This window comes from Pseudomonas sp. YuFO8, assembly GCF_035065025.1.
Taxonomy (GTDB): Bacteria; Pseudomonadota; Gammaproteobacteria; order Pseudomonadales; family Pseudomonadaceae; genus Aquipseudomonas; species Aquipseudomonas putida_AE.
Window position 1 is genome coordinate 1 of record NZ_JAXDEQ010000012.1, and the last position, 57,214, is coordinate 57,214.

Consider the following 57,214-nt stretch of genomic DNA (forward strand, 5'->3'; position numbering starts at 1 on the left):
AACTGTGGGAGCCAGCCTGCTGGCGATGGCGTCGGGTCAGTCAACTCAGGTGGTGAAGCTGATGGCCTCATCGCGAGCAAGCTTGCTCCTACAGGTATTGTGGCGCTGATCAGGCTTTCGACGGCAGCGGATACAGCTGTTCGTCGAACTGCGACAGTTTCGGAAACACCAGGGGCTGATCGTCGCTCAGTTGTTGCAGGCGCTGGTCGTAATCGGCAAGGAATTGCTGGCGCGCCTCGTCGCTGATGTACGGCACATGCCAGGCCACGAATGGTTCCAGCACGTCGAAGCCAACATAGGCCAACGTCCCGCGCAGGATCGGCCGCAGCATGTCCTCCAACGGACCATGGATCGCCTCTTCACCGAACATGTGTTCACGGCCACCCAAGGTCACTGTGACCAACGCTTTTTTGCCGGCGAGCCCGCCCTGATCATAGAAACGCTTGCCGCCATAGCAAATCCCGGATACCAGTACCCGGTCAATCCAGCCCTTGAGTATCGCCGGGGTGGAGAACCAGAAGATCGGGAAGTTGAGGATCAGCAGGTCGGCCCACAGCAGCTTGTCCAGTTCCGCCTGGATGTCCGCGGCCAGGGACTGGCTTTTCACCCCCAGGCGTTGTTCCAGGGCGTAGACCAGGTACTCGGGATTTTCCCGGGACGAGAAGTCATCGGCGCTGGCCACCGGGTTCCAGTTCATCTTGTACAGGTCGCTGACCTGCACTTCGTGGCCCTGGGCTTGGAGGGTGGCAATCGCCTGGTCGCGCAAGGCGGCGGTGAACGATTGGGGCTCTGGGTGAGCGTGGACAATCAGTACTTTCATGGTAATTCCTTAGACTTTTTCCAGCGTAGGGTTTGAATTCGGGGTAGCACGGCTGGCCAGCAAGCGGTCGAGCCAGTCGGGGTCCATTTGCGGTTCGGAGGAAAACAGCAATCCGGTGTAGTCCTGATGCGGTGGGGTGAAAATAGCACTGCGCGAGCCATGATCCACCACCCTGCCCCGTTGCATCACCAGCACTTCGTCGGCGATCGCCCGCACGGTGGCGACGTCATGGGTGATGAACAGGTAGGCCACGCCGAGCTGTTGCTGAATGCGGTTGAGCAGCTTGAGCACGCCTTCGGCCACCAGCTGATCGAGGGCCGAGGTGACTTCGTCGCAGATGATCAGCTGCGGATCGGCCGCCAGGGCCCGGGCAATGCAGATCCGCTGTTTCTGCCCGCCGGACAATTCACGGGGCTGACGCTCCATGAAGGTCGCCGGGTCCAGCTCAATCATTTCCAGCAGCTCGGCGACCCGCGCACGCATGGCCTTGCCCTTGAGCCCGAGATAAAAGGTCAGCGGCCGGCCGATGATGTCGACGATGCGCTGGCGTGGGTTCAGCGCCGTGTCGGGGATCTGATAAATCATCTGGATGCGCCGCAGTTGCTCCTTGCTGCGTTGGCGGAAGTCCGCTGGCAGCAGTTGGCCGTCATACAGCACCTCGCCGTAAGTAGGCGGCAGCAAGCCGGTAATCAGTCGCGCGGTGGAGCTTTTGCCGCTGCCGGATTCGCCGATCACCGCCAGGGTCTGGCCACGATACAGCTTCAAGGAAACGTCGTGCAGCACCGGTTGATGACCGTAACTGGCGCAACTCTGGCGCAACTCCAGAAGCGGTTGCTCCTGCTGTGGCAACGCCTTGGGTTCGGTGCGGAAACTGCGCACCGCCCATAACGACTTGGTGTAGTCCTCCTGCGGGTCACCGAGCATCTTGCGGGTATCGGCCTCTTCCACCAGCTTGCCATGGCGCAGCACCATGATGCGGTCGGCCATCTGCGCCACCACCGCGAGGTCGTGGCTGATGTAGATCGCCGCACTGCCGTAGGTCTTCACCGCATCGCGAATCGCTGCCAGCACCTCGATCTGGGTGGTGACGTCGAGGGCGGTGGTCGGTTCGTCGAAGATGATCAGGTCCGGGTGGCAGGCCATCGCCATGGCAGTCATGACCCGCTGCAACTGGCCGCCGGAGACCTGGTGCGGGTAACGCTGGCCGATCTGTTCGGGGTTGGGCAAGCGCAGCACGCGATACAAGTCCACAGCCTCGCGCATGGCCTGTTCGCGGCTGATGCCGCCGTTTTTCACCGCCGTCTCGACATGTTGATCGATCAGGCGGTGAGCCGGATTGAACGAAGCCGCGGCACTTTGCGCGACGTAGGCGATGCGCAAACCGCGCAGCTTACGCAGGGCTTCGGGCCTGGCCTTGAGCAGGTCGATGCCGTCGAAATGCACGGTACCGCCGGTGATCTTGCAGCCGTCGCGGGTATAGCCCATGGCGGACAGGCCGAGGGTCGATTTGCCCGCCCCCGATTCGCCGATCAGCCCCAGCACCTCACCGCGTTGCAGGGTCAGGTCGATGCCCTTGATCAACGGATGCCAGGCGTCCTCGTAGTGGCCTTCGATGTGCAGGTTGCGGATTTCCAGCAAGGGTTTGGATGTCGTCATGTTCAGCATTCCTTGAGGCCGCTGGATTTGTGCAGCATCCAGTCGACGACGAAGTTGACGCTGACCGTGATCAGCGCCACGGCCAGGGCGGGCAGTAATGGACTGATGTCGCCGAAAGTGATCAGCACGGCGTTGTCGCGCACCATGCTGCCCCAGTCGGCGGTGGGTGGCTGGATGCCCAGGCCGAGGAACGACAGCGCACTGATGAACAGGAACACGAAGCAGAACCGCAGGCCGAATTCGGCAATCAGCGGCGCCGCCGCGTTGGGCAGTACCTCGCGGGTCACCAGCCAGTACAGGCCTTCACCGCGCAGGCGCGCAGCCTCGACGAAGTCCTGCACCACCACGTTCATCGCAACGGCGCGGGACAGGCGAAACACCCGGGTCGCATCCAGCAGCGCGATCACCAGCACCAGCGACGTCGCGTTGGTGCCGACCACACTGAGAATCAGCAAGGCAAAAATCAGTTGTGGAATGGCCATCAGGATGTCCACCACCCGCGACAGCCCCTGGTCGATCGCACCGCCCTTGATCGCCGCAATCAGGCCGCAGGTGCCGCCCAACAGGAACGCCAGCACCGTGGTCAGGAAGGCAATGCCCAAGGTGTTGCGCGCGCCATAGACCAGGCGGCTGAACATGTCGCGTCCCAGGTTATCGGTGCCCAGCAGGAACTGCCCACCCCACGGTGCGAAGCCCTCGCCCACCACCTGGGTTTCGCCAAACGGTGCGAGGACCGGGGCAAACAACGCCACCAGGATGTACACAACGATCACCAGCAAGCCGAACTGCGCACTCAGCGGCGCCCGGAGCAAAGTTTTAAGCAGGCTCATGGTCTACCCCTTTGGATGCATCAGACGTGGGTTGCTGGCAATCGACAGCACGTCGGCGCTGGTATTGAGCAGGATGTAAGTCGCGGCAAAGATCAGGCTGCAGGCCTGCACCACCGGGATGTCGCGCTTGGCCACCGAGTCCACCAGCAACTGGCCGAGGCCCGGATAGACAAACACCACCTCGACCACCACCACGCCGACCACCAGGTACGCCAGGTTCAGCGCCACCACGTTGACGATCGGTGCCAGTGCATTGGGCAAGGCATGGCGGAAAATGATCCGCGACTGGCTGATGCCCTTGAGCCGGGCCATTTCGATGTAGGGGCTGGCCAGCAGGTTGATCAGCGAGGCGCGGGTCATGCGCATCATCTGCGCGATCACCACCAGGCTCAGGGTCGCCACCGGCAGCACCGAGCGCTCCAGTACCTCGCCCAGCGAGGCGTTCGGCGAGAGATTGGAAATGCTCGGGAACCAGTTGAGCTTCACCGCGAACACCAGGATCAGGATGTAGGCGACGAAGAACTCGGGGAACGACACCGCGCTCAGGGCCGAGGTGTTGAGCAGGCGGTCGAACCAGCTGTTGCGATACAAGGCCGCGAGCATCCCCAGCAATAAGGCCAGCGGCACCGACACCATGGCCGCCAGCAAGGCCAGGCTGAAGGTGTTGCCCAGGCGATTGCCGACCAGATCGGCGATCGGCCGCTGGTTGGCCAGCGACACGCCCAGGTCACCGTGCAGCAATTGCCAGATCCAGTGACCGAAACGGGTCAGGGGCGGCAGGTCCAGGCCCAGTTGCGCACGGTAGGCCGCCACGGTTTCCGGGGTGGCGGACTGGCCGAGCATGGCCTGGGCGATATCGCCCGGGAGCAGTCCTACGGCGAGGAAGATGATGACTGAAACGGCGAACAGGGACAGCAAGCCTAATGCCAGGCGCTGCCCTAATAGCTTGAAAATACTTCTCATCGTGCGGTTCCTTGAAATGGGCACGTCTTTGAAAGCAGCGAATTACCCCTGTAGGAGCTGGCTTGCCAGCGAAAGCGGTAGGTCATCCAACATCAATGTTGCCTGTGCCGACGCCTTCGCTGGCAAGCCAGCTCCTACAGGGATCTTGGAATTACGCCTGCCACCAGCGCTCGATGACGCGCAAACCGTCGAGTTCACCGTAAGGCGCGGTCTGTCCGCCGTGTGCCACCTTGTTCGAACGCGCCGCCACCGAGCTTGCGAACAACGGCACGATCGCCCCGCCGTCATCGCGGCACAGCGCCTGCATTTCGTTGTACATCTCGCGGCGCAGCGGCTCGTTCATTTCGCCCCGGGCGGCGTTGAGCAGTTGGTTGAAACGCGGGTTGTCCCAATGGGTTTCGTTCCATGCCGCGCCCTTGGCGTAGCCGATGCTGAACATGCGGTCGGCGGTCAGGCTGCTGTACCAGAACGAGGTGGTGAAGGGTTGCTTCATCCAGACGTTGGAGAAGAAACCGTCGGCCGGCTCGCGCACCACGTCGATGTCGATCCCCGCCGCCCGCGCCTGCTCCTTGAACAGCACCGAGGCATCGACTGCCCCGCTGTACGCCGCGTCGGAGGCCTGCAGGCGGACCTTGAGCGAATCCAGGCCGGCCTGCTTCAGGTGAAAGCGCGCCTTGTCCGGATCGTAGGTACGTTGCTCCAGCGCCGTGTTGATGAAGCGGCTGCCGGGCTGGATCGGGTGATCGTTGCCCACCAGGCCATAGCCGTACAGCACCGACGCCAGCAGGGTTTCGCGGTTGATCGCGTGCTTCATCGCCAGGCGCACATCGTTGTTCTGGAACACCTGGCTATCGGTGAGCATCGGGAAGGTGTAGTGCTGGGCGCCTTTGGTTTCTTCGATCACCAGGTTCGGGTTGCGCTTGAGCAGCGCCACGGTCTTGAGGTCGACCTTGTTGATCACGTCTACCTGGCCCGTGACCAACGCGTTGATTCGCGCGGCGCCATCGCCGATCGCGACCAGCTCGGCGCCAGCGAAGTGCGCCCGCCCGGCTTTCCAGTAATCCGGGCTGCGTTCCAGGGTCATGCGCACACCCGGCTCGAAGTCCTTGAGACGATAACCGCCGGTGCCGACGCCGGCTTGCCAGTCCGGCACGCCGTCCTTGCTCGGCATGATCACCAGATGGTAATCGGCGACCACGTAGGTGAAGTCGGCATTGCCCGAATGCAGCTCGAACACCACGCTGTCACTGCCGTTGGCGCTGACCTTGGCCACATCGCCCAACACGGTCTTGGCCGCCGAGCTGGATTTTTCTCCGAGGTGATGCTGGATCGAGGCGACCACATCGTCGGCGGTCAGGGTCTTGCCGTTGTGGAAGGTCACACCCTGGCGCAACTTGAAGGTCCAGACGCGTGCGTCGGGGGTTGAGGTCCAGCTTTCAGCCAGTTCGGGGATGGCCGAGCCGTCTACGGCGATTTCAGTCAGGGTGTTATAGATCGCCGAGAAGCCGACGAAGGTGAAGGTGTCGACCCAGGAGCCGGGGTCTTTCGAGTCGGTGGTGCTGGCACCCGCCAGGCCCAGGCGCAGCACGCCGCCGGGTTTCGGTGTCGACTCGGCGGCCATGGCGCCAAACGGCAGGCCCATGGAGAACGCTCCGGCCACCGCCGCAGCTGCCGCGCTGTACTTCAGGAAGTCTCTGCGCGGGAAACTGAATTCTTGGTTCGCTTGAGTAATCTTGTTTTTGTTATCGCTCATTGCATTGCCCCTGATCAAAAACTAATGGAATACCGGTTCAACACCACGCAAGACACCGGGCCAAGGCCCGGTGCGCATAACCTTTGAATCGCCAACAGTCACACCTGGATCGCCTTCACTTCGACGAATTCGTTGAGGCCCTCTTCCCCCCATTCACGTCCGTTACCGGATTGTTTGTAGCCGCCGAAAGGCGCCTGGTAATTGAATGCCGCGCCATTGACAAAGCACTGGCCCGCCCGCAGTTGCCGGCCCAATTGCAGGGCTCGTTCGGCACTGCCGGCCCAGACGCCGCTGGACAGGCCGAACGGCGAGTCGTTGGCGAGCTGGATCGCCTGCACCTCATCGGCATAGGGGATCAGGCACAGTACCGGGCCGAAGATCTCTTCCTGGGCGATGCGCATGCGGTTGTCGACATCGGCGAACAGCGTCGGGCTGACGTAATAACCCCGTTCGAACGCCGCGGACGAGTCGCCGCCGCACAGAAGCCGCGCGCCTTCCTCCTGGCCGACCTTGATGTAATCGAGCACGGTACGGCGCTGGCCGGCCGAACACATCGGGCCGAGAAAACTTTGCGGGTCGAGGGGATCGCCCATGCGCAGGCTCAAGGTTTCTGCCAACGCCAGTTCGACGGCCTCGGCATACCGACTGGCCGGGAGCAGCATGCGCGTCAGCGCCGTGCAGGTCTGGCCGGAGTTGATCATCACGTCCTGCACGCCATAACGCACGGCGGCAGCCAGGTCGGCGTCCTCGGCAATCAGCAGCGGCGACTTGCCGCCCAGTTCCAGGCACACCCGCTTGACCGAAGGCGCAGCCGCTTGCGCGACCCGCACCCCGGCGCCGGTGGAACCGGTGAACGACACCATGTCCACATCCGGGTGTTTGGCCAACGCTTCGCCAACTTTCGAACCGGGCCCGCTGACCAGGTTGAACACCCCGGCCGGCAGGCCGATGTCCTCGATCATCTGCGCCAGCAGGAAGGCATGCAGCGGCGTTTCCTGACTCGGCTTGACCACCACCGTGCACCCGGCGGCCAGGGCCGGCGCGAGTTTGCCGATCAACTGGTGCAGCGGGTAATTCCACGGATTGATGAACGCGCAGACGCCCACCGCCTCGCGAATCACCAGCGAGTTGCCGACTTCGCGCACTTCGTCCATCAGGCCGGCGAGTTCGACGTACTGCTCCAGGCCAACGATCGGCCCGTCCACCTGCACCGAGCGGCACCATTGCACCGGCATGCCCAGCTCAGTGGTGATCACCGCGGCCATTTCATCGGCGCGGGCGCGCAGTTGTTCTGCCAGCGCGCGGATGTAGCCGGCACGCACGCTCGACGGCGTGCGCGACCATGGACCAAAGGCCTTGCGTGCGGCGGCCACGGCGTTGTCGACATCGCGTTCGTCGCCCAGGGGCACGCTGCCGGCGACTTCTTCGGTGGCCGGGTTGATCACCTCGGCGATGCCCTGGCCCGACGGGGTAATCCAGCGGCCATCGATAAACAGTGCCTTGTGGTTAAGCATGCAGCTGAGCCTCCATCAGTTCATGGGCACAACGGGCGATGCGCTGACAGGCATCGCGCAGCGGACCGGCGCCGACCACCAGGCCGAGGCGAATGTGCCCGGCCGCACTCGGCCCGAAGGCTTCACCGGCCAGTACCGAAACACCGTGGCGATCGAGCAGACGGTCGGCAAATGCCTGGGCGCTGAGCCCGGTTTCGCGGATATCGACCATCACGAACATCCCGCCATCGGGCTTCAGGGCGCGCACGCCCGGGCAATCGGCCAGGGATTCACACACCAGGTCGCGGCGCTGGCGATAGGCTTCGCGCATGGCGTCCAGTTCCGGCAAGTTGCTTTCCAGCGCCACCACGGCGGCGTCCTGGACGAAGTCGGGCGAGCCGTAGAGCATGCACAGCGCGAGGTTTTCCAGGTGCGCGGTCAGGGACGGCGACGCCACCACCCAACCGACGCGCCAACCGGTCATGGCGTGGGATTTCGACAGGCTGTTGAGGGTCGCGGTGCGCTCGGCCATGCCCGGCAGGCTCGCCGGGCTGACGTGTTCGCCCTCGAACAGCAGCTCGCTGTAGACCTCATCGGAAATCAGCCACAGGTCGTGGGCGATGCACAGTTCCGCCAAGGCTTGCCAGGTGCTGCGCGGCAGGCTCGCGCCCGACGGGTTGTGCGGACTGTTCAGCGCCAGTGCACGGGTACGCGGGGTGATGCGGGCGGCGACGTCTTCCGGCAGTACCCGGAAACCGTTCTCGGAACGCACCGGCACCGGCACGACCTTGGCACCGCATGCGCCGAACACCGCTTCGTAAGTGACGTACATCGGCTCGGCGACTATCACTTCATCGCCGGGATTGAGCACGCATTGGGCGACGCAGAACAACGCGCATTGCGCCCCGGCCAGCACCGTGACCTCATCGGCCGAAACGGCCTGGCCGCTGCGCTTCTGATGACGCCGGGCGATGGCTTCGCGCAAAGCGCGCTTGCCGCGTACATCAGCGTAATGGGTGTTGCCGGCCAGCAGGCTATCGATCGCCCCCTGGACGATGGGTTGTGGCGTGTCGAAATCCGGGTCGCCCACGGACAGCAGCAGGATGTCTTCGCCCTGCTCGCGCAATGCCAGCGCGCGGTAGTGAATATCCCAGGCGGCGGCGCCGTCACCGGCGATTCGTTGCGTCAGATCGGAAAAGCGCATGGCCCTACTCCCTCTAAAAAGTTGAACGTCAGCGAACGCAGGCGTGCTTGAGTTCGATCAGGGTGACCCCGTTGCGCTTGAAGCCCAGGCGCAGGTCGGTTTGCAGTTCCGCGAGGTTCTGCGGCTGGGTTACGGAGCAACCGAAGGCACGGCCAAGGGCGGCGAAATCCGGATTACGCGGCAGTACGCCGATCGGCTCGATGTCCAGGCCAAGCATGTCGTCGCGGATCTGCCCCAGGGCGTCGTTGTTCCACAGCAGCACCACCAGCGGGCTATCCAGCTCCTCGACCGCAGTGGCCAGTTCTTGCGCGGTGTAGAGGAAACCGCCATCGCCCACCAGCACCAGGCCTGGCCGTTGCGGTGCACCGAACTTGGCGCCGATACCGGCCGGCAAGCCGTAGCCCAAGGTGCCGTAACCGGTCGGATGCAACCAGCTGCGGGTGGCCTGGCTGGCGAAGGCGTAGTTGCCGGTGTAGGCCAGCTGGGTCATGTCGGTACTGATGAAGGCGTCTTGCGGCAGTTCGGCAGCGATGCGATCAAGGATGGCTTGATGGATCAACTGCAACGAGCCATGGCTGGCCTTGACCGCTTCATGCAATGCGGCGACCGAGGCAACCGCTGCGCTGGCATCCCGTACATCGTTTGGCAGACGCTCCAGCAAACCGCTGAGGGTTTGTTGGGCATCACCCTGCAACGCCACCGTACAGGGGTAGAAATCGTTGAATTTGCGCGGATCGATATCCACACGCAGGAGTTCAGCGTTGAGCGGCAGGCGTTCACGCCAGTAATCGGTATCGGCCATTTCGGTGCCGACCGCCAGCACCACGTCGGCTTCGGCGATCAAGTTCCAGCCCGGCTCTACGCACAGGGACGAACCGGCATTGAGCGACGCGTCGGGTGGCAACAGGCCCTTGCCGGCAACGCTGGTGAACAGCGGCGCGGCCAGTCGAGTGCTGAGTTCATTCAGTTCTTTCGCCGCATTCAAGGCACCACCACCGGCGATGATCATCGGACGCTTTGCGCCGTTGAGCTTGGCCACGGCTTGATCCAGTGCAGTGGCGGACGCCGGACCACGCCCCGGACGACGCACCACGTCATTGCTCCAGTCTCGCGCCACGGGTGCCGACAACACGTCCAGCGGCACCGAAATATGCACCGGCCGTGGACGCTCGCTGTCGAACACCGCATAGGCACGGGCGATCAATTGCGGCAGGTCTTCGGCGGACAAGGCGACGGCGGAGAACGCGGTGATCGGCGCGGTCATGGCGCGCTGGTCCTGGCACTCGTGCAGGATGCCCCAGCCCTTGCCGAGGCTGGCGGTGTGGTTGACGCTGGAAATCACCAGCATCGGAATAGAGTCGGCATAGGCCTGGCCGATACCGGTGGCGGCGTTGGTCACGCCGGGGCCGGTGATGACGAAGCACACGCCGGGTTTGCCACTGACCCGGGCATAGCCGTCGGCCATGAAACTGGCGCCCTGTTCATGGCGGGTCAGCACGTGGCGAATGCCGCTACCGGGCAGGCCGCGATACAGCTCAAGGGTGTGCACGCCGGGAATGCCGAACACGGTATCGACACCGTAGTTGGCCAGCAGACGCACCAGCGCCTGGCCACCGGTCAAGGTTTTGTCTTGCATGTTCAGGTCCTCACGCATGAGCGATGCGAATCAACGCATCGACCGCGGTCGTGCCATGGGCGCCGACCAACAATGGGTTCACATCGAGTTCCAGCAACTGCGCGGCGTTTTCGCAGGCGTAGTCGGCCACGGCGCGGATCGCCGCCACCAGTGCGTCCAGGTCCGCCACTTCGCGCCCACGAAAACCTTGCAGCAACGGGGCGCTGCGCAGGCTCAGCAAGGCCTGGCGAATTGCGCCGTCGGTGGTCGGCAGCAACAGGCTGCGACTGTCCTTGAGCAACTCCACCAGAATCCCGCCCGCGCCAATCACCAGCGCCAGGCCAAAATCGTTTTCGCGCTTGATGCCGACGATCAGTTCGGCCAGCGGTGGCTTGGCCATCGGCTCCAGCAGCACTTGATCGAAGGGCACGTCCGGCGCGTACGCGGCAATGTTCGCCCGCATGTTTTCCAGGGCAGCGCTCAGGGCGGCGCTGTCCTCGAGGTTCAGGGCCACGGCGCCGGCTTCAGTCTTGTGCGGCAACTGTGCACTCACGGCTTTCAATACCAGCGGATAACCCAGTGCCTGGGCATCGTTCAGCGCGTTGTCCGGGTTGCTCAATACACCATTGGGTGTCGGTAGACCGAACGCACGCAACGCCTGTTTCGAGTCCCACTCATTGAGCAGCTGTCCTTCGCCTTCCAGCGCTTGCGGGCAGAGTGGCACGAGGGCCGATTCGCCCAGCGCCAGCAACGCCTGGCGGTTGCGCTGATAACCGGCGATGCGGCCCCAGGCAGCCAAGCCGTCTTCCACGCCTTGCAATGCCGCCACACCTTGGGCATGCAACTGCTCGCGGGCGTGGGCCGGCAACAGTTCCGGGAATGCCGAGGTGACGAATCCGGTCTTGCCATGCCGCACCAGCGCCTTGCAGTACAGGTCCAGCAGCAGGTCGCACTCCTTGCGCTCGCCGGTAAACTCCGCCGGATAGTCGAGCACCAGCATCGCCGCATCGGCTTCGGTGCGCAGGGCGCTGTCGAGCATGCGGTTCAGCGCCTCGCCGTCGCCCCAGATCGCCGTGGTGAAATCCAGCGGGTTGACCAGGTTGGCGTAGCTGGGCAGCACCTCGGCCAGTTCGCCGACTTGCCCGGCATCGAGCTTGGGCAAAGCCAGTTCATTGCGTTCCGCGTAGTCGGCGATCAAACCAGCATCGCCACCGGAACAGGCCAGCGCGATCAGGCTGTTGCCCGCCGGCAAGTTGCCGCAGGCCGCCGCTTTCAGGGTTTCGACGAAGCTCACCGGGCCGCTGACGCGAATCACCCCGAGGCGATCGAACAGCGCGTCGTACAACGCATCGGAACCGGACAGCGAACTGGTGTGACTCAGGGCCAGTTCAGCGCCGATCTGCGACACGCCGGTTTTCAGTGCGATGATCGGGATGCCCTTCTCCAGCGCCTTGTGCGCGGCGCGGGCGAATCCCGGGACGTTCTTCAGGCCTTCCAGGTGCAGGCCGATGGCGGTGACACGCGGCTCGTCGAGCAGAACGTCCATCAGTTCGGCCACGCCCAGTTGCGCCTGGTTGCCCACCGAGGCCATGTAGGCCACCGGCAGCGAGCGGTCGCTCATGGACAGGTTGTAGGCGAAGTTGCCGCTCTGGGTCAGCACCGCCACGCCCTTCTCCACCGCTTTGCCGCCATGGGCCACCGGCCACAGCGCGCTGCTGTGCAGGTAGTCGAGCAGGCCGTAGCAGTTGGGGCCGAGCAAGGCCATCTCGCCCGCGGCTTCGAGCAATTGCTGTTGCAGGGCCTGGCCTTCGGCGCCGGTCTCGGCGAAACCCGAGGCGTAGCAGATCGCGCCGCCGGTGCCGATGGCCGCAAGCTCCGCGACGCAGGTCAGGGTCAGGTCACGGTTGGTGGCGATGAACACCGCGTCGGGCCCGCACGGCAGGTCGGCAACGCTGCGCACGCACGGCACGCCTTCGAGGCTGTCGTGCTGCGGGTTGACCAGCCACATCTGTCCTGGGTAGCCGCCCTCGGCGCAGCGCTTGAGGGCGCGGGCCATGCTGCGGCCGCCGACAAAGGCCACATGCCGGGGCGCGAGCATGCGCTTGAGGTTGTCACGAATGGTCTGGGACATGGGAATTCTCCGGGCCGATCAGCGCAGCAGCGGCCGCAGCAGTTCGCGGGAAATGATGTGCCGCTGGATTTCCGAGGTGCCTTCCCAGACCCGCTCGATCCGCGCGTTACGCCAGATGCGTTCCACCGGACTTTCGTCCATCAGGCCCATGCCGCCAAAAATCTGCACCGCCTCGTCGGCCGCGCGACCGAGCACTTCGCTGGCGAACAGCTTGGCCATGCCGGCCTCGCCGTCGGTCATGGTGCCCTGGTCCATTTTCCAGGCGGTGTGCAGGGTCAGCAGCTCGGCAGCGCGAATCTGCGTGGCCATGTCAGCCAGCTTGAACGACACGCCCTGGAAGTTGCCGATGGCCTGGCCGAACTGTTTGCGATCCGCCGCCCATTGCAGCGACACGTCCAGCGCCCGTTGCGCCTGGCCCACGCAGTTGGCGGCGACCATGACCCGGCCGGCGGTGAGCCAGGCGTTGGCCACGTCCCAACCCTTGCCGACTTCGCCCAGGACTTTATTGGCCGGCACGCGGCAGTCGTCGAAGAACATTTCGAAGGTGTGGTAACCGCGGTTGCTCACGCACTTGGGACCCCGGCGGATGGTCATGCCCGGGGTGTTGCGGTCGACCAGGAACGAGGTCACGGCGTTGCGCTTGCGGCCGTTGTGTTCGTAAGTGTCAGTGACGGCGAAGACGATGGCGAAATCGGCGTGGCCGGCGTGGCTGATGAAGTGCTTGCTGCCGTTGAGCACGAAGTCGTCGCCCTCACGCACAGCGCGGGTCTTGATCGCGTTGGCGTCGGAGCCGGCGCCCGGTTCGGTCAGCGCGAAGCAGTCGATTTTCTCACCCTGGATACACGGCAACAGGTAGTCGTTGATCTGCTCGCCGGTGCAGGCCATGAGGATTTTCGACGGCCGCGCAACGAAAACGTGCAGCGCCCAGGAAACCTTGGAAAGCTCACGTTCGATCAGTGCCTGGGACAGGTAGTCCAGGCCACCACCGCCCACCTCCTCCGGCATGTTGAAGGCATAGAAACCGGCGGCGATCGCCTTGCCGCGGATCTGCGCGGCCAGCTGCGGGGAGACTTCGTCGGCGCGGTCGACCTCGGTTTCATAGGGCAGCAGTTCCTTCTCGACGAAGCTGCGTACCGAGTCCACCAACATTTCTTGTTCTTGGGTCAGTTGGAAATTCATGCTGCTACCTGTTGTTCGTGTGCAATGAGAGGTTTGCCGAGATTTAACGACCGATAAAACGTGCCGGGCGTTTTTCCGTGGCGGCGCGCAGGGCTTCGTTGCCGTCTTCACTGCGCCCACAAAGCAGGCCGGCGGCCAGTTCCGCTTGCAGTTGCTCGGGCAAGTTGCGCTCGGCGCCTTCGCGCATGAGCTTTTTGGTCTGGGCGAAAGCAAAGGTCGGCCCGGCGGCCAGGCGTGCGGCGAGTTCGCCAGTGACGCTCAGCAGCTGCTCGTCGGCGCAGACTTCGCCGACCAGCCCGGCGGCCAGGGCGCGGTCGGCGCCCCACAATTCGTCGAGGAACAGCAAGCGCTTGGCTTGCTCGGTGCCGATCAGCCGTGGCAGGTGCCAACTGGCGCCGGCGTCCGGCGAGTACGCCATGCTGGTGTAGCCGGCCTTGAACCGAGCCGATTGCCCGGCGATGCGCAGGTCGCAGCACAGGGTCAGGTCCATCCCGGCGCCGACGGCGGTGCCGTTGATCGCGGCGATGGTCGGTTTTTCCAGGCGGTGCAGGCGGGTCATCAGGGCGTGGGCGGTTTCGGTCCAGCCGTAGGTTTCAAGGGCGCCACGGGCTTCGGCTTCGGCCCATTCCGCCAGGTCGGCGCCGGCGCAGAAGCTGCGACCGCTGCCGGTCAAGACCACCACGCGCACCGCCGGATCGGCGTTGAAGGTGTCGAGCAAGGCGTGCAGGTTTTTCAAGGTCGGAATGTCCAGCGCATTGCGCTGGGCGGTGCGATTGAGGGTGATCCAGGCGACGCCGGCTTCGACCTGACTGAGCAGCGAATCATGAGTAGTCATGCGAGTCCTCGAATTATTGTGATTGGTCTGAGGTGATGCGACTTGAGGCCATACTAAACGAGTGTTCAGTAAGGCGGCAATCGGTGGAGAAATGGGCTGTAACACGCTCGAATATTCAATAACACATTGGTTTTATTAGTTTTTTTTCAGATTTCGAGGGATGCGCCTCTGCTGCTGTTACAACTTCGAACAACTGGCGACAGGACGCAGATCTATTGCCCACCACAAAACCAATGTGGGAGCGGGCTTGCTCGCGAAGAGGCCCTGTCAGTCAACATTATTGGTGACTGACACAGCGCTTTCGCGAGCAAGCCCGCTCCCACAGGGAATGTGTGTGATAGAAGGAATTAAACAGTCGGCAGGCTCGGCGCCAGCACCGCCCCGCGCTTGCGATGGATCAGGAAGTACGCGCCATAACACAGCGCAATGAATCCAAAGCCCCAATACAGCGATGGCCGCTGGGTTTCATCCAGTGCCAGGAACACGAACAGCGAGCAGCACAGTGCGATGCACATCAGCGGCAACACCGGGAACCACGGTGCGCGGTATTTCAGGTCGCTGAGTTGGCCGCCGTCACGCAGGTAGGCCTTGCGGAACTTGTACTGCGCCAGTGCGATGACAATCCAGGTCACGGTGCCCGACATCCCGCTCACTGCCATCAACACCATGAACAAGGTGTCGGCGGCGACGAAACTGGTCATCAGCGACACCAGCGCAAAGCACAGGGTGATGCTCAAGGCGCGCAACGGCACGCCGCGCTTGCTCAATGGCGAAAGACTTTTCGGCGCCATGCCGGTTTTCGACATGGCCCACAGGATGCGCGTCGAGGCATACAGGCCGGAGTTGCCCACCGACAGGATCGCCGTGAGGATCACGAAGTTCATCAGGTCGGCGGCGTAGGGAATGCCGACCATGTCGAACACCTGCACGAACGGGCTTTCCATCAGCCCCGCCTGCTGCCACGGCACGATCGCCGACAAGACGATAATAGCCAGCACGTAAAAGATCAGTACACGGAACACCACGTTGCGCACTGCACGGGGAATGCTTTTTTCCGGCTGATCGGTTTCACCCGCCGCCACACCCATTATCTCGCAGCCCTGGAAGGCATAGACTACGGTCATCATCACCGCGAACACCGCGGACAGGCCGTTGGGGAACAGCGAATCACCGATCAGATTGGTTGCCATCGGCGCCGGTGCGCCACTGCTCAGCGGCATCACACCGAAGATCACCAGCACGCCGACCACGATGAACCCGAGAATCGCCGCGACCTTGATCCCGGAGAACCAGTATTCCGCTTCACCGAAGGCACGGGTCGCCAGGGCATTGATACCGAACAGCACCACCACGAACAGCGCCGACCAGTACCAGATCGGCACCGCCGGGAACCAGCGGGTCATCAGCATCCCGGCGGCGGTGAATTCCAGGCCCACGGTGGTGGCCCAGCTCATCCAGTACACCCAGCCAATCATGAAGCCGGTGGCCGGGCCGATGAATTTGGTGGCGTGGGTCTGGAACGAACCGGACACCGGCATCTGCACCGACAGTTCGCCCAGGCAGACCATCACCAGGTACATCAGGAAACCGGCAACCAGGTACGCCAGGATCGCCCCCACCGGCCCGCCCTGGTTGATGGTCACCCCGGACCCCATGAACAGCCCGGTGCCGATCACGCCGCCCAGGGACAGCATGAAAATGTGCCGGCTTTTCAGGGCGCGGGTCAGTTGGATGCCTTTACGATCAGTGGATTCGTTCATGCCCGGCACCTCGAGTCGGTGGCACGGACAGCGCATGACAGGTCGTCACGGCGCAGGGAGGAAGGAGCTTTACGGCAATTCATTATTATTATCTCCAATAAGCTTCGAAGACCGCGCTGCGGCGGTTGCGTCGATTATTGGAAAGCCATGTAAGGTCGCGTTGTACGTAAAGATCGAAGTTGTAGAAAGTCGTAACAAAAATGTACGTCAGCTCTGCAACAGGCCTTTGAGGGTATGCAGTGAACGTTGCAGTTGTACTTCGACGGCGGGCACCAGCGCTCGAATCGTCGGTTCATCATTGCCCAGCGCCGCCTCTTCCAATGTGCGTAATACCGAGGCAAATGCCCGAAACCCCAGGGAATCGCTGCTGCCGGCCAAACGGTGGGCAAGCTGTGCAACTTCGGTGCAATCGTCGGCTTCGATGGCTTCGCCCAGTGCCTCACGGTGTTGCAGGATCGAATCGCGCAGCACGGCCAGCAGGCCCTGTACTTTCTGTTCGCCGAGCAAGGTGCGATGGGTTTGCAGCAAGGGCCAGTCCATCGCTTCATCGTCTACCGGCGACGGGGCGGGAGTAGCCTGCCCCGCCAGCACCTGTCGCAGGTTTTCCAGCTTCAAGGGTTTGGCCAGGATGCCATCCATGCCGGCATCCAGGTAACCGCGCACCAGCGCCGGTTGCACGCTGGCGGTCAGGGCAAAGATACGTGTTTGCCGGTTCGGTCCGTCGTCGCTACGGATCTGTTGGCACAACTGGACGCCACTCATCCCCGGCAGGTGCACATCCAGCAAAATCAGGTCGAACGTCCGCGCCGCGCATTGCACCAAAGCCTGTTCAGCATCGATAGCCAGCCAGACCCCATGCCCGTCCCGTCGCAGCAGGCCCTCGGCGACTTCACGGTTGAGCGCCACGTCCTCGACCACCAGGATGTCCAGCGCCGGGCCCGCCATCTGGGTCGGTGCCGGGTTCACAGCAGCGATCGCCGGCTGCAGCGTCACTTCGAACCAGAAACAACTACCGCGCCCGATTTCGCTGCTGACGCCGATGCAACCGCCGATCTTCTCCACCAGGTGTTTGCAGATGGCCAAGCCCAATCCCGTGCCGCCATAACGCTGGGCGACTTCTTCGCTGGCCTGGGTGAAGCGTTCGAAGATCTTCGCCTGCATCGCCGGGGCAATGCCAATGCCATTGTCCGTGACACTCACCCGCAAACGTTGGCCGGGCGCAAGCAACGCCACTTCGACACTGACGTCGCCGCCTTCAGTGAACTTGATCGCGTTGGCCAACAGGTTGCTCAACACTTGCCGCAAGTATTGCTCGGCGCCGTGGTGATGCTCGGCGACCTGCTGATCGACCCGGCAATTGAGGACCGTGTCGTTGTCCAGCGCCTTGGGTTCGAGCAACGTGAGGACTTCGTCGAGCAATTGGCGAATGGAGAAATTTACCGGTTCAGGCAGGCTGGTCCCCTCCTCCAGCTTGGCGAAATACAGCACTTCGTTGAGGATGGTCAGCAGACCCTCGCCGGCCTTGTGCAGCGCATCCAGGCGCTTGCCGTCCTGCGGTTCGAGACGGGCACCACGCAATAATTCGGCCATGCCCAGGATACCGTTGAGCGGCGTGCGCAGTTCGTGGCTCATGGTCGCCAGGAACCGCGACTTGGCGAGGTTGGCCGCTTCGGCTTCGTCCTTGGCGCGCATCAGGCTGGCGGTGCGGCGCTCGACCATTCGTAGCAATTCATCGCGGTTGTCCTGCAGGGCCAGGCGGTCGGTTTCCCGGCGGTCGATGTCACTGAGGATCGCCCTGCGCATGTCGTCGAGGGCATGGGCCACGGTGTCGATCTCGTCGTTCTGCGCGCTGCGCCGCTTGTCCAGGCGCAACGGCTCGTGCCATTGCCCGGCGGCAATGCGCCGGGCAAATTCGGCCATGACTTTCAGGTGGCGGGTCACCAGCCGATAGAACAGGCCCGACAGCGCCACCGACAGGCCGCAGAAAAACACCGCCATCCACAACAGGTTGGTCAGGCCGGTGGCATACAGGCGTTGATACACCGCCCCCAAATCGGTGCTGACCTGCAGTTCGCCGAGATGACGCAACGGGCCGGAAGGCGGTTGGTAATCCAGGGCAAAACGCTCGATACGCAACGGCCCTGCAGGCGCGGGGTTGCCTTGCACCAGGTCGAAATCGGCACCGGTCAAATGCACCCTGGCGACGTCGGAGAAATCCACCAGACCGCGCAACTGCACCTTCAACTGCTCCTCGTCCAGATCCCAGAGGCTGCGCTCCAGGCTGGCCAGGTAACCGGCGCGGATCAGCTCCATGCGCGAGTCGATCTCGCGCATTTCCCGGCGATACTCGATGTACAGCTGCACGCTGCTGGCCAGCACGGTAAAACACAGGCTGAACAGCAGAATGAACAGCAGCAGGCGCCGCAACAGTCCGCCGGGACGCGCGCGAATCATTGCGCGTCCGCCGGCAGGTTGATCATGTCGCGGTAGGTGACTTCGCTTTCATTGAGCAGGCGCTCGACATCACCGGCATCGACCATGCGCTGCAACTGCGCATCGATCTGCGGCATCTGTGCGGCCAGTGGCGAGCGGCGGGAAACGGCGACCCGCAGGTAGTCCACGCTCAGGGCCTTGGGCAAGGCGACGATGTCCTCGGCGCCGGGCAGGTTTTCCACGTACAGCTCGCCGGTGCGGCGCTCCTGGGTGATGAAATCGATGCGCCCGCGAATCAGCTTGCCGAAGTTCTGCCGGCTGCTGGCGACCCATTCGATGTTGTTGTGCTGCGCGACCATGCGATCGAACGCCACGCCGTAGCTTTCACCGAACAGCAGGCCGCCACGGTAATGGGCCAGGTCCTGCAGGTGTTCGAACTTCACCGGATGCTGGCGATTGATGAACAACGCCACTTCTTCGCGCAGCACCGGTACGCTGGAAAACAGCATGCTCTGTTCCCGTTGCGCGGTGCTGTAGGCCAGCACCACATCGACCCGGCCTTCGGCGGCGTCGAGCAGGCAGCGTTTCCAGTTGCCCAACACCACGACCTCGACCTCGTAGCCGAGCTGGCTGAACAACTGCTTGACCACGCTCGGCGCCAGACCGCGGACCTGCTTGCCGTCGCTCCAGGAAATCGGCGGATACACCGGGTAATCGCAGTAGCGGATTTTTTCCGCGGCCTGCACCGTGCCCGCCGACAACACCAGCACTACCCAGAGCCAGCGCCTCACTGCCGTCACGCCGCCAGGCTGGCAGTGAACAGGTACCCGGCGCCGTGGATGGTGATGATCAGCTGCGGTTCGGCGGGATCGTCGTGCAACTTGCGGCGCAGGCGCCCGACCAGCACGTCGATCGAGCGGTCGTTGGGCACCCATTCGCGGTTGCGGATCTGGTCCATCAACTGGTCGCGGCTGAGGGTGTGGCCGCTGTTGCGCAAGAACACGCTGAGCAACTGGTATTCGCCGTGGGTCAGCAAGGTCTCGCAGCCGGCCGGGTCGATCAGGCGTCGGCGGTCGGTGTCCAGTGCCCAGCCGGCGAACTGTTTGACCGGTTTGGCGACGGCGGCGACCGGCTGTGGCGTTTGCGCATGGCGGACCCGGCGAATCAGGTTTTTTGCCCGGGACACCAGTTCCCGCGGGTTGAGGGGCTTGATCACGTAGTCGTCAGCGCCGCATTCGAGGCCGACGATGCGGTCGATTTCGTCGTTGCGACCGGTGATCAGGATGATCCCGACTTCCGAGCGCACCCGCAGTTCGCGGGTCAGGGTCAGGCCGTCCTTGCCCGGCAGGCGGATATCGAGCATGACCAGGTCGACCGCCTGGTTGGCCAGGAAGGTTTCGGCCAGTTCCGCCGTGGCGGCGCAATGCACGTCGTAGCCTTCCTGGGACAGGTAGGCATGCAACAGTTCGCGAATCAGCGGATCGTCATCGACGATCAGTACCCGAGGAGTCATTGCTGGGTGTCCTGCTTGTTTCTTATTAGGGGGACTGCATCAGCGGCAGAGAGTAGCCACTGCTGAACGGGTGATCAACAGCTGCTCGTCTGCAGGCAAAAACGCTGGCGGCCGCCGGCCTGCAAACCATCGACCCAGGCCTCGCAAATCTGCATGCCCTGCTCGGGGGTAAAGGTCCCGGGGTTGAGCCCGGACTCCAGCCACAGGCCATCGAGCAGTGCGCTGAGGCTGATCGCGGCCAGATCGGCATCGAAATTCTCCCAGCCCTCCTCCTGCGCCAATTCCCTGAGCACCTTGCCCAGGATCGCGCGGTACTCGCCATAGGAATGATCGTGGGCCTGATTGATCGCCTCGGCGGTTTTCACCGCGCCCCAGAAGGCGAGCCAGGCGTCGATCAGCTGCGGGTCGAGCAATTCGGCGGAGAACGAACCGCGGAAAAACGCCGACAGGCGCTCGCGGGCATTGGGCGCCGCTTGCTCCATGGCATCGCGCAGCAGGGTCATGACGCGCCCGGTGATCGCCATGTAGGCCTCGGCCACCAGTTCGTCCTTGCCCGAATAGTGATGGCTGATCAGCCCCACCGACACACCCGCCTCGGCGGAAATCTTGCGGATCGACGCGCCCTGGAAGCCATGGCGCTTGAGGCACACCAGCGTCGCCTCGATCAGGTTGGCTTTGCGCAACTCCGGTTCCATGCGAGAAAAACGGGCTTCCTGGTTCATGGGCGACGCTCCTGGTTTGTCCATCGTTGAACGACTGTACAGCAAGAGGCGGTTTGGCTGCCACATCGTGTAATCGTTCTTCGCAGGCAAGCCTGGCTCCTACATTAGATTGCGTATTACCCTCACCGTCCGCCTCGCCATTTAATACACCTTCATGATTTGCTCACTTCGCAATACCGCATTGGCTGCCCTGTGCCTGTCACCCTTCGCCGCTGCCGGGATCGAGGTGATCCAACCGGTGCACCCGGTGTGGTTGCTGGAACAACCCTACGCCGGGAATGCCCTGCTCACCGCACGGACCTTCGGGGACAGTGCCTATGGGGATTATCGCGTCAATGCCACGTTGCAGATCAGTTGTTCCCAAACAGCCCGTTTGACCCTGCAGATCGCACCGGCATCCCTGGGTTTTGACAGCGATCCCTTTGAAGGTCCCGATGCAACCGCCGATGGGCCCCTGCAGATCACCACGGGAACACGTCCCAGCGTCGAGCATCGGGTTTCCGGCAGCTGGACCGCTGGCGGGGCTTTCCAGGTAGGGGACTTGTTTTCGATCAGTACGGACATTGCACCGTCTGAGCTGGAGTATTGGCTGAGCGATGCTTCGCGCGGACAGCCGCTGAAACTTTCGTTGGCCCCGGCGAAAACAGGCGGGAAACCACTGACCGCTACATTTTCGTTGCCGCAAGACAATCAAGGGTTGAAACACGCGTGCCTTGGGGCCAGGCCAGGGTTGTGAAGTTGGCAGGTCCGCCGCCATCGCTGGCAAGCCAGCTCCTACAGGTTACGCGTTGGTCACGGATTCTGCGTACACCCATTACCCCTGTAGGAGCTGGCTTGCCAGCGATGAGGCCAGCCCGTACAACCGAGCATTCAGATCAATCCCGATACCCCGGCGCCACCCGCTCCAACAACCTCAACAACGCCGCCCAAGCCAATTGCATCGCATCCGGATCGCTCAACTCCCCCTCCTCAAGCGGCCGCCCCGGATCATTGAACTGCCGCTCGGTATGCGCACAAACCTCATCCGGTGGCAACACCACCTCGCCAGCCGCCTGCGCCGCCAGCTGGATTTCGCAAGCCTTTTCCAGGTAATACATGCGCAAAAATGCCTGGCTGACGGTTTCGCCCACGGTCAGCAGGCCGTGGTTACGCAGCATCAATACCGGCTTGTCGCCCATGTCCGCCACCAACCGTTGCTGCTCACTCATGTCCAGCGCCACGCCTTCGTAGTCGTGGTAGGCAACCCGGCCATAGAACTCCATGGAAATCTGGTTCACCGGCAACAACCCGCACTTGAGCGCCGCCACCGCACAACCGGACTTGGTGTGGGTGTGCAGCACGCACTGCGCATCTTCCCGGGCGCCGTGAATGGCGCTGTGGATCACGAACCCGGCCGGGTTCACCGGGTACGGCGACGGCTCGACGGCGCGGCCATCGAGGTCGATCTTGACCAGGTTGGACGCGGTGATTTCGTCGAACATCAGCCCGTAGGGATTGATCAGGAAGTGATGCTCAGGTCCCGGAATACGCACCGAGATGTGGGTGAAGATCAGGTCGGTCATGCGAAAGTGCGCAATCAGGCGATAACAGGCCGCCAGTTCTTCGCGCAGGCGCTGTTCGGTCACGCTGCATTCAGGGGTGGTCAGGGGTGTGGCGATGTTGTTCATCGGGCGGATTCTCCAGGCAGTTCGGCTGGGCAGACAGTAAGACTGGACGCTTCGACACGTCCAGCCATCCTCGCGACTTATTTGCTGGCCCAGGCGTTGAAGCGCTCTTCCAGTTCTTCGCCATGGTCGACCCAGAATTCGACGTTCATCGACAACGCGCCCTTGAGGTTCTGCGGCGCCGTGGGCACCCACTGTGCCAGTTTGTCATCGAGACGCGCGGCAGCCTGGATGTTGGTCGGGCCGTAGGGGATCTGCTCGACGTATTTCACCTGGGCATCCGGCTGGTTGGCGAAGGCGATGAAACGCTTGGCCTGGTCGACGTGCCGGGAGCCCTTGATGATCGCCCAGTAGTCCATGCCGTACAGGCTGCCGGGCCAGACCAGACCCAGGTGGCTACCTTTCTGCGCGGCGTCGGCAATGCGCCCGCTGTAGGTCGAGGTCATCACCACATCGCCGGCGGTCAGCCATTGCGGCGGTTGCGCGCCCGCCTCCCACCACTGGATGTATGGCTTGAGTTCCGTGAGTTTGGCAAATGCCCGGTCCACGCCCTGCGGGGTGCCAAGCACCTTGTACACCTCATCGACCTTGACCCCGTCCGCCAGCAAGGCGAACTCCAGGTTGTACACCGCGCGTTTACGCAGCCCACGCTTGCCGGGGGTTTTCTTCACGTCCCAGAAGTCTGCCCAGGAGGTCGGGGCCTGGGCCAGTTTGTCGGTGTCGTAGGCAATGGCCACGCTCCACACCAGCGCGGCGGAACCGCATTCCTGCGCCGCCTCGGGGATCAACTGGTCGGCTTGCCCCAGACGGGTCCAGTCCAGCCGCTCGTACATGCCTTCCTCGCAACCGCGCATCAGGTCCGGGCCTTCGATCTGCACCACGTCCCAGTCGACGTTGCCGGTGTCGACCATGACTTTGATTTTCGCCATCTCGCCGTTGTATTCACTCTGGATCACCTTGCTCTGATCCACGGCGGCAAAAGGCTGGAAGAACGCCACGTCCTGGGCTTTTTGTCCGGCGCCGCCGTAACCGACCACCACCATCTCCGATGCTGCCTGTGCGCTGCCCAGGCCCATGGCCAAGGTCAACGCCAAGGGATAAAAACCGTGCTTGAGCGTATTCGATTTCATCAGTGGTTCCTCGTGCAGGTGCCAGGCGACTGCAGGTCGGCATGGCCCTTTTTTATTGTTGGTGAGGGTCGCCCCAGGAGCGGGCTCGAAACGAAACTACTCAAGGCCCAGTAAAAAAACAAGTTGATTTTTTACTGAAGGTAAATTTCTATAGACCAAACAACAACAACGAAAACCTGATGCCTCTGTAGGAGCGAGCTTGCTCGCGATGGACTTGAGGGCGATGCGTTTATCCAGACAACACGCGTCATCGTTAACGTCCATCGCGAGCAAGCTTGCTCCTACAGGTCAGCCGCCGGAGTAACCGCACCATGCCGAGCCCGTCCCCTGCCTTCGCGCACCTGTTCGAACCCTTGCAGATCCGTGGCAAGCGCCTGAAAAACCGCATCATGTCCAGCGGTCACGACACCTCGATGCCCACCGACAACCTGGTCAACGAGCAACTGATTGCCTATCACAAGGCGCGTGCCGAAGGCGGTGCCGGGCTGATCGTGCTGCAAGTGGCCGGGGTGCATGACAGTGCGCGCTACACCTCCCATGTGCTGATGGCCACCGACGATGAATGCATCGAGGGCTACCGCAAACTCGCGCAAACCTGCCATGCCCACGGCACGGTGGTGCTGTCGCAAGTGTTCCATCCGGGGCGGGAAATCATGGAGTCCAGCGATGGCCTGCTGGCGGTGGCCTACTCGGCGTCGGCGGTGCCCAACGAGCGTTTCCGGGTGATGCCACGGGCGCTGGACCAGGCGATGATCGACGAGATCGTCGCCGGTTATGCCGCTGCTGCCCGACGCCTGCACCAGGCCGGCATCGATGGCGTGGAAGTGGTCGCCAGTCACGGTTACCTGCCGGCGCAATTCATCAACCCGCGGGTCAACCGCCGTACCGATGGCTACAACGGTGAGCTGGAACAGCGTTTGCGTTTCCTGCGCGAAGTCATTGCCGCCGTGCGCGCGGCGACTGATGAGCAATTCATCATCGGGCTGCGCATCTCCGCCGATGAGCGCGATCCTGAAGGGCTGACCGAAGACGAATCATTGACCGCCGTACAATCGCTGCAAGGGCAGCTGGATTACGTGCACATCGTCGCCGGTACTTCGGCATCCCTCGGTGGTGCGGTGCACATCGTGCCGCCGATGGCGATCGAAGCGGCGTACCTGGCCAAGGAGGCCGGCACCTTCAAGGCTGGCTTGAACATTCCCTTGTTCGTCACCGGGCGCATCAACCAGCCCCAGGAGGCCGAGTTGATTCTGGCCCGGGGTCAGGCCGATGTGTGCGGCATGACCCGGGCGCTGATCTGTGACCCGCAGATGCCCAACAAGACCGACACCGGCCACGTCGAAGATGTGCGCGCCTGCATTGCCTGCAATCAGGCGTGCATCGGGCACTTCCACAAGGGCTTGCCGATCTCCTGCATCCAGCACCCGGAAACCGGCCGTGAACTGACTTTTGGTCAGCGCCAACCAACTGCAAAACGCAAACGCATCATGATCGCCGGCGGTGGCCCGGCTGGCATGAAGGCCGCCGCCGTCGCCGCCCAGCGCGGGCATGACGTGACGCTGTACGAAGCCAGCTCGCAATTGGGCGGTCAGGTGTTACTCGCGCAATTGCTGCCACGGCGTAGCGAGTTCGGCGGCGCCAGCACCAACCTGCAGCGGGAAATGGAACTGGCCGGGGTGCGTGTGGTGCGCAATACCCGGGTCGACCGCGCCTTGGTGGAGCAGGAAAAACCGGACATGGTGATCGTCGCCACCGGTGCCGAGCCCTATTGGCCGTTCTTCGAACGTGGCGGCGAACTGCAGGTGGTGGATGCCTGGCAAGTGCTGCGTGAAGAGGTGCAGATCGGCCGTTCCGTGGTGGTGGTCGACTGGCGCTGCGACTGGATCGGCCCCGGCATTGCCGAGCGCCTGACCCGGGCCGGGCATCAGGTGCAACTGGCGGTGAACGGTACCCATTGCGGGGAGAACCTGCCGCTGTACGTGCGCGATCAACTGGCTGGCGAGCTGCACAAGCTCGCCATTCCCATCATCCCCTACGCCCGGTTGTACGGCTGCGACGACAACACGGTCTACCTGCAACACACCGCCAGCGGTGAGCCGATGTTGCTGGAAAATATCGATACGCTGGTGCTGTGCCAGGGCCATCAACCGGTGGATACCCTGGGTGCAGAGTTGCAAGGCCTGGTGGAATTTCGCCGCATCGGCGACTGCCTGGCGCCGCGTACCGCCGAAGAAGCGATTTACGAAGGGTTGAAAGTCGCGTGGGAGCTTTAAGCCTGTTTATACTCCGGGGCTTTGAAACACCCTTGTAGGAGCTGGCTTGCCAGCGATGGAGTCGATAACACCGCGATTATCCGGTAAGCACGCGTTATCGTTCACGACCATCGCTGGCAAGCCAGCTCCTACAAGGGTTCACGTTCTACCCGGTTTGGAATTCGCCATGAGCAACAGCAGCAAGACCCAGGCCGCATCAGGTAGCGCCGAACCGCATTTCCTCGGCACGCGCATCCGCGGCCTGCGCAAACGTCGGGGCATGACCCTGGCGGAATTGGCGCAACAGAGCGAACTGACCGCCGGCTACATCAGCCAGCTGGAACGCAACCTCGCCTATCCGTCGATCCCGGCGCTGTTCAACATCGCCCGCAGTCTCGGCGTGACTATCCAGTGGTTCTTCGCCAGCGAGGCGATCACCGATCCTGAAGACGACGGTATTGTCGTGCGCAAGCACAGCCGCCTGAACGTGCATTACGAAGACGGCATCGTCGATCAGCTGTTGACCCCGCAAGTCAACCGCCAGCTGGAAATGCTCCACTCGCGTTTCCCGCCCGGCACCTACAGCCAGCAAAGCTACAGCCACGACGGCGAAGAAGCCGGTTACCTGCTGTCGGGCAGCTTCGAGTTGTGGGTCGGCGAGCGCTACTTCCAGCTCAATGAAGGCGACAGTTTCAGTTTCTCCAGCCAGGAGCCGCACCGCTACGGTAACCCTGGCGAGGTGGATGCCGTGGTGATCTGGGTGATCACCCCGCCGACCTTCTAACGCCGGCCGCGCCCGCTTGCCTGAGCGACACATGCACGCTTGAGGGTGTCGCTCGGCAGTTCCTTGAACAGCGCGCGATAGCTGCTGGAAAACCGTCCCAGATGCCAGAACGACCAGTGCATGGCCACTTCGGCCACGGTGGTTTGCGTCGGCGTGCGGCTGAGCAGTTCGCGGCGGGCACTGTTGAGGCGGCGCAGGCGCAGCCACTGGGTCGGCGCCATGCCGGTGTAGGTCTTGAACGCGTGTTGCAGCTGGCGCAGCGAAACCCCGGCGACCCGGGACAACTCCAGCAGGTTGAGCTGCTCCTCCGGGCTGTCCGCCGCCCATTCCCCTACCCGCTGCATGATCGCCCGCTCCCCGGCCCGACGCTGCAGGGCGCCCTGGTCGAGGCGCACGCAGGCGTTGTCGAGGATGAACAGACAGTCCTCCAACAACTGTTGGGTCAAGGCTTCGCGGCTGGGCGGGTCGTAGGTCTGCGACAGCTGGGTCAGGGTTGCGCTGAGCCAGCGACTGAACAAGGCATTCTGCTGCGAGTTTAGCGGCGCCAGGAACAACCCCTCCAGCCGCGCGACGTCCAGCCCATGGCGCTTGACGAAGTCCGGGCCGAACACCACGGCGATTTCCTGGTAGTTCTCCGGAGTGATCCAGATGTTGCGGCTTTCACCGTTCAACACGTACAGCGCGTTGTCGCTGCGATCGAAACAGAACGCCAGCGAACCTTGCGGCGCACTGAAATTCTGCTCGACCCGGGTGTTCATCTGTTCCTCGTAGATCTCGACGCCCTGTAGATCCAGATAGCGCACCAATCCTGCGAAATGTCCCGGCGACATCTGTTGGTAATGCTGGACCCAGCCCGGTGTGGCGCGGATTTGCTCGGCGACATCGACGGTACTGAATGCTTGGACCTGTAACGAATTGCAAGCTGTCATGGGTGACCTTACGCACTCTTTTGGTGCGTTTTGTGTTGCTAAAAGTGGATAGATGGAACCGTAAGCCTCGCCCAAGATAGACGTCAACGCGCTACAGGGGAAGCGTCCTACAGATGAATCGACTTTCTCCCGCGTTAACAAAACCAATAACGAGGTCTTTATGAATGCCCCTTTCGATCAGCTGTTCACTTGGCTGAAAGATCACAAGATTACCGAAGTCGAGTGCGTCGTCAGCGACCTGACCGGCATTGCACGCGGCAAAATCGCACCCACCAACAAGTTCCTGCATGAGCGAGGCATGCGCCTGCCGGAAAGTGTGCTGTTGCAAACGGTAACCGGGGACTTTGTCGACGACGACATCTACTACGACCTGCTCGATCCTGCCGATATCGACATGGTCTGCAAGCCGGTGTCCGATGCGGTGTACGTGGTGCCATGGGCGATCGAGCCGACCGCCATCGTGATTCACGACACCTTTGACAAGTTCGGCAACCCGATCGAATTGTCGCCGCGCAACGTGCTCAAGAAAGTCCTGCAGCTGTACACCGACAAAGGCTGGCGGCCGATCGTCGCGCCGGAAATGGAGTTTTACCTGACCCAGCGCTGCGAAGACCCGGACTTGCCACTCAAGGCCCCGATGGGCCGATCCGGTCGCGCCGAAAGCGGTCGCCAGTCGTTCTCCATCGACGCCGCCAACGAATTCGACCCGCTGTTCGAAGATGTCTACGACTGGTGCGAACTCCAGGGCCTGGACCTCGACACGCTGATCCACGAAGACGGCCCGGCGCAGATGGAAATCAACTTTCGCCATGGCGATGCGCTGGACCTGGCCGACCAGATCACCGTGTTCAAGCGCACCATGCGCGAGGCGGCGCTCAAGCACAACGTCGCGGCGACCTTCATGGCCAAGCCGGTCGGCGATGAGCCGGGCAGCGCCATGCACATTCACCAGAGCGTGGTGGACATCGCCACCGGCCAGCCGATCTTTGCCGATGCCGACGGCAACATGAGCGAGTTGTTCCTGCACCACATCGGTGGCTTGCAGAAGTACATCCCCAAAGTGCTGCCGATGTTCGCACCGAACGTCAACTCGTTCCGCCGCTTCCTGCCGGACACTTCGGCACCGGTGAACGTCGAATGGGGCGAAGAAAACCGTACCGTCGGCCTGCGCGTGCCGACCTCGAGCCCCGATGCCATGCGCGTGGAAAACCGCTTGCCGGGGGCCGATGCCAACCCTTACCTGGCCATCGCCGCCAGCCTGCTGTGTGGGTACCTGGGCATGGTCGAGCGCATTGAACCAAGCGCCGCGGTACAGGGTCGGGCTTATGAGCGGCGCAACCTGCGGTTGCCGATCACCATCGAAGACGCGCTGACGCAGATGGAAGAATGCGACACCGTGAGCCGCTACCTGGGCGACAAGTTCGTGCGTGGCTATGTCGCAGTCAAGCGTGCCGAGCACGAGAACTTCAAGCGCGTGATCAGTTCGTGGGAGCGCGAGTTCCTGTTGCTGAGCGTCTGACCCCTTCGCTGTCTGTAACGACCTTATCGCCAGCAGGCTGGCTCCCACACTTGGAATGCATTCCCCCTGTGGGAGCCAGCCTGCTGGCGATGACGGCCGCCAGTACCCTAGAAAACCACCTGAAGAATCCAATAATTCCAAGAAGGTATCGTTATGCGTCTGTTGAAATCCATGGTCCCGGCCGCGCTCGCGGTCTTGTTCAGCGCCGTTGCCCAGGCTCAGCCACAGGTCAGTGTCTACAACTGGACCGACTACATCGGCGAGACCACCCTCGCCGACTTCCAGGCCAAAACCGGGATCAAGGTGATCTACGACGTTTTCGATTCCAACGAAACCCTGGAAGGCAAACTGCTTGCCGGGCGTACCGGGTATGACGTGGTCGTGCCGTCCAACCACTTCCTCGCCCGCCAGGTGAAGGCCGGCGCGTTCCTCAAGCTCGACCGCGAGCAACTGCCGAACTTCAAGAACCTGGACCCGAAACTGCTGGCCCTGCTGGAAAACAACGACCCGGGTAACGCGCACTCGGTGCCATACCTTTGGGGTACCAATGGCATCGGCTACAACGTCGACAAGGTCAAGCAGGTGCTGGGCATTGACCACATCGATTCCTGGGCCGTGCTGTTCGAACCGGAAAACATCAAGAAGCTGAGCGCCTGCGGCGTATCGATGATGGACTCGGCGGATGAAGTGTTCCCCGCGGTGCTCAATTACATGGGCATGGACCCGCGCAGCGAGAATCCCGAAGACTTCAAAAAGGCCGAAGCCAAGCTGCTGAGCATCCGTCCGTACATCACCTATTTCCACTCCTCCAAGTATGTCTCGGACCTGGCCAACGGCGACATCTGCGTGGCGTTCGGTTACTCCGGTGACGTGTTCCAGGCTGCCAACCGCGCCAAGGAAGCCAAGAACAACGTGAACATTGCCTATGCCATTCCCAAGGAAGGCGCGAACCTGTGGTTTGACCTGCTGGCCATCCCGGCGGACGCCGGCAACCCGAAAGAAGCCCACGCCTTCATCAATTACCTGCTCGACCCGCAAGTGATCGCCAAGGTCAGCGCCTCGGTCGGTTATGCCAACCCGAACCCGGCCGCCAAGCAGTACATGGACCCGGAACTGGTGAACAACCCTGAGGTTTACCCGCCGCAGGAAGTGCTCGACAAGCTATACATCTCGACCACGCCGCCGCAGTCGATCATGCGCTTGATGACGCGTTCCTGGAGCAAAGTGAAGTCCAACCAATGAACCAGTACACCCACGAACACGCCCATTCCTATTACGCCGCGTCGGCCAATGGCATGGTGCCCTACCCCACGCTGACCGAAGACCTGGTGGCCGATGTCTGCGTGATTGGCGGCGGTTTTACCGGCGTCAACACGGCCATCGAACTGGCCCAACGCGGGCTCTCGGTGATCCTGCTGGAAGGCCGGCGGATCGGCTGGGGCGCCAGCGGGCGCAACGGCGGGCAGCTGATTCGCGGCATCGGCCATGACGTCAGCGGTTTCGCCAAGCATGTCGGGGTTGAAGGTGTGCGCTACCTGGAGCATGCCGGGACTGAATCGGTGCAACTGGTGGGCAATCGAATCCGTGAACACAGCATCGATTGCGACTTGCGCTGGGGTTTCTGCGAGCTGGCCAACACCCCGTCGCAGTTCGCCGGGTTGCAGGCTGAACACGCTGCGCTCAAGGAATCGGGTTACGCCCATGAAACCCGTCTGGTCGAATCTGCGCAGATCCGTGAGCAGGTGGTGAATTCCGGCGTGTATGCCGGCGGCCTGGTCGACATGGGTTCGGGGCACCTGCACCCGCTGAACCTGGTGCTTGGCGAAGCGAAACTCGCGTTATCCCTTGGTGTGCGGATTTTCGAGCAAAGCCCGGTACTGGAGTTGATCCATGGCAGTACTGTTCAAATTCGTTGTGCAAGTGGCACGGTACGCGCCAGCAGTCTGGTCCTGGGCTGCAATGCGCATCTGGAAGAACTTGAACCGAAACTCAGCGGAAAAGTGCTCCCGGCGGGCAGCTACATCATCGCCACCGAACCCTTGTCGGCGCAGCTTGCCGCACAGTTGATCCCGCACAACCTGGCGCTGTGCGACCAGAAAGTCGGCCTGGACTATTACCGGCTCTCGGCCGACCGGCGCCTGCTGTTTGGCGGAGCCTGCCATTATTCCGGGCGTGATCCGGCGGATATCAGCGCCTACATGCGCCCGCAGATGCTCAAGGTCTTCCCGCAACTGGCGAATGTGCGCATCGACTACCAATGGGGCGGTAAGATCGGCATCACCGCCAATCGCTTCCCCCAGGTCGGGCGCCTGAGCCAATACCCGAACGTGTTCTACGCCCAGGGTTACTCCGGCCATGGCGTCAACGTGACCCACTGGTGCGCGAAATTGTTGGGCGAAGCGATCCATGCCGGTCACAGCAAAGGCTTCGACGTATTCAGTGCCGTGCCGCACATGACCTTTCCTGGTGGCCGCGCCCTGCGTTCGCCGCTGCTGGCCCTGGGCATGCTCTGGTACCGCATGCGCGAACTCCTCGGCTAACCGCCCCTGTAGGAGCTGCCGCAGGCTGCGATCTTTTGATCTTGTTTTTTTGAAAGCAAAATCAAAAGATCGCAGCCTGCGGCAGCTCCTACAGGGTATCAACGATACGTCCTTCCCCATCTCTCTGTTTAGCCTTTCGATTTGCTCAATTGCGAGTCACTTCTATATTGAGGGGGTGCTCTGAATTTCCTGCCTCCTGTTGAGCCTGGCCCATGGCAACTACTGATCAGCTGATCATCTGCGAGCACTGCGACAGCGTGTACGAAAAAGTGACGCTCGCCAAACACCAGAAAACCCTGTGCACCCGCTGCGGCGGCGTGCTTCAGCGTTATAACGGCCTGACCGTGGAGCAACGCCTGGCGTTGACTTTCGCCGCGTTGATGCTGTGGATTTTTGCCAACTTCTATCCGGTCATGAGCATCAGCCTCAAAGGCCTGAAAAACAGTGCAACGCTTTGGGATTCGGTGGTGGCGCTGAGCCTGGGGCCCATCACCTTCATTGCCCTGGTGGCGGCGATCGCCATGATCATCGCACCGATCTTTCAGTTGTTGCTGCTGATCTGGGTGCTGGGCTTCGCCCTCAGGCACCAGCGCGCGCCGGGTTTCAGCTTCTGCATGCGCTGGCTGGAAACCCTGCGGCCCTGGAGCATGCTGGAGGTCTGCCTGCTGGGCGCGATGGTTGCGGTGATCAAGCTCGCCGGGTTGCTGGATGTGCTGCCCGGCATCGGTCTGTTCGCCCTGGCCGTCCTCAGCCTGATGATGATCCGCATTGCCGGTCGCGATATTCGTGAACTGTGGGACCTCGTATGACCATGCCTCCCTTTGCCCGCGACCTCAACCTGTGCCTGTGCCACAGCTGCGGCCTGGCCTGCGACATGACCGGTGATCCCCACGAATGCGAGCGCTGCGGTGCCCCTCTGCATCGGCGTAAAACCAACTCACTGACCCGAACCTGGGCTTACATGATCACCGCCCTGGTGTTTTATGTGCCGGCCAACCTGTTGCCGGTGATGAACACCAAGATGGTCGGCGACGGTGCCGACAGCACGATCATGAGCGGCGTGATCGAGTTCTGGCAGCACGGCGCCTGGGACATTGCCCTGATCATTTTCATCGCCAGTATTGCGGTACCGGGCGTCAAGTTCGTCGCCCTGACGCTGCTGCTGGTGACCGTTCAACGCGACAGTCAATGGGCGCTCAGGCAGCGCTCGCAAATGTATCGGTTCGTCGAACTTATCGGTTACTGGTCAATGCTCGACGTCATCGTGGTCGCCCTGGTGGCCTCGCTGGTGAAATTCCAGGCCCTGGCCGATATCGAACCGCGCCCGGGCATCCTGTTCTTTGGTCTGGTGGTGGTGTTCACCATGCTCGCGGCGATGAGTTTCGATCCGCGACTGATCTGGGATAAAGAGCGGCAACAACCACAAAATGAGGAGGTCACGGATGAAGTCACAAGCCACTGACGGGCCGCTGGTCCCGGGGCAGGCTCCGATCAAGACCCGCCGTTTCAGCTTTTCGATGGTGTGGATCGTGCCGATTGTCGCGGTGCTGGTAGGGATATCGCTGGTGGTCCACAGCATCTTGCAGGAGGGGCCGACCATTACCGTCAAGTTCAAGACCGGCAGCGGCCTGACCGCCAACAAGACCGAGGTGAAATACCGCAACGTAGTGATCGGCCATGTGTCGGACGTGGCGTTGAGCAACGACCAGAAGAGCGTCGATGCGACGATCAAGCTGGTGAAACAGGCTGAAAGCTTTACCCGCAAGGACTCGCAGTTCTGGGTGGTCCGGCCGCGGATCGGCGCTGGCGGGGTTTCGGGAATCGATACCCTGTTGTCAGGGGATTACATCGGCGCCGATATCGGCCAGGACAATGCCCGCGCGAAGAACTTCGAAGGCCTGGAAAACCCGCCTGCCATCACCTATGGCGAACCGGGCAAACGCTTCACCTTGCATACCCAGGACCTCGGTTCACTGGATATCGGCTCGCCGGTCTACTACCGCAAGATTCCGGTCGGCCAGGTCGTGGCCTACGCGCTGGACCCCGATGGCAAGGGGGTGAACATCGAACTGTTCATCCACGCACCCAACGACAAGTACGTCACCGAGAACACCCGATTCTGGAACGCCAGCGGTGTTGACGTGAGTGTCGGCGCCAATGGTTTTGCGGTCAAGACCGAGTCCCTGTCGTCCTTGCTGGTGGGCGGCGTTGCGTTCCGTGCGCCGGAATACAGCCCCGACGACAAACCGGCCCCGGAGGAATATGCCTACGAACTGTTCCAGGACCAGCAAACGGCCCTCGCCCCGCCCAGTGGCAAGGGACAGTTCATGACCTTGCGTTTCGACCAGGCCTTGCGCGGCCTCAAGGTCGATGCCCCGGTGGAATTCCTCGGCATCGAAATCGGCAAGGTGGTGTCGGTCAATCTGGATTTCGACGCGAAAAAACGCATTTTTCCGGTCAACGTAGGGATCATGATTTATCCGCAGCGCCTGGGCCGTGCGCACACGAAGATGCTCCAGACTCTCAATCACGATCCCAACGATGAAGCCGCCGCCGTACGCGTGATCGGTACCTTTATCGACAACGGCCTGCGCGCCCAGGCTCGCACCGGCAACCTGCTGACCGGCCAGCTGTACATTTCCCTGGACTTCTACCCTAAGGCGGAAAAAGTCGTATTTGATCAAAGCGCCCGTCCAGTCAGCATTCCGACCGTTCCAGGCAGCCTCGAACAATTGCAGGAAAAACTCGAGGGCATGGTCAACAAGATCAACCAACTGCCTATCGACCGCATTGCCGCCAATCTGGACAGTAACCTCGTCGAACTGCGCAAAGGCCTGGTGCAATTCAATGCCAAGACCCTGCCTGGCGTGTCAACCACCTTGACCGATGTGAGCAAGACCCTGCAATCGGCCAACTCGACTCTGGCCGAAGACTCGCCGCAGCGGGAAAAACTCGGACAGACCCTGGACGAACTCGGACGCACCTCGCGCTCGCTGCGTGACCTGGCGGATTACCTTGGCCGGCATCCGGAATCGCTGATTCGTGGACGCCCGGATAATGCCGCGCCGATGGATATGCAAGGGCCGCCGAGCAAATGACCACAGGAGCAACATTCATGGCTTTTCCGCTGAAAATCACGTTGGTCGCGGCGTTGTCGTTACTCGCTGCCTGCCGCAGCGATCCGATCCAGTTTCACACCCTGACCCCGACCCAGCCGGCGGTCAATTCACGCAGTACCGCCGGTATCCAGATTGAAATGCTCACCGTACCGCCCCAGGTCGATCGCCCGCAGATCGTCGTGCGCGAGGGCAATACCGGCATGGCGATCCTGGAAACCGAGTGGTGGGGGGCCAGCCTGGTGGACGAGTTGCGCAGTGCCCTGACCGACCAGATGATCAACAACAATCCGCAACGCAGGGTATCGGTGCGGCTGGAGGTGCAGCGCTTTGATTCGATTCCCGGCCAGTATGGGTTGCTCGACGTGAAATGGCGCCTGCGTACCAACAATGGCAGTGAAAGCCTCATGGACACCTGCCGCAGCACCCTGCAGACACCGTCGGGACCGTCCATCGATGAGCTGGTGGCGGCGCAACAGAACAACGTCAGGCGCCTGGCGGCGCTAATCAACCAGGCAGCGGCCTCCACGCAAAAAGGTTGTCCATCCGCAAGTACCAGCCCATAACACCATCCCCCTGTGGGAGCGAGCAAACTCGCTCCCACAGGCTGCAAATGATTCGTATTGATCTAGAATAATTGACGACCTTCTTTTGTCGATTCGCTCGTATCAGCCTGCAAGACCAACAATAACAGGAGCTGACGCCGCATGAAGTCCACGATCCCTTCGTTCCTCAAAAAAGCCTTGCTGGTCACCGCCCTGGTGAGCGCAGGTCACGTATACGCCGCCGATACCGTCGGCATCGTGGTCTACAACGCCCAGCACGAAAGCCTGACCAAATCCTGGGTCGAAGGGTTTACCCAGGAAACCGGCATTCCGGTGACGATGCGCAACGGCGACGACACCGAAATGGGCAACCAGATCGTGCAGGAAGGGGCCGACTCGCCGGCGGATGTGTTCCTCACCGAAAACTCCCCGGCGATGGTCCTGGTCGACGGCGCAGGCTTGTTTGCCCCCGTGGACAAGGCCACCCTGGAGCAGGTCGACCCGGCCTACCGCCCGGCCCACGGCAAATGGGTGGGGATCGCGGCGCGTTCCACGGTGTTCGTCTACAACCCGAGCAAACTGCCCCAGGACAAGTTGCCCAAGTCGATCATGGACCTCGCCGCGCCAGAGTGGAAAGGCCGCTGGGGCGCCTCGCCCGGTGGTGCCGACTTCCAGGCCATCGTCGCCGCCATCCTCGAACAGAAAGGCGACGCCGCGACCCTGGACTGGCTGAAGGCGATGAAGACCAACTTCACGGCGTACCGGGGCAACAGTTCGGTGCTCAAGGCGGTGAATGCCGGGCAGATCGACAGCGGCGTGATCTACCACTATTACAGCTTCGTCGATCAGGCCAAGACCGGCGAAAACAGCAAGAACACCGCCCTGCACTACTTCAAGCACAAGGATCCGGGGGCGTTTGTCAGCATTTCCGGAGGCGGCGTCCTGGCCTCCAGCAAGCACAAGGAACAAGCCCAGGCGTTCCTCAAGTGGATCACCGGCAAGGACGGCCAGGCCATCCTCAAGGATGGCAAATCGTTTGAATACGCCGTGGGCAAGAACGCCGAATCCAACCCTAAACTGGTGCCTTTGCAGCAGCTCGACGCCCCATCCGTCGACGCCTCGAAACTCGACAGTAAAAAAGCCGTGGAGCTGATGACTCAGGCAGGACTGCTTTAATTGATGCCTGAAATCCTGCCCGCGGGTACCGCCCAAGCGCTACCCGCCAATTTGCGTAGACGATCGCGCGGCGTGTTCGCGAGCCGCGGTGGCGCGTGGGTGGTCGGTTTGTCGGTGCTGGTTTCGTTGCTGGCGCTGCTGCCGATTGCCTACGTCATCGGCGTGTCCCTGCAGACCGGCTGGTCCACGGTGGTGACCCTGGTGTTCCGGCCACGGGTGGGCGAGTTGTTGATCAACACCGTGTTGCTGGTGGTGCTGACGATTCCCCTCTGTATCGCGCTGGGTGTGACACTGGCCTGGCTGACCGAGCGCACGGATCTGCCGGGGCGTCGCTGGTGGTCGTTGCTGGCCACGGCGCCCCTGGCGGTGCCGGCCTTCGTCCACAGCTATGCCTGGGTCAGCCTGGTGCCGCCGATTCACGGCTTGTTCGCCGGGGTGCTGGTGTCGGTGATTGCCTACTTCCCGTTCCTGTACCTGCCGATTGCCGCGACCTTGCGGCGCCTCGACCCGGCTATCGAAGATGTCGCCGAATCGCTGGGGCTCAAGCCGTGGGCGGTGTTTTTTCGCGTGGTGCTGCCGCAGTTGCGCCTGGCCATTTGCGGTGGCGCGTTGCTGGTCGGCCTGCACCTGCTGGCCGAATATGGCCTGTACGCGATGATCCGCTTCGACACCTTCACCACCGCGATCTTCGATCAGTTCAAATCCACCTTCAACGGGCCTGCCGCCCACATGCTGGCCAGCGTGCTCGCCCTGTGCTGCCTGGTGATGCTGACCGTGGAATCCGCCGCACGGGGCCATGCGCGCTACGCCCGCGTGGGCTCCGGGAGTGCCCGTGAGCAACGGATCGTGGGCCTGAAAACCCCGGCCAGGGTGCTCGCACTGGCGTTGCAGAGCACCACCTGCGCCCTGGCGCTGGGTGTGCCCTTGATCACCCTGGGCGGCTGGCTGATCGCCGGCGGCGTGCAGGCCTGGAACCTGGGCGAGCTGCTGCCGGCGCTGCAACAGACCCTGATGCTGGGCGTGGCGGGGGCTGCCCTGACCACCTGCGCCGCCATTCCGATTGCCTGGCTGTCGATCCGCCATCCCGGACGCCTGCAGCGGCTGCTGGAAAGCTGCAACTACATCACCAGTTCATTGCCGGGCATCGTCGTTGCGCTGGCACTGGTGACCGTCACCATTCATTTTGCCCGGCCGATCTACCAGACCACCGTCACCGTGCTGCTGGCGTACCTGCTGATGTTCCTGCCCCGGGCGCTGGTGAGCCTGCGCGCCGGCATCGCTCAGGCACCGGTGGAGCTGGAAAACATGGCCCGCAGCCTGGGCCGCTCCCCTGCCCGCGCGTTATGGCTGATCACCCTGCGCCTGGCCGCTCCGGGTGCGGCTGCCGGTGCGGCGCTGGTGTTCCTGGCGATCACCAATGAACTGACCGCCACCCTGTTGCTCGCGCCCAATGGCACACGGACCCTGGCGACCGGGTTCTGGGCCATGACCAGCGAAATCGACTATGTCGCGGCGGCGCCCTATGCCCTGCTGATGATCCTGTTGTCGCTGCCGTTGACCGGGCTCCTGTATCACCAATCGAAAAAAACGGCTGGCCGATGAACACTCTTGAACTGCATTCACTGAACAAAGCCTACGGTTCCCAGCGAGCTCTGGATAACGTCAGCCTGTCGGTGCCCAGCGGCAGCCGTACGGTCATTGTCGGCCCCTCGGGCTCAGGCAAGACCACCTTGCTGCGGATGATTGCCGGCTTCGAGTTTCCTGACTCCGGGCGCCTGTCGCTCAATGGCCAGACCCTGGTCGACAGCACCCATGAAGTGCCGGCGCACCAACGTTTGATTGGCTACGTCCCACAGGACGGCGCCTTGTTCCCGCACATGACGGTGGCCGACAACATCGGCTTCGGCCTGTCGATCAAGGGCCGCGAAAAGCGCGAGCGTGTCGCGCAATTGATGGACAGCGTGGCACTGGATGCGAACATGGCGATGCGCTGGCCCCATGAATTGTCCGGCGGCCAGCAGCAGCGTGTGGCGCTGGCACGGGCGCTGGCGCAGCAGCCGCAGCTGATGTTGCTGGACGAGCCGTTTTCGGCACTCGATACCGGCTTGCGCGCGGTCATGCGCAAGATGGTCGCGCACCTGCTGGCCGACGCGGGGGTCACCACCATCCTGGTGACCCATGACCAGAGCGAAGCCTTGTCCTTCGCCGATCAACTGGCGGTGATGCGCCACGGCCGGCTGGTGCAGTCAGGCCATCCGCTGGACCTCTATCGCTACCCCGACGACGAACAGACCGCGCTGTTTCTCGGCGACGCCGTGGTCATGCCAGCGCGGATCGAGGCTGGCTGGGCCCATTGCGACCTGGGCCGGATACCGGTCAACAATCACCGCAACAACCACTCGGCGCAGATCATGCTACGGCCCGAACAGTTGCAACTGACCAGCGTGCTGCCCGACGCCACGGGTGTCACGGGCTGCCGTGCCAAGGTGGTCGACCGGGATTTCAGCGGCAACACCTGTACCTTGACCGTGGAGTTGCATTCGCGCACCGCCGATCAGCCCATAGGCCGATCATTGCTGGTACGCAGCTCCGGCCTGTATGCACCGCCTGCCGGCAGCGCCGTGCAGGTCTCGACCATCGGCCACGCGCATGTGCTGAGCGAGCCCTGATCCCTCGAACCTGGAGCATGGCCGTCAAAGATCGAAGCGATCCACCGCACGCCGGCGCTCGTTGTCGTCGCGCACATCGTAGTTGGCGGTGGTCTGGATGTTGCTGTGATGGGCCAGTTTTTGCGCGATGGACAGGTCGTGTTCTTCGATCACCCGGGTGATGAACGAGCGGCGAAAATCATGCGGCATGATTTTCACCCCCACCTGCGCGCCCCGCTGCCGGGCGATGTAATAGATCGCGTGCTTGGTGATGCGCTCGCGGGTGATGTGACTGCCACGGCGGATGCGATTGAACAGGAACGGGTCGTCCTCTTCGCCTTCCTTGAGCATCGAGCGGCGCAGTTCCAGCCAGGCATCGAGCTTGGCGAACGCCCAGGCCGGGGCGTACTTGATCAACTGCTTGTTGCCCTTGGCGGTGACGCGCAGGCTGCGCTCATTGAAGTCGAGCTGATTGAGGTCGAGGTTCACCGATTCCGATTTGCGCATGCCCGAACCGTACAGGATCGCGATAACGGCGGCGTCCCGCTTGCCCTGTGGCCGAGGATCGGCGGCGCAAACCTCCATCAGTTCCTGGATCAATGAGCGCCGCAGGTTGCGCCCCTGGGACAGGCGCGTACCGGCGATGCCCTTGACCGAGCGCATTTTCAACAAGTGCTCCTGGCTGATCAGGCTCATGCGCCACGCTTCGTTCATTACCCCGCGCACCGCATTGACGTACAACGACGACGTGTTGGGCGCATAACCGTCGGTGCGCAAGGCGGCGACCAGGGCGATGACATCTTCGGGTTGCAGGTTGTGCCAGGCGATCTCCTCGACATTCATTTCTTCAAAGCCCAGGCGATCGGCGGCGTCCTGCAGGACATAACGCATGGTCAGTTGGCTGGAGGGCGCCAGTCGTGCGAGATACAGGGTTAGCGGATTGGGTCTGAGGGCACTTGGATCAGTTGCGGGTAAGTCAGTCAAACGAAACGGCCTTGGATAAAGAGGAAACAGAAAACGCCATGGCGACAGGAATGGCCGCTACGCTGCCGGTCGTGGCCGGGAAAGTCAAATGCCCTGCCGACCAACGGCCGGCGTGACGCCGATAGACGAATTGAAACATGGCATTGCTAAACCTTGACCGGACTCGATCGGGGCAGGAGCAAACCATGAGAATCAGTGTGTTCGGTAGCGGTTATGTAGGCCTGGTGCAAGCGGCGGTGTTGGCAGAAGTCGGCCACGACGTGGTCTGCATGGACGTCGACGAGAAAAAGGTCGAATGCCTGCAACAGGGCCATGTGAGCATTTTCGAACCGGGGCTGGCCAGCCTGGTACGCGAAGGCCTGGATGCCCGACGGTTACAGTTCACCAGCGATGAGAAACTCGCGGTGCAACATGGCCAGGTGCTGTTCATCGCGGTCGGCACACCGTCCCGGGACGATGGCTCGGCTGACCTGAGCCAGGTGATGGCGGTGGGCGAAGCGGTGGCACGGCACCGTGAACAACCGCTGATCCTGGTGGAGAAGTCCACGGTGCCGGTGGGCACCGGCGATGCCCTGCGCGCGCATATCGACAGGTGCCTGATCAAGGTCGGACGCCTGTTGCAGTTCGATATCGTCTCCAATCCCGAGTTTCTCAAGGAAGGCTCGGCCGTGGCCGATTGCCGGCGACCGGACCGTATCGTCGTGGGCTGTGAACGCGAAGAAGTGCGAGAGGTGATGCGTGACCTGTACGCGCCGTTCAACCGCAACCATGAACGCATCATGTTCATGGATTTGCGCAGTGCCGAGCTGACCAAATACGCCGCCAACTGCATGCTGGCGACCAAGATCAGCTTCATCAACCAGATCGCCGAGCTGGCCGAACACCTGGGTGCCGACATCGAATCGGTGCGCCTGGGCATCGGCGCCGACTCGCGCATCGGCTACCACTTCATCTACCCCGGCTGCGGTTATGGCGGCTCCTGCTTCCCCAAGGACATGCGCGCCCTGATTCACAGCGCCGAACAGGCCCATTGTTCCAGCGACCTGCTGCAAGCGGTGGAAGCCATCAACCAGCGGCAGAAACACAAGCTGTTCGAGCGCCTCAAGGCCTTCTACAAAGGCGAGCTGCGGGGCAAGACCTTCGCCGTCTGGGGCCTGGCCTTCAAGCCCAACACCGACGACATGCGCAATGCACCGAGCCGCCTGTTGCTCGAGTCGTTATGGGCCGCCGGTGCCAATGTGCGGGCATTCGACCCCGAGGCCATGCAGCAAACCCAGCAGCTGTATCCCGATGAAACCCGGTTGATGCTCATGGGCACGCCGGAATCGGTGCTCAACGGTGCGGACGCACTGATCATCTGCACCGAGTGGCAACAATTCAAGGCGCCGGATTTCGATCTGATCCGCCAGCGCCTCAATGCGCCGGTGATCTTCGATGGCCGCAACCTGTACGATGCCGAGCGCCTGGCGCGCAATGGTTTCATGTACTTCCCGATGGGCCGCGGCGAGTCGCGCAAGTTGCCGATTCCGTATCAGCAATGGCCTGCGGCGCAGGTGGTCGCCTAATCCCCCTGTAGGAGCTGCCGCAGGCTGCGATCTCTTGATCTTGCTTTCAAAAAATCAAAGGATCGCAGCCTGCGGCAGCTCCTACAGGGATAGTGTGAATTCGCCTTGAAGTGAGCCCGCATCTGCCTGAGGATGGCAAGCACGGAAGCTGCCATCTGAATAAGGACATTTACCCCACCGTGGCCACCTACTCGCTCGTTGTTCGCCGGCTGATGATCGTTTCGCTGACCATCGTTGTCAGCCGCGCCATCATCAGTCCGCTGCTCACCCTGTTTCTAAGCGACAAACTGGGCCTCAACCAACAGGACGTCGGCCTGCTGCTGGGCATCGCGGTGTTCATCGCCACCCTGCTCGCCCTGTACGGCGGCTACGTCATCGACCGCCTGGAAAAACGCCGACTACTGATCCTCACGATGCTCTCCAGCGCCATCGGCTTCGTGTTGCTGGCCTTTGCCGAAAACCTTTACCTGGCCACCCTGACGCTGGTCATTTCCGAAACGGCCTCGGCGTTGTTCCTCATCGGCTCCAAGGCGATCCTCAGCGAAAACCTGCCCGTGGGCCAGCGCGCCAAGGCGTTTTCGCTGCGTTATACCCTGACCAACATTGGCTACGCCACCGGCCCAATGTTCGGCGTGGTGATGGCCGGGGTCTATCCGATCGCACCCTTCCTGATCGCAGGCGGTATCGCCTTCACCAGCATCTTCCTGATGCTGGGCATCCCCAGGGATTCGGCGCAGGCACCGACCATCGGCCAACCGCAGAGCTTCCTCAAGACCCTGGTCACCCTGAAGAACGACCGCACCCTGATCATGTTCACCTGCGGCTGCCTGCTCAGCACCGTGGTGCACGGGCGTTTCACCCTGTACCTGTCGCAATACCTGCTGGTGACCCAGGATTCCAGGCGCACTTTGGAGATCATGGCGGCACTGCTGGCCTGCAACGCCATAAGCGTGATCCTGTTGCAGTACCAAATCGGTCGGTTCCTCAACCGTGAAAAACTGCGCTTCTGGATTGCCGGCGGCACCGGTCTGTTCATCCTCGGATTGATCGGCTTCAGCGTGGCCGACAGCATGGTCAGTTGGTGCGTGGCGATGTTCATCTTCACCCTCGGCGAAATGATCATCTACCCGGCCGAATTCCTCTTCGTCGACACCCTGGCCCCGGAAGAACTGCGCGGCAGCTACTACGGCGCGCAGAACCTGGCCGCCCTCGGTGGCGCGCTGAGCCCGGTGATCTGCGGTTTCCTGTTGATGCACACCCCGGCCCCGACCATGTTCTATGCCTTGAGCGCGCTGACGGCCCTGGGCGGGTTCCTGTGTTTCATGAGTGGACGGCGTGTGGCGATACATCAGAAATAATGAACTGAAGCTTCATTAATATGAATTTGTCATCATCGGCAATGATCGGCACACTGTCGTCGTTCCTCCCCCAATAGTTGGAACGACTTCAAGGGCTTTCTGGATTTCCCAGACAAGCCTTTTTTTTCCTCAGGTTTTCAAAGGAACGCTGTTCATCATGCTAGCTCGCTGGTTGCCCGCCGCCGTCAACACCCGCCCTTCAGAATGGAGTCGTGCTGCCATCGGCATGGCGCTGGGGACGATGTTCAGCGTCTGGCTGTGCGCCCAGGTATTCGGCATGCCAGTGGCGCAGCACCTGGTGGGCCCGCTGGGTGCCTCGGCGGTGTTGCTGTTTGCGGTATCTTCCGGTGCGCTCGCGCAACCCTGGTCGATACTCGGCGGTTACTTGAGCGCCGCAGTGGTCGCGCTGCTGGTGGCCCACGTGCTCGGACGGACCCTGGGCAGCGCCTGCCTCGCGGCGGGCATGGCGCTGATCCTGATGTGCTGGCTGCGCTGCCTGCATCCACCGGCCGGGGCGCTGGCGTTGCTAATGGTCCTGGCGGACCCGGCGACCATTGCCATGGACTGGAAAGCCCTGGGTCCGGTGATGCTGGCCGCATCGACCATGCTGCTCAGCGCCCTGGCCTATAACAACCTGACGCGCATTCGATATCCCAAGCGTGCCAGCGAGCCGGTCGCCGTGGTCCCGGCTGACCACCCTCCAATCGACAGCCAGGCAATCACCGCCCAGGATCTGAAATTGGCCCTGGCGCAGATGGAAGCCTTCATCGACGTCACCCCCGAAGATCTTGAACAGCTGATCCATGCCACTGAGTTGCAGGCCAGGCGTCGCAGTATTGGTGAGGTGTTGAGCCGTAGCGCCTGAATCGGCTCATCTGTTGGAGCGAGCTTGCTCGCGAAAAACATCAAGGCACCGCTGCACCAATGGTTTACGCGTTATCGTTCACGACCATCGCGAGCAAGCTCGCTCCTACAAAAGCCGCTGCAAAAATGCAGACAGCACCTGCACATATCCCGGTTGTACAAGGCAAATTTGCACTGGTACGATCCAGCATCGCTCGCGCGCGAGCTTCTTAATAAAGAACAATAAAAGCAGGGAGTTAGTGATGACTGCTCAGGTTTCTTCTCCAGCGACTTCGTCAATGGATGCCACGCAAAACGAAGTGCTGGCCGAGGTTCGCAACCACATCGGTCACCTGACCCTCAACCGCCCCGCCGGCCTTAACGCCATCACCCTCGAGATGGTGCGCAACCTGCAGCGTCAGCTGGACGCCTGGGCACAGGATGAACAGGTGCATGCGGTGGTGCTGCGCGGTGCCGGCGAAAAAGCCTTTTGTGCCGGTGGCGACATTCGCTCGCTGTACGACAGCTTCAAGGGCGGCGATACGCTGCACGAAGATTTCTTCGTCGAGGAATACGCCCTCGACCTCGCGATTCATCATTACCGCAAACCGGTGCTGGCCTTGATGGACGGTTTTGTCCTGGGTGGCGGCATGGGCCTGGTGCAAGGCGCCGACCTGCGGGTGGTCACCGAGAAAAGTCGCCTGGCGATGCCTGAAGTCGGCATCGGTTATTTCCCGGATGTGGGCGGCAGCTACTTCCTGCCACGCATCCCCGGTGAACTGGGGATCTACCTGGGCGTCAGCGGCGTGCAGATCCGCGCGGCCGATGCGCTGTACTGCGGGCTGGCCGACTGGTACCTGGACAGCGGCAAACTCGCCACGCTGGATGAAAAACTCGATCAACTGCAATGGCGTGACACACCCCTGAAGGATCTTCAGGGCCTGCTGGCGAAACTCGCCGTGCAACAGTTGCACGATGCACCGCTGGCCGCCTTGCGCCCGGCTATCGACCACTTCTTCGCCTTGCCCGATGTGCCGAGTATTGTGGAGCAACTGCGCGAGGTCACGGTCGCCGACAGCCATGAGTGGGCGTTGAGCACCGCCGACCTGCTGCAGACCCGCTCGCCCCTGGCCATGGGCGTAACCCTGGAAATGCTCCGGCGCGGTCGGCACCTGAGCCTTGAACAATGTTTTGCCCTTGAGCTGCACCTGGACCGCCAGTGGTTCGAGCGCGGCGACCTGATCGAAGGCGTGCGCGCCTTGCTGATCGACAAAGACAAGAACCCGCGCTGGAACCCGCCTACCCTGCAGGCGCTGGACGCCGAACACGTGGCGAGCTTCTTCAACGGTTTCGATGAGAGCGGGAGCTGAACCATGCACGATCTCGAATTGACCGAAGAACAGGTCATGATCCGCGACATGGCCCGGGACTTTGCCCGTGGCGAAATCGCGCCCCACGCCCAGGCTTGGGAAAAGGCCGGCTGGATCGACGACGCCCTGGTGGCGAAGATGGGTGAGTTGGGCCTGCTGGGCATGGTGGTGCCCGAGGAATGGGGCGGCACTTATGTCGACTACGTCGCTTATGCCCTGGCGGTGGAAGAGATCTCCGCCGGCGACGGCGCCACCGGCGCGTTCATGAGCATCCACAACTCGGTCGGCTGCGGGCCGGTGCTCAACTACGGCAGCGAAGAACAGAAACAGACCTGGCTGGCGGACCTCGCCAGCGGCCAGGTCATCGGTTGCTTCTGCCTGACCGAACCCCAAGCCGGCTCCGAAGCGCACAACCTGCGCACCCGCGCCGAATTGCGCGACGGTCAGTGGGTGATCAATGGCGCCAAGCAGTTCGTCAGCAACGGCAAGCGGGCCAAGCTGGCGATCGTGTTTGCGGTGACCGACCCGGACCTGGGCAAGCGCGGAATCTCGGCGTTCCTGGTGCCAACCGACACCCCTGGCTTCATCGTCGACCGCACCGAACACAAGATGGGCATCCGCGCCTCCGATACCTGTGCGGTCACCCTGAACAACTGCACCATCCCCGAGGCCAATCTGCTCGGCGAGCGCGGCAAGGGCTTGGCCATCGCGCTGTCCAACCTCGAAGGCGGCCGCATCGGCATCGCCGCCCAGGCGCTGGGCATTGCTCGCGCGGCGTTTGAAGCGGCGCTGGCCTATTCCCGCGATCGTGTGCAGTTTGGCAAAACCATCAATGAACACCAGAGCATCGCCAACCTGCTGGCCGACATGCACATGCAGTTGAACGCCGCGCGGTTGATGATCCTTCACGCCGCTCGCCTGCGCACGGCGGGCAAGCCTTGTCTGTCGGAGGCCTCGCAGGCCAAGCTGTTTGCCTCGGAAATGGCCGAGAAAGTCTGCTCCTCAGCGATTCAGATTCATGGCGGGTATGGGTATCTGGAGGATTACCCGGTCGAGAAGTATTACCGGGATGCGCGGATCACGCAGATCTATGAAGGGTCGAGCGAGATTCAGCGGATGGTGATTGCCCGTGAACTGAAGAACTATCTGGTCTGAAGCCTTAAAAGCTTCGCTGGCAAGCCAGCTCCTACAGGGTTCTCGGTCGCTCACACATATTGTGTACACACCGAAACCTGTAGGAGCTGGCTTGCCAGCGAAGAGGCACGCAATAACGCTACATTACTTACCTTGGAACTCGGCCTCACGCTTGGCAATAAACGCCGCCATCCCTTCCTTCTGATCCTGCGTCGCGAACGCCGCATGGAACACCCGACGCTCAAAGCGCACGCCTTCCGACAGGCTCACTTCAAAAGCACGGTTGACGCTTTCCTTGACCATCATCGCGATCGGCAGGGACTTTTTAGCGATCAGCGCCGCGACTTTCAGCGCTTCATCCAGCAACTCATCGCTCGGCACGATGCGCGCCACGATGCCGCAACGTTCCGCTTCCACGGCATCGATCAAGCGCCCGCTCAGGCACATTTCCATGGCCTTGGCCTTGCCCACGGCACGGGTCAGGCGCTGGGTGCCGCCCATGCCCGGCAATACGCCGAGGTTGATTTCCGGTTGGCCGAACCTGGCGTTGTCGCCAGCCAGGATGAAATCGCACATCAGCGCCAGTTCACAGCCGCCACCCAGGGCGAAACCGTTGACGGCGGCGATGATCGGCTTGCGGCGGTTGGCCACGCGGTCGCTGTCGCTGAACAGGTCGTCGATATAGATCTGCGGATAGGTCAGCTCGGCCATTTCCTTGATGTCGGCACCGGCGGCAAAGGCCTTTTTCGAACCGGTCAGGACGATGCAGCCGATGTCCGAGTCCGCCTCGAAGCCGTCGAGGGCCTGGTTCAGTTCCCTGACGATCTGCGCGTTCAACGCGTTCAGCGCCTGCGGGCGGTTGAGGGTGATCAGGCCAACGCGGCCATGGGTTTCCAGCAGAATCGTTTCGTAGTTCACAAGCGGGTTCCTTTTCAAAGATTGCGTGAAATGACCATGCGTTGAATATCGCTGGTGCCTTCGTAGATCTGGCAGACCCGCACGTCGCGGTAGATCCGCTCCAGCGGGAAGTCGTTCAGGTAACCGTAACCGCCAAGGGTTTGCAGCGCCGAGGAGCATACCTTCTCGGCCATTTCCGAGGCGAACAGCTTGGCCATCGAGGCTTCCACCAACGCCGGCTTGCCGCTGTCTCTCAAGGCCGCCGCGTAATGCACCATCTGCCGCGCCACGGCGATCTGGGTCGCCATGTCCGCCAGGCGGAACGCCACGGCCTGGTGCTCGATGATCGGCTTGCCGAAGCTCTCGCGCTCGCGGGCGTAGTCGCGGGCCGCTTCGAATGCGGCGCGGGCCATGCCCACCGATTGCGAGGCAATGCCGACGCGCCCACCTTCGAGGTTGGCCAGGGCGATCTTGTAGCCTTGACCCTCTTCGCCCAAACGGTTGGCCACCGGCACTTTCACGTCTTCGAAGAGAATCTGGCAGGTGTCCGAGGCGTGCTGGCCCAGCTTGTCCTCGACCCGGGCGACTTTGTAGCCCGGCGAATCGGTGGGCACGATGAATGCGGTGATGCCGCGTTTGCCGGCAGTCGGGTCGGTCACGGCGAACACGATCACGATCCCGGCGTTCTGCCCCGAGGTGATGAATTGTTTGCAGCCGTTGAGCACGTAGTGATCGCCGTCCAAACGGGCACGGGTTTTCAAGCCGCTGGCATCGGAACCGGCCTGGGGTTCGGTCAGCGCGAAAGCACCGAGCATGGCGCCACTGGCCAGGGGCTTGAGGAAGCGCTCTTTCTGGTTGGCATTGCCGTAATTGAGGATAGGCACGCAACCGACCGAGTTGTGCACGCTCATGATGGTCGAGCAGGCACCGTCGCCCGCGGCGATTTCTTCCAGGGCCATGGCGTAGGCCAGGTAACCGGTCTCGCAACCGCCCCACTGCTCCGGCACCAGCATGCCGAAGAAGCCCAGTTCGCCCATTTCGGCGATGGCTTCCTTGGGGAAGCGGTGTTCACGGTCCCATTCGGCGGCGAAGGGTTTCAAGCGTTCCTGGGCAAAGTCCCGGGCCGCGTCGCGTATCTGCTGTTGTTCGTCATTGGGGATCATGGTGAATCCTTAGAATCCGGGGTACGACACAAAACCCTGTGGGAGCCAGCCTGCTGGCGATGGCGTCGTGTCAGTCAATTTCTACTTTCATGACACACCGTCATCGCCAGCAGGCTGGCTCCCACAGGGGTGGGGTTGGCCTAGTAAAGGCATTCCACGGCCATGGCCGTGGCTTCGCCGCCACCGATGCAGATCGCTGCAACGCCACGCTTCAAGCCTTTCTGGCGCAGGGCCGAGAGCAGGGTCACGAGGATCCGCGCGCCGGACGCCCCGATCGGGTGGCCGAGAGCGCACGCGCCGCCGTGCACGTTGAGTTTTTCGTGGGGGATTTCCAGCTTGGTCATGGTCACCAGGCTGACCACGGCGAAGGCTTCGTTGACTTCCACCAGGTCGACTTCATTCAGCGACCAACCGGTTTTCTTCATCAGTTTTTCGATCGCGCCCACCGGTGCCACCGGGAACAGGCTCGGGGTATCGGCGAAGGCCGCGTGACCATGGATCACCGCCAGCGGCTTGAGGCCACGCTTGTCGGCCTCGGAACGGCGCATCAGCACCAGTGCCGCCGCACCGTCGGAGATCGAACTGGAGTTGGCCGCCGTCACGGTACCGCCATCACGGAACGCCGGTTTCAGCGAAGCGATCTTGTCCAGTCGGGCTTTTGGCGGCTGCTCGTCATGGCTGATCGTCACCTGCTCTTTGCCGACGGTGACGGTCAACGGCACGATCTCGTCCTTGAAGCTGCCGTCCTTGATCGCCTGCTGGGCGCGGGTGGTCGAAGCCACCGCGAACGCATCCTGGGCCTCACGACTGAAGCCGTTGGTTTCGGCGCAGTCTTCGGCGAAGGTGCCCATCAGGCGCCCCTTGTCGTAGGCGTCTTCCAGGCCGTCGAGGAACATCGAATCCAGTACCCGGCCGTGCCCCATGCGGTAGCCGCTGCGGGCGCGGTCCAGCAGGTATGGTGCGTTGGACATGCTTTCCATGCCACCGGCGACCACCACCTCGGCGCTGCCAGCCACCAGCATGTCGTGGGCCAGGATGGCCGCTTCCATGCCCGAGCCGCACATCTTGTTGAGGGTGGTGCAACGGGTCGATTTATCCAGCCCGGCGCCGAGCGCCGCCTGACGTGCAGGGGCCTGGCCCTGGCCGGCCGGCAGTACGCAGCCGAACAACACTTCGTCGACGCCATCACTGGCAACGCCAGCACGCTCCACCGCGGCCTTGATCGCGGCGGCACCGAGTTGCGGCGCCGTGAGGCTTTTCAGTTCGCCCTGGAAACCACCCATCGGGGTGCGCACGGCGCTGACGATAACAATCGGATCGTTGGAAAAGGTCATGACAAATCCTCCTTACTTGGCGGCCATGCGCAAGGCACCGTCGAGACGGATCACCTCGCCATTGAGCATGCTGTTTTCAATGATATGCCTTACCAGCCGGGCATACTCGGCAGGTTTGCCCAGGCGTGGCGGAAACGGTACGCCAGCGGCCAGGGAGTCGCGCACTTCCTGGGTCATGCCGGCCATCATCGGCGTTTCGAAAATGCCCGGGGCGATGGTCATCACGCGGATGCCGAAGCGCGCCAGTTCACGGGCGGCCGGCAAGGTCAGGCTGACGATGGCGCCTTTCGACGCGGCGTAGGCCGCCTGGCCGATCTGGCCGTCATAGGCCGCCGCCGAGGCAGTGTTGATGATCACGCCACGCTCGCCATCGGCGTCCGCTTCGGTTTCGGCAATCGCCGCCGACGCCAGGCGCAGCATGTTGAAGCTGCCGATCAGGTTGACGTTGATTACCTGGCTGAAGCTTGCCAACGCGTGCGGACCGTTCTTGCCGAGGATCTTCTCGCCACGCACGATGCCGGCACAGTTGACCAGCCCGTTGAGGCCACCGAATGCCTTGACCGTTGCCTGCACCGCCGCTTCTGCCGCCGCTTCGTTGCTGATGTCGGCGACCACGCTTTGCGCGCCCAGGCGCTGGGCCTGGGCCGCGACGGCTTCGGCGTTCATGTCCACCAGCATCACCTTGGCGCCGGCTGCGACCAGCATTTCAGCGGTGGCCGCACCGAGGCCGGAAGCACCGCCGGTGACGAGAAAAACCTTGTTTTCGATCTGCATCATTGTGTCCTTCGATTCAAGCTGAAACGTTCTTCGCGGCGGCCTCTTGAGCCTTGGCGATTTCCTGGTTGCGCAAGATAAAGCGCTGCAATTTGCCGCTTGGGGTTTTCGGCAACTCGCTGACAAATTCTATTTCCCGGGGATAGGAGTGAGCCGCCAGGCGCTTGCGCACGTGTTGGCGCAGCTCTTCGGCCAACTCTGGCGCGGCACGGTATTGCGCGCTGAGCACGACGAAGGCCTTGACCAGTTCGGTTCGCTCCGGATCGGGTTTGCCGATCACCGCGGCTTCGACCACCGCCGGGTGCTCGATCAGAGCGCTTTCCACATCGAAAGGGCCGACGCGGTACCCGGAGGTGGTGATCACATCGTCACTGCGGCCAACGAAGCTGATGCTGCCGTCCGGGTTCCACTCCACCGTGTCGCCGCTCAAATAGTAATTGCCGACAAAGGCCTTGGTCGGTGCGCCTTCGTAGCCGGCGAACCAGCACATCGGCGACTGGGTGCGGTCGATGGCCAGGATGCCCGGTTGGCCAACGCCCAGTTCCTGGTGATCGTCGTCCAGCACCACGATGCGGTGGCCCGGCGAAGCAAAACCGGCGGCTCCCATGTGGATCGAGTGCTCCAGGCCATGGTGGTTGCACAGCACCATGCCCAGTTCGGTCTGGCCGTAATGGTCATGGATGACCACGTCCAGGTTATCGGCGAACCAGCGGATCACTTCCGGGTTCAGCGGCTCGCCGGCGCTGCTGACGATGCGCAGCTTGCCCTTGATCGACCGGGCGAATTCGTCGCCACCGGCGATCAGCAGGCGATACGCGGTTGGTGAGCCGGTGAGGTTGGTGATCCCGTATTTGTTGATCACCCGGCAGGTGCTTTCCAGGGTAAACGGGCCATCGTAGAAGGTGATCGGGTGGCCCATGGACAGGGGGCCGGTGACGCCGAAATAGATGCCGTAGGCCCAGCCCGGGTCGGCCAAGTTCCAGAAGGCGTCCTCAGGGCGCAGGTCCACCGCGTCACGGGTGTAGCTCTGGAAGGCGACGATGGCCTTGAGCGGTACCGACAGGGCTTTCGAAGGGCCGGTGGTACCCGAGGTGAACATCAGCAGGAACGGGTCTTCGCCGGTCAACAGCACCGGTTCGCAGACATGGGAGTGGTTGGCCAGTTCGGCCCAGAAGCTGTAGTCCCCACGGACTATGCCCTGCCCTTTGGGGCCGGCGACTGTGACGATGGTCGGGCAGTCGGCGACTTCCGCCAGTTTCGAGCGATTGACCGCGTCGGTGACCACCACTTTCGCCCCGGAACTGCCCAGGCGATGTTCGATGGCCTTGGGACCGAAGGCGGTAAACAAGGGTTGATAGACCGCGCCGATGCGCCAGGTGGCGAACACGGTGATCAGCAATTCGATGTTGCGTGGCAGGAGACCGGCGACCTTGTCGCCTTTCTTCACGCCCTGGGACAACAGGAAGTTGGCAAAACGCGCGGCCTTGTCCTGCAGGTCGTTGAAGGTGTAGGTCGCGCTGGAGCCATCACGGCCTTCCCAGAACAGCGCGATACGCCCCGGCAGCGCATGCCGGTCGCAACATTCGATGCAGGCGTTGAGGGCGGTCAGATTGCCGGCGAGTGCGGCATCGACGGTGTGCTGATAATTGAACTGTGAAACGGCAGACAAGTAATCGCGCATTGCCAGAATCCCTCTGTATTTTTTGTTAGGTGGGGGGAACCGTAACCAACAGGGAAATACTCGCTCTGCGCGGGGTGTCGGGCAATGGTCAAAGTTATCAAGTTGTCTGACTGGTTTGGCCAAGACTGCAGGAGCGAGCTTGCTCGCGATGGGCTCGAGAACACCGCGGGCCCAGGCTCCCAGCGCCATCGTTCACGACCATCGCGAGCAAGCTCGCTCCTACAGGCGAAGAGGCCCGCCCATACGACCAGAAATCCAGATCAACTGGCTTCGTTGAGAATCAAACTGCGGTAATGCCCGGGATTGGACCCCGACCATTTACGAAACGCCTTGTAGAACGAGCTTGCATCGGCAAACCCCAGGCGGGTGGCGATTTCGGCGAAGCTGATGGCCGGTTCGGCCAGCCAGGCGATGGCCAGCTCCTTGCGCACGCTGTCCTTTAGCCCCTGGTACGTCTGCCCCTCCTCGGCCAGGCGCCGGCGCAGGGTCGAGGCCGACATGCACAGGCGTTGCGCCAGGGTTTCGGTCTCCGGCCAGTGCTCCGCGGGCAGTTGCCGCAAGTCCTGCTTGATCCGGCTGGCCAGGCTTTGCGGATCGCGGTACTTGACCAGGATGTTGGCCGGCGCATGGGCCAGGAAGCGCCGCAGCTCTTCGACGCTGCGCTTGATCGGCAAACCCAGGCAGTCCGCGGAAAAGATCATCCGCGTGCGCGGTCGGTCGAAGCGCAGGTTCTCGGAGAACATCACCTGATAATCATCGCAGAAATCCGGCTGGGCACAGCGCAGCTCGATCGCCAGGATCGGAATTCGCCGTCCGGCCAGCCAACAGGCCACGCCGTGCACGATCATCCAGTAGGTGAAGTACGTGAAGGCCCGGCGCGGCTCGTGGTCGTCTTCGAGCAAGACGATTTCCGCCAGGCTTTGCTGATGCACAAGCTCGGCGGGCATGCGTTCGAGCATCAACGACAGGAAACCCAGGCCGCTGCCGAGCCCGGCCGCCAGGCTCGGCTGGACCATGGCACAGCGACAGAGGAACTCCAGGCTGCCGGACTTGAGCTTGCGCGGGTCCATGCCAAAGAACTCGTCATCCCCTCGCCGGGCCAGCAAGCGCCACAGGCGCGCATAAGCACTGGCGGGAACCCGCGCGTCACTACTGCCGAGCAACGCCGGATCAATGCCGACCTTGCCCAACACCTCATCGGTGGTCGCGCCCGGGGCGCAACTTTGCAACAGCGCTTCACGCACCAGTTGAATGGAAATGGTGTCTTTTTCCGACATTGCGCGAGGCGAGCCTTGTTCTTGTTTGAGTGGTGGGCATATTAGCGCAGCCGCCCGGTCGGCGCAGAACCCTGTAGGAGCCCGGCTTGCCGGCGAAGGCGTCCTTGAACATTGCGTTGGTCTTTTCGGGCGCCTTCGCTGGCAAGCCTGCTCCTACAAGGTTTTCACCCGCCATCAGGACATTATCCAACCGAACTCCGCACAAAAGGCCAGGGTCAACCCTATGACTCCCCCATCCTTGAACCCGGAGATCGATGATGAACGACTACCCAAAACCACCCTTCCCCAAACAACAGCAACCCGTCCCGGGCTCCCAACGCAAAATGGATCCCTATCCGGACTGCGGTGAGCAGAGCTACAAGGGTTCCGGTCGCCTGAACGGCAAGATCGCCCTGATCACCGGGGGCGACAGCGGCATCGGCCGCGCGGTGGCCATTGCCTTCGCCCGTGAAGGTGCCGACGTGGCCGTGGCCTATCTCGATGAGCAGGAAGATGCAGAGGAAACCGCACGCTGGGTTGAACAAGCCGGCCGGCAATGCCTGCTGCTGCCGGGTGACCTGGCGCACAAGGTGCATTGCCAGTCCCTGGTGGAGAAAACGGTCGAGCGGTTCGGCCGCATCGACATCCTGGTCAACAACGCGGCATTCCAGATGACCCACGAAAACCTCGAGGACATCTCCGACGAAGAATGGGTGATGACCTTCGACGTCAACATCACCGCCATTTTCCGGATCTGCCAGGCGGCGCTCAAGCACATGCAGCCCGGCAGCTCGATCATCAACACCAGTTCGGTCAACTCCGACATGCCCAACCCCACCCTGCTGGCCTATGCCACGACCAAGGGCGCGATCGCCAACTTCACCGCTGGCCTGGCGCAGATGCTCGGGCCAAAGGGTATCCGGGTCAACAGCGTGGCGCCGGGACCGATCTGGACGCCGCTGATCGTCTCGACCATGCCCGAGGATACGGTACAGAATTTCGGCGCCAATACCCCGCTCGGCCGTCCGGGCCAGCCGGTGGAAGTGGCGCCGATCTACGTGCTGCTGGCCTCGGACGAAGGCAGCTACATCACCGGCCAGCGTTTCGGGGTAACCGGGGGCAAACCGATCCTGTGATGCACAGCGCACCTTAAAAATGGAACCTGGCGAGGCCTCCAGCGCTCCACTCTTCATGGGCCCTCCCCGGCGGGCCTTTCGATACCTGGAGGTCGTCATGTCCGCACCTATCGTCAAACTGTTCACTCAGCCGAACTTCGCGTGGACGGATATTCGCAAGGAAGAAGAAGCGCATCCTCGCCACTACCTCGCCCATTTGATCCTGCTGGCCTTGATCCCCGCCGTCTGCCTGTTCATTGGCACCACCTACGTCGGCTGGAGCCTGGCGGAAAACGAAACAGTCCGCCTCAGCCACCGTAGCGCGCTGCACCTGTGCGCCTTGCTGTATCTGTGCACGCTCGCTGGAGTCGCCGTCATGGGGGTGTTCATCCGCTGGATGTCGCGTACCTTCGACGCACGCCCGACGCTCAACCAGTGCATCGGTTTTGCCGCCTACACGGTCACGCCGTTTTTCCTGGCGGGCATTGCCGGCCTGTACCCGAGTCGCTGGCTGGCGATCCTGGTGCTGGCGGCGGCTTCGGCTTACTCGACATTCCTGCTGTTTGTCGGATTGCCGACCTTCATGCACGAGCGCAAGGAGCAAGGCGTGCTCAATGCCGTTTGCGTCTGGGGCGTCGGCTTGCTGGTCCTGGTCACCATTCTGGTGAGCATGATCCTGCTGTGGTTCAACGTACTGACGCCGGAGTACTTGCGCGCTACCGTCACTCAATGACCCCCGGGCCATGAGCTTCATTGTCTGGGTCGCGGTGCTGGGCGCCGTGCTGCTGACGCTGGCACTGACCTCGTCATTCCTGCGCTGGATGCCGGTGACCACCTCGGCCGTGTGCCTGGCACTCGGGGTGGCCATCGGGCCGGCGGGTCTGGGCTGGCTGAGGCTGGACATCAAGGATGCCGCCTATTGGATGGAGCACCTGACGGAAGTCGCGGTGCTCTTTTCGTTGTTCGTCTGTGGACTCAAGCTGCGCCTGCCCCTCAGGGACCGCAAATGGCGCGTGGCCTTCGGGCTCGCGGGACCGGTGATGGTCCTGACCATCATTGGTGTCTGCCTGTTGCTGCATTACGCCTTCGACCTGCCGTGGGGGCCGTCCCTGCTGGTCGGCGCGATCCTGGCGCCCACCGACCCGGTACTGGCCTCGCTGGTGCAGGTCAACGATGCCAAGGACGACGACGCCGTGCGCTTCGGTCTGTCCGGGGAGGCCGGGCTCAACGATGGCATAGCGTTTCCTTTTGTGATCCTGGGGTTGCTGTTTATCCAGCAAGGCGGCGGTGATTCGACCGCCTGGCTCGATGACTGGGCGCTCAAGCGGCTGCTGTGGGCGGTGCCCGCCGGCTTGCTGGTCGGCTACATCATGGGCCGTGTCATTGGGCGCCTGACGTTGTCCATGCGCATCAGGAATGCCGACAGCACCCTGTCGCCCAACGACTACCTGACCTTTGCCCTGATCGCCCTGGCCTATGTCGCCGCCGAGGCGGTGCACGGCTACGGATTCCTGTCGGTGTTCGCGGCGGCCCTGGGCTTGCGTCGGGCCGAGGTCAAGTCGATGGGGCATTCACAGGTGCCGGCCGAACACCTGGTGCAGCCGGTGGTCGGTCATCAGAACGTCGAGCCCGATGCCGCCGTGCATGGCGATGTGACGAATCTGGAGGACGCGCAGGTGGCGGCCGGGATCATGATGGGCGACATGTTGTCATTTGGCAGCCTGGTCGAGCGGGCCATGGAGGTGTTTCTGGTGACGCTGCTCGGGGTGGTGCTGGTGGGTCATTGGGACTGGCGCGCGCTGGCGATTGCGCTGGCGCTGTTCTGCGTGATCCGGCCGCTGATTGTAGGGTTGGCGCCCTGGGGCAATCTGCTGGACGGCAAGCAACGGCTGTTGATCGGCTGGTTCGGCATTCGCGGCATCGGCAGCTTCTATTACCTGTTCTACGCCTTGAACCATGACCTCGCGCCGTCGATGGCGACCCTGTGCACCGACCTCACGCTCTCGGTGGTGGCGCTGAGCATCCTGATTCACGGGATCAGTACCCAACCGATCCTCGCTCACTATGAACGGCACAAGCCGCCGCCGGCCTGATGGATCCTTTTGCCGTGGCGAAGTGCATGAGTCGAAGCCCGGCCTCATGCAGCCTGCATGGCCCCAATTGGCCATTAGTGCAAATAACCCATTGATTCAAAAGCACTTTATTAACGCAGCTGAAGCGGCACGACAAATGCTCTACAACGATGAGTGACCTGCGGTACAAACCGTTCGCGCTGCCCTCAACTTGAGAGACCTGACCATGAACGCCATAGACCTGTTGAAAGCCGACCATGAACGCGTAAAAGGCATCCTCAGCCAACTGAGCGAATCCACCGAGCGCGGCCTGAAAAAGCGCACCGATCTCCTTCAAAAGCTTGAAATGGAAATCTCCATCCATACCCGCCTGGAAGAAGACATCCTGTACCCGGCCTACAAGGAAGCCGGCGGCAAGGAGCAGGACATCATGTATTACGAAGCCAAGGAAGAACACC

49 protein-coding genes (1 of these 49 cut by a window edge) are annotated in these 57,214 nt (G+C 62.3%); 22 read left to right on the forward strand and 27 right to left on the reverse strand.

The features are described from left to right. Window positions 1–109: 109 nt before the first annotated feature. The 16 genes from SOP95_RS12885 to SOP95_RS12960 all read right to left on the reverse strand — a co-directional run bounded on the left by SOP95_RS12885 (window position 110) and on the right by SOP95_RS12960 (window position 20,907). Window positions 110–820, reverse strand: coding sequence for an NAD(P)H-dependent oxidoreductase (locus tag SOP95_RS12885; protein WP_274075737.1), 711 nt, complete (start codon window positions 818–820; stop codon window positions 110–112). Between the two features lie 9 nt (window positions 821–829). Beyond that, on the reverse strand, window positions 830–2,476 hold the full coding sequence (locus SOP95_RS12890; RefSeq protein ID WP_323607299.1) for an ABC transporter ATP-binding protein: 1,647 nt from the start codon (window positions 2,474–2,476) through the stop codon (window positions 830–832). Window positions 2,477–2,478: 2 nt separating this feature from the next. Next, on the reverse strand, window positions 2,479–3,306 hold the full coding sequence (locus tag SOP95_RS12895) for an ABC transporter permease (RefSeq protein ID WP_274075739.1): 828 nt from the start codon (window positions 3,304–3,306) through the stop codon (window positions 2,479–2,481). Between the two features lie 3 nt (window positions 3,307–3,309). Further along, window positions 3,310–4,269 carry an ABC transporter permease gene (locus tag SOP95_RS12900; RefSeq protein WP_274075740.1) on the reverse strand — a complete coding sequence of 320 codons (960 nt, stop codon included), beginning with the start codon at window positions 4,267–4,269 and terminating at the stop codon, window positions 3,310–3,312. Window positions 4,270–4,420: 151 nt separating this feature from the next. Beyond that, on the reverse strand, window positions 4,421–6,022 hold the full coding sequence (locus SOP95_RS12905; RefSeq protein ID WP_323607300.1) for an ABC transporter substrate-binding protein: 1,602 nt from the start codon (window positions 6,020–6,022) through the stop codon (window positions 4,421–4,423). 98 nt (window positions 6,023–6,120) lie between these two features. After that, a complete protein-coding gene (locus SOP95_RS12910; protein ID WP_274075742.1) occupies window positions 6,121–7,536 on the reverse strand; it encodes an aldehyde dehydrogenase family protein in 1,416 nt (471 codons plus the stop codon). Beyond that, complete coding sequence (locus SOP95_RS12915; protein WP_323607301.1) at window positions 7,529–8,719, reverse strand: pyridoxal phosphate-dependent aminotransferase; 1,191 nt, start codon at window positions 8,717–8,719, stop codon at window positions 7,529–7,531. The genes SOP95_RS12910 and SOP95_RS12915 overlap by 8 nt, the downstream gene beginning before the upstream one ends. Before the next feature lie 28 nt (window positions 8,720–8,747). Beyond that, window positions 8,748–10,355, reverse strand: coding sequence for a 5-guanidino-2-oxopentanoate decarboxylase (locus SOP95_RS12920; RefSeq protein ID WP_323607302.1), 1,608 nt, complete (start codon window positions 10,353–10,355; stop codon window positions 8,748–8,750). Between the two features lie 10 nt (window positions 10,356–10,365). Further along, window positions 10,366–12,465, reverse strand: a complete 2,100-nt coding sequence (locus tag SOP95_RS12925; protein WP_323607303.1) for an acetate--CoA ligase family protein — start codon at window positions 12,463–12,465, stop codon at window positions 10,366–10,368. Between the two features lie 18 nt (window positions 12,466–12,483). Then, a complete protein-coding gene (locus SOP95_RS12930; protein WP_274075746.1) occupies window positions 12,484–13,644 on the reverse strand; it encodes an acyl-CoA dehydrogenase family protein in 1,161 nt (386 codons plus the stop codon). 43 nt (window positions 13,645–13,687) lie between these two features. Further along, on the reverse strand, window positions 13,688–14,479 hold the full coding sequence (locus tag SOP95_RS12935) for an enoyl-CoA hydratase/isomerase family protein (protein WP_323607304.1): 792 nt from the start codon (window positions 14,477–14,479) through the stop codon (window positions 13,688–13,690). A 347-nt stretch (window positions 14,480–14,826) separates the two neighbouring features. Continuing rightward, window positions 14,827–16,239: an amino acid permease gene (locus tag SOP95_RS12940; RefSeq protein WP_323607305.1), complete on the reverse strand. Its 1,413-nt coding sequence runs from the start codon at window positions 16,237–16,239 to the stop codon at window positions 14,827–14,829. 207 nt (window positions 16,240–16,446) lie between these two features. Continuing rightward, window positions 16,447–18,693, reverse strand: a complete 2,247-nt coding sequence (locus tag SOP95_RS12945; RefSeq protein WP_323607306.1) for an ATP-binding protein — start codon at window positions 18,691–18,693, stop codon at window positions 16,447–16,449. Continuing rightward, window positions 18,690–19,463 (reverse strand): substrate-binding periplasmic protein, encoded by a 774-nt coding sequence (locus SOP95_RS12950; protein ID WP_323607307.1) that lies wholly within the window; start codon window positions 19,461–19,463, stop codon window positions 18,690–18,692. The genes SOP95_RS12945 and SOP95_RS12950 overlap by 4 nt, the downstream gene beginning before the upstream one ends. A 5-nt stretch (window positions 19,464–19,468) precedes the next feature. Next, window positions 19,469–20,185: a response regulator gene (locus tag SOP95_RS12955; RefSeq protein WP_274075751.1), complete on the reverse strand. Its 717-nt coding sequence runs from the start codon at window positions 20,183–20,185 to the stop codon at window positions 19,469–19,471. 74 nt (window positions 20,186–20,259) lie between these two features. Beyond that, on the reverse strand, window positions 20,260–20,907 hold the full coding sequence (locus SOP95_RS12960) for a TetR family transcriptional regulator C-terminal domain-containing protein (RefSeq protein WP_323607308.1): 648 nt from the start codon (window positions 20,905–20,907) through the stop codon (window positions 20,260–20,262). 154 nt (window positions 20,908–21,061) lie between these two features. On the opposite strand from SOP95_RS12960, the gene SOP95_RS12965 reads away from it, so the two are divergent. Further along, complete coding sequence (locus SOP95_RS12965) at window positions 21,062–21,643, forward strand: hypothetical protein (RefSeq protein WP_323607309.1); 582 nt, start codon at window positions 21,062–21,064, stop codon at window positions 21,641–21,643. Window positions 21,644–21,782: 139 nt separating this feature from the next. Here the strand turns inward: SOP95_RS12965 and SOP95_RS12970 are convergent, their stop codons facing one another. Continuing rightward, complete coding sequence (locus SOP95_RS12970; protein WP_323607310.1) at window positions 21,783–22,574, reverse strand: class II aldolase/adducin family protein; 792 nt, start codon at window positions 22,572–22,574, stop codon at window positions 21,783–21,785. Between the two features lie 77 nt (window positions 22,575–22,651). Beyond that, window positions 22,652–23,701, reverse strand: coding sequence for an ABC transporter substrate-binding protein (locus SOP95_RS12975; RefSeq protein ID WP_323607311.1), 1,050 nt, complete (start codon window positions 23,699–23,701; stop codon window positions 22,652–22,654). A 311-nt stretch (window positions 23,702–24,012) separates the two neighbouring features. On the opposite strand from SOP95_RS12975, the gene SOP95_RS12980 reads away from it, so the two are divergent. Together SOP95_RS12980 and SOP95_RS12985 are read left to right on the forward strand one after the other, a co-directional pair. Beyond that, entirely contained in the window at window positions 24,013–25,974 is a 1,962-nt protein-coding gene (locus tag SOP95_RS12980) for an oxidoreductase (RefSeq protein ID WP_323607312.1), read from the forward strand. A gap of 166 nt (window positions 25,975–26,140) precedes the next feature. Then, entirely contained in the window at window positions 26,141–26,737 is a 597-nt protein-coding gene (locus SOP95_RS12985) for a cupin domain-containing protein (protein WP_274075757.1), read from the forward strand. Here SOP95_RS12985 and SOP95_RS12990 read toward each other — a convergent pair. Beyond that, window positions 26,734–27,666 carry a helix-turn-helix domain-containing protein gene (locus tag SOP95_RS12990; protein WP_274075758.1) on the reverse strand — a complete coding sequence of 311 codons (933 nt, stop codon included), beginning with the start codon at window positions 27,664–27,666 and terminating at the stop codon, window positions 26,734–26,736. The genes SOP95_RS12985 and SOP95_RS12990 overlap by 4 nt on opposite strands. A gap of 160 nt (window positions 27,667–27,826) precedes the next feature. On the opposite strand from SOP95_RS12990, the gene SOP95_RS12995 reads away from it, so the two are divergent. The 10 genes from SOP95_RS12995 (at window position 27,827) to SOP95_RS13040 (ending at window position 39,231) form a co-directional block, all read left to right on the forward strand. After that, complete coding sequence (locus SOP95_RS12995; RefSeq protein ID WP_274075759.1) at window positions 27,827–29,185, forward strand: glutamine synthetase family protein; 1,359 nt, start codon at window positions 27,827–27,829, stop codon at window positions 29,183–29,185. Between the two features lie 153 nt (window positions 29,186–29,338). Next, entirely contained in the window at window positions 29,339–30,427 is a 1,089-nt protein-coding gene (locus SOP95_RS13000) for a polyamine ABC transporter substrate-binding protein (RefSeq protein WP_323607313.1), read from the forward strand. Further along, window positions 30,424–31,725 (forward strand): NAD(P)/FAD-dependent oxidoreductase, encoded by a 1,302-nt coding sequence (locus tag SOP95_RS13005; protein ID WP_323607314.1) that lies wholly within the window; start codon window positions 30,424–30,426, stop codon window positions 31,723–31,725. Before SOP95_RS13000 ends, SOP95_RS13005 begins: the two co-directional genes overlap by 4 nt. 212 nt (window positions 31,726–31,937) lie before the next feature. Continuing rightward, on the forward strand, window positions 31,938–32,534 hold the full coding sequence (locus tag SOP95_RS13010) for a paraquat-inducible protein A (RefSeq protein ID WP_274075762.1): 597 nt from the start codon (window positions 31,938–31,940) through the stop codon (window positions 32,532–32,534). Further along, complete coding sequence (locus tag SOP95_RS13015; RefSeq protein WP_274075763.1) at window positions 32,531–33,187, forward strand: paraquat-inducible protein A; 657 nt, start codon at window positions 32,531–32,533, stop codon at window positions 33,185–33,187. Before SOP95_RS13010 ends, SOP95_RS13015 begins: the two co-directional genes overlap by 4 nt. Next, window positions 33,168–34,823, forward strand: coding sequence for a PqiB family protein (locus SOP95_RS13020; protein WP_323607315.1), 1,656 nt, complete (start codon window positions 33,168–33,170; stop codon window positions 34,821–34,823). The genes SOP95_RS13015 and SOP95_RS13020 overlap by 20 nt, the downstream gene beginning before the upstream one ends. Window positions 34,824–34,840: 17 nt before the next feature. After that, window positions 34,841–35,407 carry a PqiC family protein gene (locus tag SOP95_RS13025; protein ID WP_274075765.1) on the forward strand — a complete coding sequence of 189 codons (567 nt, stop codon included), beginning with the start codon at window positions 34,841–34,843 and terminating at the stop codon, window positions 35,405–35,407. Window positions 35,408–35,548: 141 nt separating this feature from the next. Then, window positions 35,549–36,562, forward strand: a complete 1,014-nt coding sequence (locus tag SOP95_RS13030) for an iron ABC transporter substrate-binding protein (RefSeq protein WP_323607316.1) — start codon at window positions 35,549–35,551, stop codon at window positions 36,560–36,562. A 3-nt stretch (window positions 36,563–36,565) separates the two neighbouring features. Further along, the gene (locus SOP95_RS13035) at window positions 36,566–38,164 is read left to right on the forward strand and encodes an ABC transporter permease (RefSeq protein ID WP_274075767.1); all 1,599 of its coding nucleotides are present in this window, start codon (window positions 36,566–36,568) and stop codon (window positions 38,162–38,164) included. Next, complete coding sequence (locus SOP95_RS13040) at window positions 38,161–39,231, forward strand: ABC transporter ATP-binding protein (RefSeq protein ID WP_323607317.1); 1,071 nt, start codon at window positions 38,161–38,163, stop codon at window positions 39,229–39,231. Before SOP95_RS13035 ends, SOP95_RS13040 begins: the two co-directional genes overlap by 4 nt. 24 nt (window positions 39,232–39,255) lie before the next feature. Here SOP95_RS13040 and SOP95_RS13045 read toward each other — a convergent pair whose 3' ends face one another. Continuing rightward, window positions 39,256–40,194, reverse strand: coding sequence for a site-specific integrase (locus tag SOP95_RS13045; protein WP_408596186.1), 939 nt, complete (start codon window positions 40,192–40,194; stop codon window positions 39,256–39,258). Beyond that, entirely contained in the window at window positions 40,187–40,333 is a 147-nt protein-coding gene (locus tag SOP95_RS13050; RefSeq protein ID WP_323607318.1) for a hypothetical protein, read from the reverse strand. The genes SOP95_RS13045 and SOP95_RS13050 overlap by 8 nt, the downstream gene beginning before the upstream one ends. A gap of 46 nt (window positions 40,334–40,379) precedes the next feature. On the opposite strand from SOP95_RS13050, the gene SOP95_RS13055 reads away from it, so the two are divergent. The 5 genes from SOP95_RS13055 to SOP95_RS13075 all read left to right on the forward strand — a co-directional run bounded on the left by SOP95_RS13055 (window position 40,380) and on the right by SOP95_RS13075 (window position 46,485). Beyond that, window positions 40,380–41,759 (forward strand): UDP-glucose dehydrogenase family protein, encoded by a 1,380-nt coding sequence (locus SOP95_RS13055; RefSeq protein WP_323607319.1) that lies wholly within the window; start codon window positions 40,380–40,382, stop codon window positions 41,757–41,759. Between the two features lie 179 nt (window positions 41,760–41,938). Continuing rightward, on the forward strand, window positions 41,939–43,117 hold the full coding sequence (locus SOP95_RS13060) for an MFS transporter (RefSeq protein WP_274075770.1): 1,179 nt from the start codon (window positions 41,939–41,941) through the stop codon (window positions 43,115–43,117). Window positions 43,118–43,274: 157 nt separating this feature from the next. After that, the gene (locus SOP95_RS13065; protein ID WP_323607320.1) at window positions 43,275–43,982 is read left to right on the forward strand and encodes an HPP family protein; all 708 of its coding nucleotides are present in this window, start codon (window positions 43,275–43,277) and stop codon (window positions 43,980–43,982) included. A gap of 241 nt (window positions 43,983–44,223) precedes the next feature. After that, entirely contained in the window at window positions 44,224–45,330 is a 1,107-nt protein-coding gene (locus SOP95_RS13070) for an enoyl-CoA hydratase/isomerase family protein (RefSeq protein ID WP_323607321.1), read from the forward strand. 3 nt (window positions 45,331–45,333) lie between these two features. After that, a complete protein-coding gene (locus SOP95_RS13075) occupies window positions 45,334–46,485 on the forward strand; it encodes an acyl-CoA dehydrogenase family protein (protein WP_274075773.1) in 1,152 nt (383 codons plus the stop codon). Between the two features lie 123 nt (window positions 46,486–46,608). On the opposite strand, the gene SOP95_RS13080 is transcribed toward SOP95_RS13075, so the two are convergent. The 6 genes from SOP95_RS13080 to SOP95_RS13105 form a co-directional block, all read right to left on the reverse strand. Continuing rightward, entirely contained in the window at window positions 46,609–47,382 is a 774-nt protein-coding gene (locus tag SOP95_RS13080; RefSeq protein WP_323607322.1) for an enoyl-CoA hydratase, read from the reverse strand. Between the two features lie 14 nt (window positions 47,383–47,396). Then, window positions 47,397–48,524, reverse strand: coding sequence for an acyl-CoA dehydrogenase (locus SOP95_RS13085; RefSeq protein ID WP_323607323.1), 1,128 nt, complete (start codon window positions 48,522–48,524; stop codon window positions 47,397–47,399). Between the two features lie 140 nt (window positions 48,525–48,664). After that, window positions 48,665–49,858 (reverse strand): acetyl-CoA C-acyltransferase, encoded by a 1,194-nt coding sequence (locus SOP95_RS13090; RefSeq protein ID WP_323607324.1) that lies wholly within the window; start codon window positions 49,856–49,858, stop codon window positions 48,665–48,667. A 12-nt stretch (window positions 49,859–49,870) separates the two neighbouring features. Then, window positions 49,871–50,632 (reverse strand): SDR family NAD(P)-dependent oxidoreductase, encoded by a 762-nt coding sequence (locus tag SOP95_RS13095; protein WP_274075777.1) that lies wholly within the window; start codon window positions 50,630–50,632, stop codon window positions 49,871–49,873. A 16-nt stretch (window positions 50,633–50,648) separates the two neighbouring features. Further along, window positions 50,649–52,313, reverse strand: coding sequence for an AMP-binding protein (locus SOP95_RS13100; RefSeq protein WP_323607326.1), 1,665 nt, complete (start codon window positions 52,311–52,313; stop codon window positions 50,649–50,651). A gap of 260 nt (window positions 52,314–52,573) precedes the next feature. After that, complete coding sequence (locus SOP95_RS13105) at window positions 52,574–53,590, reverse strand: AraC family transcriptional regulator (RefSeq protein WP_323607327.1); 1,017 nt, start codon at window positions 53,588–53,590, stop codon at window positions 52,574–52,576. Window positions 53,591–53,847: 257 nt separating this feature from the next. On the opposite strand from SOP95_RS13105, the gene SOP95_RS13110 reads away from it, so the two are divergent. The 4 genes from SOP95_RS13110 to SOP95_RS13125 form a co-directional block, all read left to right on the forward strand. Further along, on the forward strand, window positions 53,848–54,705 hold the full coding sequence (locus SOP95_RS13110; protein ID WP_323607328.1) for an SDR family oxidoreductase: 858 nt from the start codon (window positions 53,848–53,850) through the stop codon (window positions 54,703–54,705). A 97-nt stretch (window positions 54,706–54,802) separates the two neighbouring features. After that, window positions 54,803–55,417, forward strand: coding sequence for a Yip1 family protein (locus SOP95_RS13115; protein ID WP_323607330.1), 615 nt, complete (start codon window positions 54,803–54,805; stop codon window positions 55,415–55,417). Between the two features lie 10 nt (window positions 55,418–55,427). Beyond that, complete coding sequence (locus SOP95_RS13120; protein ID WP_274075782.1) at window positions 55,428–56,777, forward strand: cation:proton antiporter; 1,350 nt, start codon at window positions 55,428–55,430, stop codon at window positions 56,775–56,777. A 205-nt stretch (window positions 56,778–56,982) separates the two neighbouring features. After that, window positions 56,983–57,214, forward strand: partial view of a hemerythrin domain-containing protein gene (locus SOP95_RS13125; RefSeq protein ID WP_274075783.1) — the beginning only. It continues 245 nt past the right edge of the window; the window shows 232 of its 477 coding nt (coding positions 1–232); the start codon lies at window positions 56,983–56,985; its stop codon lies off the right edge, out of view.

What these genes read in the sequence shown, in the direction of transcription:
- SOP95_RS12885 (WP_274075737.1), bottom strand. Translation starts at nt 820, where the DNA reads ATGAAAGTACTGATTGTCCACGCTCACCCAGAGCCCCAATCGTTCACC.
- SOP95_RS12890 (WP_323607299.1), bottom strand. Translation starts at nt 2,476, where the DNA reads ATGACGACATCCAAACCCTTGCTGGAAATCCGCAACCTGCACATCGAA.
- SOP95_RS12895 (WP_274075739.1), bottom strand. Translation starts at nt 3,306, where the DNA reads ATGAGCCTGCTTAAAACTTTGCTCCGGGCGCCGCTGAGTGCGCAGTTC.
- SOP95_RS12900 (WP_274075740.1), bottom strand. Translation starts at nt 4,269, where the DNA reads ATGAGAAGTATTTTCAAGCTATTAGGGCAGCGCCTGGCATTAGGCTTG.
- SOP95_RS12905 (WP_323607300.1), bottom strand. Translation starts at nt 6,022, where the DNA reads ATGAGCGATAACAAAAACAAGATTACTCAAGCGAACCAAGAATTCAGT.
- SOP95_RS12910 (WP_274075742.1), bottom strand. Translation starts at nt 7,536, where the DNA reads ATGCTTAACCACAAGGCACTGTTTATCGATGGCCGCTGGATTACCCCG.
- SOP95_RS12915 (WP_323607301.1), bottom strand. Translation starts at nt 8,719, where the DNA reads ATGCGCTTTTCCGATCTGACGCAACGAATCGCCGGTGACGGCGCCGCC.
- SOP95_RS12920 (WP_323607302.1), bottom strand. Translation starts at nt 10,355, where the DNA reads ATGCAAGACAAAACCTTGACCGGTGGCCAGGCGCTGGTGCGTCTGCTG.
- SOP95_RS12925 (WP_323607303.1), bottom strand. Translation starts at nt 12,465, where the DNA reads ATGTCCCAGACCATTCGTGACAACCTCAAGCGCATGCTCGCGCCCCGG.
- SOP95_RS12930 (WP_274075746.1), bottom strand. Translation starts at nt 13,644, where the DNA reads ATGAATTTCCAACTGACCCAAGAACAAGAAATGTTGGTGGACTCGGTA.
- SOP95_RS12935 (WP_323607304.1), bottom strand. Translation starts at nt 14,479, where the DNA reads ATGACTACTCATGATTCGCTGCTCAGTCAGGTCGAAGCCGGCGTCGCC.
- SOP95_RS12940 (WP_323607305.1), bottom strand. Translation starts at nt 16,239, where the DNA reads ATGAACGAATCCACTGATCGTAAAGGCATCCAACTGACCCGCGCCCTG.
- SOP95_RS12945 (WP_323607306.1), bottom strand. Translation starts at nt 18,693, where the DNA reads ATGATTCGCGCGCGTCCCGGCGGACTGTTGCGGCGCCTGCTGCTGTTC.
- SOP95_RS12955 (WP_274075751.1), bottom strand. Translation starts at nt 20,185, where the DNA reads ATGACTCCTCGGGTACTGATCGTCGATGACGATCCGCTGATTCGCGAA.
- SOP95_RS12960 (WP_323607308.1), bottom strand. Translation starts at nt 20,907, where the DNA reads ATGAACCAGGAAGCCCGTTTTTCTCGCATGGAACCGGAGTTGCGCAAA.
- SOP95_RS12965 (WP_323607309.1), top strand. Translation starts at nt 21,062, where the DNA reads ATGATTTGCTCACTTCGCAATACCGCATTGGCTGCCCTGTGCCTGTCA.
- SOP95_RS12970 (WP_323607310.1), bottom strand. Translation starts at nt 22,574, where the DNA reads ATGAACAACATCGCCACACCCCTGACCACCCCTGAATGCAGCGTGACC.
- SOP95_RS12975 (WP_323607311.1), bottom strand. Translation starts at nt 23,701, where the DNA reads ATGAAATCGAATACGCTCAAGCACGGTTTTTATCCCTTGGCGTTGACC.
- SOP95_RS12980 (WP_323607312.1), top strand. Translation starts at nt 24,013, where the DNA reads ATGCCGAGCCCGTCCCCTGCCTTCGCGCACCTGTTCGAACCCTTGCAG.
- SOP95_RS12985 (WP_274075757.1), top strand. Translation starts at nt 26,141, where the DNA reads ATGAGCAACAGCAGCAAGACCCAGGCCGCATCAGGTAGCGCCGAACCG.
- SOP95_RS12990 (WP_274075758.1), bottom strand. Translation starts at nt 27,666, where the DNA reads ATGACAGCTTGCAATTCGTTACAGGTCCAAGCATTCAGTACCGTCGAT.
- SOP95_RS12995 (WP_274075759.1), top strand. Translation starts at nt 27,827, where the DNA reads ATGAATGCCCCTTTCGATCAGCTGTTCACTTGGCTGAAAGATCACAAG.
- SOP95_RS13000 (WP_323607313.1), top strand. Translation starts at nt 29,339, where the DNA reads ATGCGTCTGTTGAAATCCATGGTCCCGGCCGCGCTCGCGGTCTTGTTC.
- SOP95_RS13005 (WP_323607314.1), top strand. Translation starts at nt 30,424, where the DNA reads ATGAACCAGTACACCCACGAACACGCCCATTCCTATTACGCCGCGTCG.
- SOP95_RS13010 (WP_274075762.1), top strand. Translation starts at nt 31,938, where the DNA reads ATGGCAACTACTGATCAGCTGATCATCTGCGAGCACTGCGACAGCGTG.
- SOP95_RS13015 (WP_274075763.1), top strand. Translation starts at nt 32,531, where the DNA reads ATGACCATGCCTCCCTTTGCCCGCGACCTCAACCTGTGCCTGTGCCAC.
- SOP95_RS13020 (WP_323607315.1), top strand. Translation starts at nt 33,168, where the DNA reads ATGAAGTCACAAGCCACTGACGGGCCGCTGGTCCCGGGGCAGGCTCCG.
- SOP95_RS13025 (WP_274075765.1), top strand. Translation starts at nt 34,841, where the DNA reads ATGGCTTTTCCGCTGAAAATCACGTTGGTCGCGGCGTTGTCGTTACTC.
- SOP95_RS13030 (WP_323607316.1), top strand. Translation starts at nt 35,549, where the DNA reads ATGAAGTCCACGATCCCTTCGTTCCTCAAAAAAGCCTTGCTGGTCACC.
- SOP95_RS13035 (WP_274075767.1), top strand. Translation starts at nt 36,566, where the DNA reads ATGCCTGAAATCCTGCCCGCGGGTACCGCCCAAGCGCTACCCGCCAAT.
- SOP95_RS13040 (WP_323607317.1), top strand. Translation starts at nt 38,161, where the DNA reads ATGAACACTCTTGAACTGCATTCACTGAACAAAGCCTACGGTTCCCAG.
- SOP95_RS13050 (WP_323607318.1), bottom strand. Translation starts at nt 40,333, where the DNA reads ATGTTTCAATTCGTCTATCGGCGTCACGCCGGCCGTTGGTCGGCAGGG.
- SOP95_RS13055 (WP_323607319.1), top strand. Translation starts at nt 40,380, where the DNA reads ATGAGAATCAGTGTGTTCGGTAGCGGTTATGTAGGCCTGGTGCAAGCG.
- SOP95_RS13065 (WP_323607320.1), top strand. Translation starts at nt 43,275, where the DNA reads ATGCTAGCTCGCTGGTTGCCCGCCGCCGTCAACACCCGCCCTTCAGAA.
- SOP95_RS13070 (WP_323607321.1), top strand. Translation starts at nt 44,224, where the DNA reads ATGACTGCTCAGGTTTCTTCTCCAGCGACTTCGTCAATGGATGCCACG.
- SOP95_RS13075 (WP_274075773.1), top strand. Translation starts at nt 45,334, where the DNA reads ATGCACGATCTCGAATTGACCGAAGAACAGGTCATGATCCGCGACATG.
- SOP95_RS13085 (WP_323607323.1), bottom strand. Translation starts at nt 48,524, where the DNA reads ATGATCCCCAATGACGAACAACAGCAGATACGCGACGCGGCCCGGGAC.
- SOP95_RS13090 (WP_323607324.1), bottom strand. Translation starts at nt 49,858, where the DNA reads ATGACCTTTTCCAACGATCCGATTGTTATCGTCAGCGCCGTGCGCACC.
- SOP95_RS13095 (WP_274075777.1), bottom strand. Translation starts at nt 50,632, where the DNA reads ATGCAGATCGAAAACAAGGTTTTTCTCGTCACCGGCGGTGCTTCCGGC.
- SOP95_RS13100 (WP_323607326.1), bottom strand. Translation starts at nt 52,313, where the DNA reads ATGCGCGATTACTTGTCTGCCGTTTCACAGTTCAATTATCAGCACACC.
- SOP95_RS13105 (WP_323607327.1), bottom strand. Translation starts at nt 53,590, where the DNA reads ATGTCGGAAAAAGACACCATTTCCATTCAACTGGTGCGTGAAGCGCTG.
- SOP95_RS13110 (WP_323607328.1), top strand. Translation starts at nt 53,848, where the DNA reads ATGAACGACTACCCAAAACCACCCTTCCCCAAACAACAGCAACCCGTC.
- SOP95_RS13115 (WP_323607330.1), top strand. Translation starts at nt 54,803, where the DNA reads ATGTCCGCACCTATCGTCAAACTGTTCACTCAGCCGAACTTCGCGTGG.
- SOP95_RS13120 (WP_274075782.1), top strand. Translation starts at nt 55,428, where the DNA reads ATGAGCTTCATTGTCTGGGTCGCGGTGCTGGGCGCCGTGCTGCTGACG.